This window comes from Saccharopolyspora kobensis, assembly GCF_900108315.1.
In the GTDB taxonomy this organism is placed as follows: Bacteria; Actinomycetota; Actinomycetes; order Mycobacteriales; family Pseudonocardiaceae; genus Saccharopolyspora; species Saccharopolyspora kobensis.
Genome location: NZ_FNVB01000004.1, coordinates 802,701 through 860,091, shown reverse-complemented (window position 1 = coordinate 860,091; position 57,391 = coordinate 802,701). Strand labels below are relative to the sequence as shown.

At 71.2% G+C, this 57,391-nt stretch carries 55 protein-coding genes and 1 pseudogene (2 of these 56 only partly in view); 11 read left to right on the top strand and 45 right to left on the bottom strand.

Annotation, left to right across the window (positions count from 1 at the left end; genetic code table 11):
- From carB to pyrR, 6 genes are all read right to left on the bottom strand, one after another.
- Positions 1-1,571 carry the beginning of a carbamoyl-phosphate synthase large subunit gene (gene carB / locus C4T78_RS16815; protein ID WP_093345760.1) on the bottom strand. The gene continues 1,750 nt to the left of window position 1, outside the view, so the window shows 1,571 of its 3,321 coding nt (coding positions 1-1,571); the start codon lies at positions 1,569-1,571; its stop codon lies beyond the left edge, outside the window.
- Position 1,572: 1 nt separating this feature from the next.
- Positions 1,573-2,694 (bottom strand): glutamine-hydrolyzing carbamoyl-phosphate synthase small subunit, encoded by a 1,122-nt coding sequence (gene carA / locus C4T78_RS16810; RefSeq protein ID WP_093345758.1) that lies wholly within the window; start codon positions 2,692-2,694, stop codon positions 1,573-1,575.
- Complete coding sequence (locus C4T78_RS16805; RefSeq protein ID WP_235862975.1) at positions 2,691-3,269, bottom strand: PH-like domain-containing protein; 579 nt, start codon at positions 3,267-3,269, stop codon at positions 2,691-2,693. The genes carA and C4T78_RS16805 overlap by 4 nt, the downstream gene beginning before the upstream one ends.
- Positions 3,269-4,567 (bottom strand): dihydroorotase, encoded by a 1,299-nt coding sequence (locus tag C4T78_RS16800; protein ID WP_093345756.1) that lies wholly within the window; start codon positions 4,565-4,567, stop codon positions 3,269-3,271. Before C4T78_RS16800 ends, C4T78_RS16805 begins: the two co-directional genes overlap by 1 nt.
- Before the next feature lie 136 nt (positions 4,568-4,703).
- Positions 4,704-5,636 (bottom strand): aspartate carbamoyltransferase catalytic subunit, encoded by a 933-nt coding sequence (locus C4T78_RS16795; RefSeq protein WP_093345753.1) that lies wholly within the window; start codon positions 5,634-5,636, stop codon positions 4,704-4,706.
- A 73-nt stretch (positions 5,637-5,709) separates the two neighbouring features.
- On the bottom strand, positions 5,710-6,309 hold the full coding sequence (pyrR, locus tag C4T78_RS16790) for a bifunctional pyr operon transcriptional regulator/uracil phosphoribosyltransferase PyrR (protein ID WP_093345751.1): 600 nt from the start codon (positions 6,307-6,309) through the stop codon (positions 5,710-5,712).
- Between the two features lie 288 nt (positions 6,310-6,597).
- Between pyrR and bldD the strand changes: the two are divergent.
- Positions 6,598-7,083 (top strand): annotated as a pseudogene (gene bldD / locus C4T78_RS16785) (transcriptional regulator BldD); the annotation flags it as partial.
- Positions 7,084-7,312: 229 nt separating this feature from the next.
- Here bldD and nusB read toward each other — a convergent pair.
- The 3 genes from nusB to C4T78_RS16770 all read right to left on the bottom strand — a co-directional run bounded on the left by nusB (position 7,313) and on the right by C4T78_RS16770 (position 9,536).
- A complete protein-coding gene (gene nusB, locus C4T78_RS16780; RefSeq protein ID WP_093154095.1) occupies positions 7,313-7,735 on the bottom strand; it encodes a transcription antitermination factor NusB in 423 nt (140 codons plus the stop codon).
- Positions 7,736-7,777: 42 nt separating this feature from the next.
- Positions 7,778-8,344, bottom strand: coding sequence for an elongation factor P (gene efp, locus C4T78_RS16775; protein WP_093345748.1), 567 nt, complete (start codon positions 8,342-8,344; stop codon positions 7,778-7,780).
- 82 nt (positions 8,345-8,426) lie between these two features.
- Complete coding sequence (locus C4T78_RS16770) at positions 8,427-9,536, bottom strand: M24 family metallopeptidase (RefSeq protein ID WP_093345745.1); 1,110 nt, start codon at positions 9,534-9,536, stop codon at positions 8,427-8,429.
- 304 nt (positions 9,537-9,840) lie between these two features.
- On the opposite strand from C4T78_RS16770, the gene C4T78_RS16765 reads away from it, so the two are divergent.
- Positions 9,841-10,362 carry a methylated-DNA--[protein]-cysteine S-methyltransferase gene (locus C4T78_RS16765; protein WP_093345739.1) on the top strand — a complete coding sequence of 174 codons (522 nt, stop codon included), beginning with the start codon at positions 9,841-9,843 and terminating at the stop codon, positions 10,360-10,362.
- On the opposite strand, the gene C4T78_RS16760 is transcribed toward C4T78_RS16765, so the two are convergent.
- Complete coding sequence (locus C4T78_RS16760; RefSeq protein WP_093345737.1) at positions 10,359-11,015, bottom strand: spermidine synthase; 657 nt, start codon at positions 11,013-11,015, stop codon at positions 10,359-10,361. The two genes, C4T78_RS16765 and C4T78_RS16760, sit on opposite strands and share 4 nt — an antisense overlap.
- 87 nt (positions 11,016-11,102) lie before the next feature.
- On the opposite strand from C4T78_RS16760, the gene C4T78_RS16755 reads away from it, so the two are divergent.
- Together C4T78_RS16755 and C4T78_RS16750 are read left to right on the top strand one after the other, a co-directional pair.
- Positions 11,103-12,290: an alpha/beta hydrolase family protein gene (locus C4T78_RS16755; protein ID WP_218161422.1), complete on the top strand. Its 1,188-nt coding sequence runs from the start codon at positions 11,103-11,105 to the stop codon at positions 12,288-12,290.
- Positions 12,291-12,649: 359 nt separating this feature from the next.
- Positions 12,650-13,837: a beta-1,3-glucanase family protein gene (locus C4T78_RS16750; protein ID WP_093345734.1), complete on the top strand. Its 1,188-nt coding sequence runs from the start codon at positions 12,650-12,652 to the stop codon at positions 13,835-13,837.
- On the opposite strand, the gene C4T78_RS16745 is transcribed toward C4T78_RS16750, so the two are convergent.
- Positions 13,812-15,095, bottom strand: a complete 1,284-nt coding sequence (locus C4T78_RS16745) for an MFS transporter (RefSeq protein ID WP_235862974.1) — start codon at positions 15,093-15,095, stop codon at positions 13,812-13,814. The genes C4T78_RS16750 and C4T78_RS16745 overlap by 26 nt on opposite strands.
- A 200-nt stretch (positions 15,096-15,295) precedes the next feature.
- Here C4T78_RS16745 and C4T78_RS16740 point away from each other — a divergent pair, with 200 nt between their 5' ends.
- Positions 15,296-16,261, top strand: a complete 966-nt coding sequence (locus tag C4T78_RS16740; protein ID WP_093345729.1) for a GlxA family transcriptional regulator — start codon at positions 15,296-15,298, stop codon at positions 16,259-16,261.
- Between the two features lies 1 nt (position 16,262).
- Here C4T78_RS16740 and C4T78_RS16735 read toward each other — a convergent pair whose 3' ends face one another.
- From C4T78_RS16735 to C4T78_RS16695, 9 genes are all read right to left on the bottom strand, one after another.
- Positions 16,263-16,922, bottom strand: coding sequence for a DUF4232 domain-containing protein (locus tag C4T78_RS16735; RefSeq protein ID WP_093345726.1), 660 nt, complete (start codon positions 16,920-16,922; stop codon positions 16,263-16,265).
- Between the two features lie 245 nt (positions 16,923-17,167).
- Positions 17,168-18,634 (bottom strand): glycoside hydrolase family protein, encoded by a 1,467-nt coding sequence (locus C4T78_RS16730; protein ID WP_235862973.1) that lies wholly within the window; start codon positions 18,632-18,634, stop codon positions 17,168-17,170.
- Positions 18,635-18,661: 27 nt separating this feature from the next.
- Positions 18,662-19,096: a type II 3-dehydroquinate dehydratase gene (gene aroQ, locus C4T78_RS16725; RefSeq protein ID WP_093345724.1), complete on the bottom strand. Its 435-nt coding sequence runs from the start codon at positions 19,094-19,096 to the stop codon at positions 18,662-18,664.
- Positions 19,093-20,199, bottom strand: coding sequence for a 3-dehydroquinate synthase (gene aroB / locus C4T78_RS16720; protein ID WP_093348267.1), 1,107 nt, complete (start codon positions 20,197-20,199; stop codon positions 19,093-19,095). The genes aroQ and aroB overlap by 4 nt, the downstream gene beginning before the upstream one ends.
- 74 nt (positions 20,200-20,273) lie before the next feature.
- On the bottom strand, positions 20,274-20,786 hold the full coding sequence (locus tag C4T78_RS16715) for a shikimate kinase (RefSeq protein WP_093345721.1): 513 nt from the start codon (positions 20,784-20,786) through the stop codon (positions 20,274-20,276).
- The gene (aroC, locus tag C4T78_RS16710) at positions 20,786-21,991 is read right to left on the bottom strand and encodes a chorismate synthase (RefSeq protein ID WP_093345719.1); all 1,206 of its coding nucleotides are present in this window, start codon (positions 21,989-21,991) and stop codon (positions 20,786-20,788) included. The genes C4T78_RS16715 and aroC overlap by 1 nt, the downstream gene beginning before the upstream one ends.
- Positions 21,992-22,044: 53 nt before the next feature.
- A complete protein-coding gene (locus C4T78_RS16705) occupies positions 22,045-22,539 on the bottom strand; it encodes a prepilin peptidase (protein ID WP_235862972.1) in 495 nt (164 codons plus the stop codon).
- 367 nt (positions 22,540-22,906) lie between these two features.
- Entirely contained in the window at positions 22,907-23,362 is a 456-nt protein-coding gene (locus C4T78_RS16700) for a PTS sugar transporter subunit IIA (protein WP_093345716.1), read from the bottom strand.
- Entirely contained in the window at positions 23,359-23,595 is a 237-nt protein-coding gene (locus tag C4T78_RS16695; RefSeq protein ID WP_093154057.1) for a PTS sugar transporter subunit IIB, read from the bottom strand. Before C4T78_RS16695 ends, C4T78_RS16700 begins: the two co-directional genes overlap by 4 nt.
- A gap of 343 nt (positions 23,596-23,938) precedes the next feature.
- Between C4T78_RS16695 and C4T78_RS16690 the strand changes: the two genes are divergently transcribed.
- The 3 genes from C4T78_RS16690 to C4T78_RS16680 are packed head-to-tail and all read left to right on the top strand — an operon-like array spanning position 23,939 to position 26,310.
- Entirely contained in the window at positions 23,939-24,676 is a 738-nt protein-coding gene (locus tag C4T78_RS16690; protein WP_093348262.1) for a GntR family transcriptional regulator, read from the top strand.
- A 52-nt stretch (positions 24,677-24,728) separates the two neighbouring features.
- A complete protein-coding gene (locus C4T78_RS16685) occupies positions 24,729-25,991 on the top strand; it encodes a PTS transporter subunit EIIC (RefSeq protein ID WP_093345713.1) in 1,263 nt (420 codons plus the stop codon).
- Positions 25,992-26,037: 46 nt separating this feature from the next.
- Complete coding sequence (locus C4T78_RS16680; protein ID WP_093154052.1) at positions 26,038-26,310, top strand: HPr family phosphocarrier protein; 273 nt, start codon at positions 26,038-26,040, stop codon at positions 26,308-26,310.
- A gap of 190 nt (positions 26,311-26,500) precedes the next feature.
- On the opposite strand, the gene C4T78_RS16675 is transcribed toward C4T78_RS16680, so the two are convergent.
- The 17 genes from C4T78_RS16675 to aspS form a co-directional block, all read right to left on the bottom strand.
- The gene (locus tag C4T78_RS16675) at positions 26,501-27,352 is read right to left on the bottom strand and encodes a shikimate dehydrogenase (protein ID WP_093345711.1); all 852 of its coding nucleotides are present in this window, start codon (positions 27,350-27,352) and stop codon (positions 26,501-26,503) included.
- The gene (gene mltG / locus C4T78_RS16670; protein WP_177247365.1) at positions 27,342-28,544 is read right to left on the bottom strand and encodes an endolytic transglycosylase MltG; all 1,203 of its coding nucleotides are present in this window, start codon (positions 28,542-28,544) and stop codon (positions 27,342-27,344) included. Before mltG ends, C4T78_RS16675 begins: the two co-directional genes overlap by 11 nt.
- Positions 28,541-29,011 (bottom strand): Holliday junction resolvase RuvX, encoded by a 471-nt coding sequence (gene ruvX, locus C4T78_RS16665; protein ID WP_093345708.1) that lies wholly within the window; start codon positions 29,009-29,011, stop codon positions 28,541-28,543. The genes mltG and ruvX overlap by 4 nt, the downstream gene beginning before the upstream one ends.
- On the bottom strand, positions 29,008-31,680 hold the full coding sequence (gene alaS, locus C4T78_RS16660) for an alanine--tRNA ligase (protein WP_093345706.1): 2,673 nt from the start codon (positions 31,678-31,680) through the stop codon (positions 29,008-29,010). Before alaS ends, ruvX begins: the two co-directional genes overlap by 4 nt.
- A gap of 72 nt (positions 31,681-31,752) precedes the next feature.
- Positions 31,753-32,049 carry a hypothetical protein gene (locus C4T78_RS16655; protein WP_170210336.1) on the bottom strand — a complete coding sequence of 99 codons (297 nt, stop codon included), beginning with the start codon at positions 32,047-32,049 and terminating at the stop codon, positions 31,753-31,755.
- Positions 32,046-32,453, bottom strand: a complete 408-nt coding sequence (locus C4T78_RS16650; protein WP_093345703.1) for a DUF948 domain-containing protein — start codon at positions 32,451-32,453, stop codon at positions 32,046-32,048. The genes C4T78_RS16655 and C4T78_RS16650 overlap by 4 nt, the downstream gene beginning before the upstream one ends.
- 189 nt (positions 32,454-32,642) lie before the next feature.
- Complete coding sequence (locus C4T78_RS16645) at positions 32,643-33,776, bottom strand: RNA polymerase sigma factor (RefSeq protein WP_093348257.1); 1,134 nt, start codon at positions 33,774-33,776, stop codon at positions 32,643-32,645.
- Between the two features lie 5 nt (positions 33,777-33,781).
- Positions 33,782-34,189, bottom strand: coding sequence for a YciI family protein (locus tag C4T78_RS16640; protein ID WP_093345701.1), 408 nt, complete (start codon positions 34,187-34,189; stop codon positions 33,782-33,784).
- A 93-nt stretch (positions 34,190-34,282) separates the two neighbouring features.
- Positions 34,283-35,245 (bottom strand): 2-hydroxyacid dehydrogenase, encoded by a 963-nt coding sequence (locus C4T78_RS16635; RefSeq protein ID WP_093345698.1) that lies wholly within the window; start codon positions 35,243-35,245, stop codon positions 34,283-34,285.
- A gap of 188 nt (positions 35,246-35,433) precedes the next feature.
- Positions 35,434-36,789, bottom strand: coding sequence for a replication-associated recombination protein A (locus C4T78_RS16630; protein ID WP_093345695.1), 1,356 nt, complete (start codon positions 36,787-36,789; stop codon positions 35,434-35,436).
- Positions 36,790-36,968: 179 nt separating this feature from the next.
- Positions 36,969-38,477, bottom strand: coding sequence for a SulP family inorganic anion transporter (locus tag C4T78_RS16625; protein WP_093345693.1), 1,509 nt, complete (start codon positions 38,475-38,477; stop codon positions 36,969-36,971).
- Positions 38,478-38,569: 92 nt separating this feature from the next.
- A complete protein-coding gene (locus tag C4T78_RS16620; protein WP_093154025.1) occupies positions 38,570-39,166 on the bottom strand; it encodes a carbonic anhydrase in 597 nt (198 codons plus the stop codon).
- A gap of 48 nt (positions 39,167-39,214) precedes the next feature.
- Positions 39,215-39,592: a hypothetical protein gene (locus tag C4T78_RS36050; RefSeq protein WP_107916150.1), complete on the bottom strand. Its 378-nt coding sequence runs from the start codon at positions 39,590-39,592 to the stop codon at positions 39,215-39,217.
- A 341-nt stretch (positions 39,593-39,933) separates the two neighbouring features.
- Positions 39,934-40,656, bottom strand: a complete 723-nt coding sequence (locus C4T78_RS16615; protein WP_093345690.1) for a GNAT family N-acetyltransferase — start codon at positions 40,654-40,656, stop codon at positions 39,934-39,936.
- A 94-nt stretch (positions 40,657-40,750) separates the two neighbouring features.
- Positions 40,751-41,956: a hypothetical protein gene (locus C4T78_RS16610; protein ID WP_374703878.1), complete on the bottom strand. Its 1,206-nt coding sequence runs from the start codon at positions 41,954-41,956 to the stop codon at positions 40,751-40,753.
- A gap of 414 nt (positions 41,957-42,370) precedes the next feature.
- A complete protein-coding gene (locus C4T78_RS16605) occupies positions 42,371-43,312 on the bottom strand; it encodes a DUF389 domain-containing protein (protein ID WP_093345688.1) in 942 nt (313 codons plus the stop codon).
- A 13-nt stretch (positions 43,313-43,325) separates the two neighbouring features.
- Complete coding sequence (aspS, locus tag C4T78_RS16600) at positions 43,326-45,146, bottom strand: aspartate--tRNA ligase (protein WP_093345685.1); 1,821 nt, start codon at positions 45,144-45,146, stop codon at positions 43,326-43,328.
- Between the two features lie 501 nt (positions 45,147-45,647).
- On the opposite strand from aspS, the gene C4T78_RS16595 reads away from it, so the two are divergent.
- Positions 45,648-46,691 carry a hypothetical protein gene (locus C4T78_RS16595; protein WP_093345682.1) on the top strand — a complete coding sequence of 348 codons (1,044 nt, stop codon included), beginning with the start codon at positions 45,648-45,650 and terminating at the stop codon, positions 46,689-46,691.
- Positions 46,692-46,924: 233 nt separating this feature from the next.
- Here the strand turns inward: C4T78_RS16595 and C4T78_RS16590 are convergent, their stop codons facing one another.
- Together C4T78_RS16590 and C4T78_RS16585 are read right to left on the bottom strand one after the other, a co-directional pair.
- Positions 46,925-47,992 carry an Rv2578c family radical SAM protein gene (locus C4T78_RS16590; protein WP_093345679.1) on the bottom strand — a complete coding sequence of 356 codons (1,068 nt, stop codon included), beginning with the start codon at positions 47,990-47,992 and terminating at the stop codon, positions 46,925-46,927.
- Between the two features lie 95 nt (positions 47,993-48,087).
- Complete coding sequence (locus C4T78_RS16585) at positions 48,088-48,348, bottom strand: hypothetical protein (RefSeq protein WP_143185718.1); 261 nt, start codon at positions 48,346-48,348, stop codon at positions 48,088-48,090.
- Between the two features lie 166 nt (positions 48,349-48,514).
- Between C4T78_RS16585 and C4T78_RS16580 the strand changes: the two genes are divergently transcribed.
- A complete protein-coding gene (locus tag C4T78_RS16580) occupies positions 48,515-49,891 on the top strand; it encodes a YibE/F family protein (RefSeq protein WP_235862971.1) in 1,377 nt (458 codons plus the stop codon).
- A gap of 227 nt (positions 49,892-50,118) precedes the next feature.
- Here C4T78_RS16580 and C4T78_RS16575 read toward each other — a convergent pair whose 3' ends face one another.
- Genes C4T78_RS16575 through C4T78_RS16565 form a run of 3 tightly spaced genes read right to left on the bottom strand, consistent with a single transcriptional unit; the run spans position 50,119 to position 52,728 of the window.
- Positions 50,119-50,757 carry a hypothetical protein gene (locus tag C4T78_RS16575; RefSeq protein WP_093345671.1) on the bottom strand — a complete coding sequence of 213 codons (639 nt, stop codon included), beginning with the start codon at positions 50,755-50,757 and terminating at the stop codon, positions 50,119-50,121.
- Positions 50,754-52,022, bottom strand: coding sequence for a histidine--tRNA ligase (gene hisS, locus C4T78_RS16570; RefSeq protein WP_093345669.1), 1,269 nt, complete (start codon positions 52,020-52,022; stop codon positions 50,754-50,756). The genes C4T78_RS16575 and hisS overlap by 4 nt, the downstream gene beginning before the upstream one ends.
- 22 nt (positions 52,023-52,044) lie before the next feature.
- Positions 52,045-52,728, bottom strand: coding sequence for an MBL fold metallo-hydrolase (locus C4T78_RS16565; RefSeq protein WP_093345666.1), 684 nt, complete (start codon positions 52,726-52,728; stop codon positions 52,045-52,047).
- A gap of 231 nt (positions 52,729-52,959) precedes the next feature.
- On the opposite strand from C4T78_RS16565, the gene C4T78_RS16560 reads away from it, so the two are divergent.
- Entirely contained in the window at positions 52,960-53,793 is an 834-nt protein-coding gene (locus C4T78_RS16560; RefSeq protein WP_093345662.1) for a peptidylprolyl isomerase, read from the top strand.
- Positions 53,794-53,894: 101 nt separating this feature from the next.
- On the opposite strand, the gene C4T78_RS36045 is transcribed toward C4T78_RS16560, so the two are convergent.
- From C4T78_RS36045 to C4T78_RS16550, 3 genes are all read right to left on the bottom strand, one after another.
- A complete protein-coding gene (locus C4T78_RS36045) occupies positions 53,895-54,239 on the bottom strand; it encodes a hypothetical protein (protein ID WP_143185717.1) in 345 nt (114 codons plus the stop codon).
- 176 nt (positions 54,240-54,415) lie between these two features.
- Positions 54,416-56,734, bottom strand: a complete 2,319-nt coding sequence (locus tag C4T78_RS16555; protein ID WP_093153983.1) for a RelA/SpoT family protein — start codon at positions 56,732-56,734, stop codon at positions 54,416-54,418.
- Positions 56,735-56,985: 251 nt separating this feature from the next.
- Positions 56,986-57,391, bottom strand: the 3' portion of a protein-coding gene (locus C4T78_RS16550) for an adenine phosphoribosyltransferase (protein ID WP_177247363.1). The gene runs 149 nt beyond the window's last position; the window shows 406 of its 555 coding nt (coding positions 150-555); the start codon falls outside the window, past its right edge; it ends in the stop codon at positions 56,986-56,988.

Below are 57,391 nucleotides of genomic sequence, written 5' to 3'. Positions count from 1 at the left end.
TAGACCGGCCGCACGCCCAAGCGGTGCCGCAAGGTGCGGACGCCGTCCTCACCGGCCAGCTCCGGCCGCAGCGCGGCGATCTGGCGGTCCGACAGCCCGGCCCGCTTGGCCCGCCGCAGCAGCGCGGCGTCCAGCACCGCGGCCTCGACCAGCTCGGCGCGCAGCTCCACCCACGCCGCGATCTGGTCGACGAACCACGGGTCGATGCCCGAGGCCTCGTGCACCTGCTCGACCGAAGCGCCCAGCCGCAGCGCGCGCTCCACCGTGTAGAGGCGGCCGTCGTGCGGCGTGCGCAGCTGCTCCAAAGCGGACTCGACGGTGCTGCCGTCGGGGTCGGCCTTGGTCCAGAAGCCCGCCGCCTTGGTCTCCATCGAGCGCAGCGCCTTGCCCAGCGCCTCGGAGAAGCTGCGGCCCACGGCCATCGCCTCGCCGACGCTCTTCATCGTCGTGGTCAGCTCCTGGTCCGCGCCCGGGAACTTCTCGAAGGCGAACCGAGGCACCTTCACCACGACGTAGTCCAGCGTCGGCTCGAAGCTGGCCGGGGTCTCGCCGGTGATGTCGTTGCGGATCTCGTCGAGCGTGTAGCCCACCGCCAGCTTCGCGGCGATCTTGGCGATCGGGAAGCCGGTCGCCTTCGAGGCCAGCGCCGAGGAGCGCGACACCCGCGGGTTCATCTCGATGACGACCATCCGGCCGGTCTCCGGGTGGATGGCGAACTGGATGTTGCAGCCGCCGGTGTCCACCCCGACCTCGCGCAGCACCGCGATGCCCACGTTGCGCATGTGCTGGTACTCGCGGTCGGTCAGCGTCATCGACGGCGCCACCGTGACCGAGTCACCGGTGTGCACGCCCATCGCGTCGATGTTCTCGATCGAGCAGATGACCACCACGTTGTCGGCGTGGTCGCGCATCAGCTCGAGCTCGTACTCCTTCCAGCCGAGGACGCTCTCCTCGATCAGCACCTCGTGCACCGGGGACTCGGCCAGCCCGAAGGAGGCCATCCGCTCCAGCTCGTCCTCGGTGTGCGCCATGCCCGAGCCCAGCCCGCCCATGGTGAAGCTGGGCCGGATGACCACCGGAAGGCCGCGCTCGGCGACGAACGCCCGCACGTCCTCCATCGTCTTGCACACCGCCGACTCGGGCACCTCGCCGCCGACCGAGCGCACGATGTCCTTGAACCGCTGCCGGTCCTCGCCGCGCTGGATCGCCTCGATGTCCGCGCCGATCAGCTCCACGCCGTACTTCTCCAGCACGCCGAGCTCGTCGAGGGCCATCGCGGTGTTCAGCGCGGTCTGCCCGCCCAGCGTGGCCAGGATGGCGTCGGGCCGCTCGGCCGCGATCACCTTCTCCACGAACTCCGGGGTGATCGGCTCGATGTAGGTGGCGTCGGCGAACTCCGGGTCGGTCATGATCGTCGCCGGGTTGGAGTTCACCAGCGAGACGCGGATGCCCTCCTCGCGCAGCACCCGGCAGGCCTGGGTGCCGGAGTAGTCGAACTCGCACGCCTGGCCGATCACGATCGGCCCGGACCCGATGACGAGCACGTGCTTGATATCGGTCCTCTTCGGCATCTCAGCGCGCCTCACTCATCAGATCAACGAACTTGTCGAACAGCGGCGCGGCGTCGTGCGGGCCCGCTGCCGCTTCGGGGTGGTACTGGACGCTGAACGCCGGGCCGTCGAGCAGCCGCAGGCCCTCGACCGCACCGTCGTTGGCGCAGTGGTGGCTGACCATCGCGCGGCCGAAGTCGGTGTCGAAGTGCTCGCCCGGCTCGCCCTCCACGGCGAAGCCGTGGTTCTGCGCGGTGATCGCGACCTTGCCGGTCTCGGCGTCGATCACCGGGATGTTGATGCCCCGGTGGCCGTACTGCAGCTTGTAGGTGCCGCGGCCCAGCGCGCGGCCGAGGATCTGGTTGCCGAAGCAGATGCCGAACAGCGGCAGCTTGCGGTCCAGCGCCTGGCGAGTCAGCTCCACCTGCGCGTCGGTGGTGGCCGGGTCGCCGGGGCCGTTGGACAGGAACAGCCCGTCCGGGCTCACCGACATGATCTCGTCCAGAGTGGACGCCAGCGGCAGCACGTGCACCTCGATGCCGCGCTCGGCCATCATCCGCGGCGTGTTGGACTTGATGCCCAGGTCCAGCGCGGCGACGGTGAACCGCTTCTCACCGATCGCCGGGACGACGTAGGCCTCGGCCGTGGTGACGTCACCGGCCAGCGAAGCGCCGACCATCTCGGCACCGGCCTTGACCGCGGTCACCATCTCCTCGTCGGTGCCCAGCTCCGAGCCGGAGAAGATGCCGCCGCGCATCGCGCCCAGCTCGCGCACGTGCCGGGTCAGGGTCCGGGTGTCGATGCCCGCGATGCCCACGACCTCCTGGCGCACCAGCTCCTCGTCCAGCGAGCGGCGGGAGCGCCAGTTCGACGGCCGGCGGGCGGGGTCGCGCACGGCGTAGCCGGCGACCCAGATCTGCGCGGACTCGTCGTCCTCGTCGTTCCAGCCGGTGTTGCCGATCTGCGGCGCGGTCTGCACCACGATCTGGCGGTGGTAGGAGGGGTCGGTCAGGGTCTCCTGGTAGCCGGTCATGCCGGTGGTGAACACGACCTCTCCGAGGGTCCGGCCCACCTTGCCGTAGGCCTCCCCGCGGAAGATCCGGCCGTCCTCCAGCACCAGCGCGGCCGGGATGTTCTCGCTCATTTCTCCTCCTGCCGCGACTCAGCCGAGCCGCCGGTAGTTTCCTCGGGCCGCGCGGCGGGCGCACCCGCGCCCACGACCTCGTCGGCGGGTGCCAGGGCGCGGATCGCTTCGACCCACTCGGTCTGCGCGTCCTTGTCGTCACCGCGGAACCCGGTGTCCAGCAGCACCTCGCCCAAGCGCCAGGTCACCACGACCAAGCCCGCGCCGGGCACCACCTTGTTGGCCAGCTTGTGGTCCAGGCGGCAGTCCACGACGGACTCGGCCGGGATCCACATGTCGCTGGCACCGGTGCGGCGCAGCAGCAGACCGGCGGCGTAGAGGTGCGCGCTGCCGTTGGCCCGGTGGCCGACGTCGCCCACCGCGATGCGGTCCTGCCAGTCGGTGGCCTTCGTGGTGCCGACGTACATGCCGGTGGCGGCGGGCCGCAGCTCCTCGCCCGGCTCGACCGGCGGCGCCGGGAAGTCCGGCAGCTCAGCGGCCTGGCGCCGGGCCCGGCCGCGCCAGCCGCGCCACATCCCGAAGAACACCAGAGCGGCCAGTGCGGCCAGCCCCACGACCCACAGGGTGCGTTCCATCAGCGCCTCACCTTGCCCTCGTGTGCGGTGAGCCGTCCGCGCAGCAGCGTCGCGACCACCCGGCCCGGCAGCTGCATGCCGTCGAACGGCGAGTTCTCCCCGAGGCTGGCCAGCTCCGCCCCGCGCACCGTCCACTCGGCGTCGGGGTCGACCAGCACCAGGTTCGCCGGTTCTCCCACCTCGACCGGACGACCTTGGTCGGCCAGCCCGGCGATCTCGGCGGGACGTTCGCTCATCACCCGCGCGACACCGCGCCAGTCCAGCAGCCCCGGCCGCACCATCGTCCGCACGACGATGCCGAGCGCGGTCTGCAGACCGAGCATGCCGGGCTTGGCGGCGGCCCACTCGCAGTCCTTGTCCTGCGCGGCGTGCGGGGCGTGGTCGGTGGCCACGCAGTCCACGGTGCCGTCGGCCAGCGCCTCGCGCAGCGCCATCACGTCGGCGTCGGTGCGCAGCGGCGGGTTGACCTTGTTGACCGGGTCGTAGGTCTCCAGCCGGTCGTCGGTCAGCAGCAGGTGGTGCGGCGTGACCTCGGCGGACACCGCACCGGCGGTCTTGCGCGACTTCCACCAGCGCAGGATGTCGGCGGTGCCCGAGGTGGAGACGTGGCAGATGTGCAGCGTGCCGCCGGTGTGCCCGGCCAGCAGGCAGTCGCGCGCGACGATCGCTTCCTCGGCCGGAGCGGGCCAGCCCGCCAGGCCCAGCCGCGCGGCGTTCGCGCCCTCGTGCGCCTGCGCGCCCACGGTCAGCCGCGGTTCCTCGGCGTGCTGCGCGACGACACCGCCGAAGGACTTCGTGTACTCCAGCGCCCGCCGCATGATCAGCGGGTCGTGCACGCAGTGGCCGTCGTCGGAGAAGATGCGGACCTCGGCGGCCGAGCGGCGCATGGTGCCCAGCTCGGCGAGCTTCTCGCCCTTCAGCCCGACCGTCACCGCGCCCACCGGGTGCACGTCGACGAGGCCGACCTCGCGGCCGCGCCGCCACACGTGCTCGACGATCACCGCGTTGTCGGCGACCGGATCGGTGTTGGCCATCGCGAAGACGGCGGTGTAGCCGCCCAGCGCCGCGGCGGCCGAACCGGTCTCTACGGTCTCGGCGTCCTCGCGGCCCGGCTCCCGCAGGTGGGTGTGCAGGTCGACGAAGCCCGGCAGCAGCACCGAGCCACCGGCGTGCACGATCTCGTCGGCGTCGACCTGGAGGTTCGCACCGATCTCGGCGATGACCTCGCCCTCGACCAGCACGTCGACCGGGTCGCCCTCGCCATAGGGGCGGACGTCCTTCAAAAGCAAGCGGCTCATGCCTGTCCCGCCTCTCCGCGATGCACAGTGGTGGTTGCGTCCAGCTCGATCTCGCGATTCGCGGTTTCTCGTGGCCGGTTTGCGTCACGTTCCCCTGAGCTGCGGACGTGCAGAACTCGGGTTGGCACAGAACTGCTCATGCCGAGAGCTCCTCTCCGGCGAGAAGGTGGTAGAGCACTGCCATCCGCACGTGCACGCCGTTGCTGACCTGCTGGGTGATGGCGGCTCGCGGGGAATCGGCGACGGCCGGGGCGATCTCCATGCCGCGCAGCATCGGGCCGGGGTGCAGCACGACCGCGTGCTCCGGCAGCTTGTCCAGCCGCGCCTGGTTGAGCCCGTAGGCGATGGAGTACTCGCGCGCCGACGGGAAGAACCCGCCGTGCATGCGCTCGGCCTGGACGCGCAGCATCATCACCGCGTCCAGCTTCGGCAGCTCCGGGTCCAGCTCGTGGCGCACCTCCGCGCCCCACTGGTCGGCGCCGGCGGGCACCAGCGTCGGCGGTGCCACGAGCACGACCTCGGCGCCCAGGGTGCGCAGCAGGTGCACGTTGGAGCGCGCGACCCGGCTGTGCAGGAGGTCGCCGACGATCGCGATGCGGCGGCCGGCCAGCTCGCCCAGGCGCTCGCGCAGGGTCGCGGCGTCCAGCAGCGCCTGCGTCGGGTGCTCGTGCATGCCGTCACCGGCGTTGACGACCTGCGTGCCGACCTCGTCCAGCCAGCCCGCCAGCCGGTGGGCCGCACCGGAGGCCGGGTGCCGCATGATCACGCAGTCGGCGCCCGCGGCGGCCAGCGTGAGGGCGGTGTCGCGCAGCGATTCGCCCTTGTTGACCGACGAGCTGCTGGCCGAGACGTTGATCACGTCGGCGCTCATCCACTTCCCGGCGACCTCGAAGGAGACCCGGGTGCGCGTGGAGTTCTCGTAGAACAGGGTGACCACCGTGCGCCCGCGCAACGTCGGCAGCTTCTTCACCTCGCGCCCCAGCAGCGTCTGCTTGAGCGTGTCGGCGGTGTCGAGGACGCTGGTCGCGGTGGCCGCGTCCAGGCCCTCGGTGGACAGCAGGTGGCGCATCACTCGTTCTCCAGCGTCTTGCGGTACACCCGCGCCCGGTCGGCTCCACGAACGAGGGAGTGGAAGTCGTCGTTCATTCCGCCTCCTGCCCGGCGTCGCGCCGGAGCACCACGCGGTCGTCCTCGCCGTCGGTCTCCGCGAGCTGCACGGCGACGTCCTCGGAGCGCGAGGTGGGGATGTTCTTGCCGACGTAGTCGGCGCGGATCGGCAGTTCGCGGTGCCCGCGGTCGACCAGCACCGCCAGCTGCACGGCGCGGGGACGGCCCTGGTCGCGCAGGGCGTCGAGGGCGGCGCGCACGGTGCGGCCGGAGAACAGCACGTCGTCGACCAGGACGACCAGTGCGTTGTCGATGCCCTCGACGGGCAGATCGGTGGGCTCCAGCGGGCGGTTCGGGCGCTTGCGCAGGTCGTCCCGGTAGAGCGTGATGTCCAGGGTGCCGGTGGGCACCGTCACGCCGCTGAACTCGCTGATCTTCCCGGCCAGCCGCCGCGCCAGCGGGGTTCCCCTGGTCGGGATGCCCAGCAGCACGACGTCGCTGCCGCCGGTGTCCAGGGCGGTCTTCTCGATGATCTGGTGAGCGATCCGGGCAATCGTGCGCGCAACGTCACCGGCCGAGAGCAGCTCCCGCTGCCCGACCGGGTCCGCCGCGCCCGCCGGTTGGCGTGACGCCACGGTGCGACCTCCTTCTCCGCCTCACTGGACGGATCCTTAAAGGATGGTGTGTGACCTGCCCCGCAGTCTCCGCGGCGAGAACGCCGCCGGACCGCCGGGCTCCCCCGTACGCTATCAGCGCGCAGCGGTCAATCGTCCGGGTGGTGTGGTGGGACTCGCCCCATTGCCGACAAAGACCAACTTGACCTGGTGACGCTGGCGAGCGAACATTACTCTCCGTATCGATCTGAGCTTTGCTCCCCGGTCGGCACTATCGGCTGACGGGGCGAACGAACGGAGAAACGCCACATGGGCGACTACGCCAAGGCGCTGGGCAGCAAGCTCCGCGCTATCCGCCAGCAGCAGGGTCTGTCGCTGCACGGCGTCGAGCAGAAGTCTGGCGGGCGGTGGAAGGCCGTGGTCGTCGGGTCCTATGAGCGCGGCGACCGTGCGGTGACCGTGCAGAAGCTGGCCGAGCTGGCCGACTTCTACGGGGTTCCGGTCGCGGAACTGCTTCCGGAGGGCCGGGTGCCGTCCGGCGCCGAGCCCGCCACCAAGGTCGTGATCAACCTGGAGCGGCTCCAGCAGCTGCCCGCTGAGAAGGTGGGCCCGCTGGCCCGCTACGCGGCCACCATCCAGAGCCAGCGCGGTGACTACAACGGCAAGGTGCTGTCCATCCGCACCGAGGACCTGCGATCCCTGGCCATCATCTACGACATGACGCCGGGAGAGCTCACCGAGCAGCTCATCGACTGGGGTGTGCTTCCGCCGGAGGCCCGACCCGCCCGCGAGGAGTGGGAACTTCGGCACAGGCCCGAAGGGCACCCCGAACCGTCCGGTGAGGGGTGCCCTTCTCGCATCCCCGATCGCGGGGCCGCGAGGGCGCCTCTGCGCGAGTTGCTCGCTCGGAGGCGCCCTTCACCCGACCGGGGCCTGGATGCGGGCATGACGAAGGGCACCTCCCGCCTGGTCGACCGGCGGGAGGTGCCCTTCGGTATTTCACACGTCCGTGTCGGGCGCCTGGTTACTTGACCGTCTTGCGGAGGCGGTTGCTGATGCCCGCGATGCGGCCCAGGATGCCGTTGACGAAGCGCGGCGAGTCGTCCGTGGACAGGGCCTTGACCAGCTCGACGGCTTCGTCGATCGCCACGGCCGGCGGGACGTCCTCGCTCCACAGCAGCTCGTAGAGGCCCAGCCGCAGCACCGAGCGGTCCACCGCGGGCATCCGGTCCAGCGACCAGCCCTCGGCGTGCTGGGTGAGCAGCTCGTCGATCCGGCCGCGGTTCTCCGTGACACCCTCCACCAGGGTGACGGTGTAGTCGGCGACCGGCGGCACCTCCGGGGAGCCGACCCGGTCGGACAGCAGGGTCACCGCGTCCACGCCGCGCTGGTCGGCCTCGTAGAGGAAGTCCACCGCGCGCTTGCGCGCCTTGCTCCGTGAACCCACCTCACACCCTCTTCCCGGCCGCGGTGGCCGACGGGCAGGCGCTCATTTGCTGTTGACGCGGCTGAGGTACCGGCCGTCGCGCGGGTCGACCTTGACCTTGTCACCGGTGTTGAGGAACAGCGGCACCTGGATCTCGGCACCGGTCTCCAGGGTGGCGGGCTTGGTGCCACCGGTGGAGCGGTCGCCCTGCAGGCCCGGGTCGGTGTGCTGGACGACCAGCTCGACCGAGGCGGGCAGCTCGATGTACAGCGGCTCGCCGTCGTGGCGGGCCACCGACACGGTGCTGTTCTCCAGCATGTAGTTCGCCGCGTCGCCGACGACCTCGCGCGAGATGTTGACCTGGTCGTAGGTGTCCGGGTCCATGAACACGTAGTCGGTGCCGTCGTCGTAGAGGTAGGTCATCTCGCGGCGGTCGACGTTCGCGGTCTCCACCTTCACCCCGGCGTTGAAGGTCTTGTCCACGACCTTGCCGGAGAGCACGTTCTTCAGCGTGGTGCGCACGAAGGCGCCACCCTTGCCGGGCTTGACGTGCTGGAAGTTCACGACGGACCAGAGCTGGCCGTCGATGTTGAGCACCAGTCCGTTCTTCAGGTCGTTCGTGGATGCCACGTGGGGATCTTCTCCTGTGGTGATGGCTTCGGGCGTGTTCCGCCGAATCGAGATTCCGGCGGTGTCGGCGCACTGCAGTGCGTCAGACTGCGACGAGCTCCTTCGTCGTCAAGGTGAGGAGCTCCGGCGTGCTGGGACGCACGACCAGCGTGTCCTCGATGCGGACCCCGCCCCGCCCCGCCAGATAAACGCCAGGCTCGACGGTGACCGCCATCCCGGCGCTGATTCTACCGTCTCCCCGCTGGGACAACGTCGGTGCCTCGTGGATCTCCAGCCCGACGCCGTGCCCGAGGCCGTGCAGGAACTGCTCGCCGTACCCGGCGTCCTCGATCACCTTCCGCGCCGCGGTGTCCACCTCGCGCACGTCGGCGCCGTCCTGGACGGCCGCCCGCCCGGCGGCCTGCGAGGTGCGCACCAGCTCGTAGATCTCGCGCTGCCAGTCGGCGGGCTTGCCCACCACCACGGTGCGGGTCATGTCCGAGTGGTAGCCGTCGACCAGCGCGCCGAAGTCCATCTTGACGAAGTCCCCGGTGGCCAGCACCGCGTCGGTCGGCCGGTGGTGCGGAACCGCGGAGTTCGCGCCGAAGGCGATGATCGTGTCGAACGACGGCCCGGCGGCGCCGTGGTCCAGCATCCGCGAGTCGAGCTCGCGGGCGACCTCCAGCTCGGTGCGGCCGGGGCGCAGCCCGCCGTGCTCGATCAGATCGGCCAGCGCCCGGTCGGCGGCGGCGCAGGCCATCCGCAGCGCCTCGATCTCGGTCTCGTCCTTGACCAGCCGCAGGTGCTCGACGTGGCCCGGCGCGCGCACCAGCTCGGCCTTGCCCGCGGCCTCGGCCAGCACGTCGCGGCGGTCGACGGTGACGTGCTGGCTCTCGAACCCGACGCGGCGGTGCTCGGCGGCCGCGGAGCCGATGCGGTCGGCCAGCGTCAGATCGCTCGCCCGGTCGATCACCCGCTCCAGGTCCGGGACCTGCTCCTGGGCCTGCGTCAGGTAGCGGCCGTCGGTGCAGAACACCGTCCGCGACTCGGCACCCGGCTCGTCGGCGGCGTGGACCACCAGCGCGGCGTTGGACCCGGTGAAGCCGGTGAGGTAGCGGATGTTGAGCAGATCGGTCACCAGGATCGCGTCCAGTTCCTGCGCGCGCAGGCGGTCGCGGAGGGCTTGCCGTCGGTGGGAGTGCGCTTCGGACATGTCCGGAGCCTAACCCGCGGACCAGTGCCCGGACCTGGTCAGCTCGGCGGTCGGCGGGAAGCCGCCACGGCCTTGTGCGCAGCGCTTTGTCGGTGCTGAGCGATACGGTTCCCTGCATGAGCGGCGTGCGCCGCTCGCGCTTTTCGGCGAGTGGGCCGTCAACTCGCACCGCCGCGGGTTCTCAGCGTTCGCCGACGAGGACAGCCCGTTCGCCGGGCATACACGAGAACACCGATCCCGCGGCCGGGCGGACGCTGAGGTTCCGCCGCGCAGACCAACCGCTGGAAGAATTCGAGGTTCGGGCATGTCGCTGTCGTGGAGCGTGCTGGCGAGCCCGGTCGGGCCGCTGACCGTGGTGGCCGGTGCGTCCGGGGTGCGCCAGATCGCCTTCGCCGGGCCCGAGGAGGTGCTCGGCGAGTACGACGCGGAGCTGGTGCGCGACACCGGGGTGGCGGCCGAGACCGCCCGGCAGCTCGACGAGTACTTCGCGCGCCGCCGCCGCGAGTTCGACGTGCCGATCGAGTGGGAGCCGATGCAGGGCTTGCGGCTGCACGTGCTGCGCACCCTGTTCGAGCTCGTGCCCTTCGGCGAAGCGGTGAGCTACAAGCGGCTGGCCGAGCTCTCGGGACGACCGGAGGCCTCGCGCGCGGTCGGCACGATCATGGGCAACAACCCGATCCCGCTGATCGTGCCGTGCCACCGGGTGCTGGCCAGCGGCGGCGGGCTCGGCGGCTTCGGCCCCGGCCTGGAGGCCAAGCGGAAGCTGCTGGTGCTGGAGGGGATCATCGAACCCAGCCTGCTCGAACTCGACCTGCTGGAGTCCTAGCGGACGGCGAGGAACAGGTGGTAGGTCGTCTCGTGCCGGCCGAGCCGCACCGGGATCGCCAGTTCCTCGCAGTTGCCGAACACCTCGTGCAGCGCGGCCCGCAGCGCGGGTGAGGTGTCGGCCGACCAGATCGCCAGCGTGCCGCCGGAAGTCAGCTTCTCCGCGCTGCGCGCGAGGAATTCGCCGCGGTAGATCGCGGAGTTGGCGTCGTAGACCAGGAAGTCGGGCCCGTTGTCCACGTCGAGCAGCACGACGTCGAAGTGATCCGGCGGCTGGGCGGCGAGCACCTCGGCGACGTCGCCGAGGTGCCAGCGGACCCGCTCGTCGCGGACCGCGGCGACGGTGTGCGGCACCAGTCCGTCCCGGTGCCACGTCAGCAGATCCGGCTCGATCTCGACGACGTGCGCTTCCTCCACCCGCGGATCGGCCAGCACCTCGCGCAGCGTGAAACCCAGTCCCAGCCCGCCGATCAGCACCCGCAACCGCGCCGCGCCCACGGCGCGCAGCGTGGCGGTGGCGAGTTCCCGTTCGGTTGCGGTGTGCGCGGTGTCCATGACGAACACGCCGTTGACCCGGAGCTCCAGCACGTCGTCCCGGCGCAGCAGCGCGAGTTCGCCACGCTCGGACTCGCCGCGCGCGACTAGTTCTGCCATCGCAGCAACGTTAACCAATCCGCTGACCGGCTCTCGCATCGGCTTTACGATCATCATCGGGGACCGATTCGAGCGTTAGGGGAGCGCATGATCGGCAGACGACTCTTCCTCGCCGGCCTGGCCGTCACCGCGACTGCGGCGACCGCGGCGGCGGGCACCAGGCAGCGAGTGCGGCTGGAGCTGCCCGCGCCGACCGGCCCGCACCGGGTGGGCATCACCGATCTCCACCTGATCGACAGCTCCCGCCCCGATCCGTGGGCGCCGGAGAAGCCCTTCCGCGAGCTGATGGTGACGGTCCGGTACCCGGCGCAGCGCGCGGGCGGCCACCCGGTGGCGCCGCACATGACTCGCGCGCTGGCCGAGCACTTCGCGCGCACCGCGGCCGAGGGCACCGTGGCGATCCCGCCGCAGATCCCGGTGGGCACCGTCGACTGGGCCGCCACGCGGACGCACTCGCACCGCGATGCTCCGGTCGAACTCGGCGGCGGGCCGCTACCGGTGCTGCTCCACTCGCCCGGCCACCTGATGTCGCGGGCCTTCGGCTCGCTGCTGGCCGAGGACCTCGCGAGCCACGGGTACGCCGTGGTGTCGCTGGACCACACGCACGACCCGACCGAGGTGGAGTTCCCCGGTGGCCGGATCGAGGTGAACCGGCAGGCGGATCCGGAGTCGTTCGAGACGTTCAAGCGCGAGATGGCGATCCGGGTCGTCGACGTCGGTTTCGTACTCGGCCAGCTCGGCGGCCGCATCCTGCCCGGCGCGCTGGACCTGGGTTCGATCGGCATGTACGGGCACTCGCTGGGCGGCGCGACGACCGCGCAGTCGATGCACGACCACCCGCGCATCACCGCCGGAGTCGACCTGGACGGTCCGCTGGGCACCCGCGAGGACCCGTGGGGCACGGTGGTCACCGAGGGCCTGGACCGGCCGTTCCTGCTGTTCGCGGCGGATCCGAGCGACCAGGACCACGAGCTGATCAGCGAGTTCTGGTCGAACCTGCGCGGCTGGCGGCGAGCGCTGCAGATGGTCACGGCGGCGCACAACTCGTTCAACGACCTGGTGGTATTCGCCCCGCAGCTGCGCGAAGCGGGCGTCCTCAGCGCGCAGGACATGGACGTGCTCGTCGGCGCGACCGACCCGGCCGACCCGCGCGCGGACGCCAACGCGCTGCGCGCCTACGTCCGGGCCTTCTTCGACCTCCACATCAGGCACCGCGACAACGGCCTCCTCGACGGCCCCTCCCCGGCCTACCCGCAGGTCCGCTTCACGGCCTGAGCCGAACCACGAGCGGTTCCGTTCCCACTGCCCCGTGAGCGTTCTGGGGCGCCACAGCACCCCAGAACGCTCACGACCGATCACCAGCGCGGACGGAGCCGCAGAACCCGACGTCGCGCGCTGCGCCGATTTCGTGCGAAATCGACCGGACATCGGCGGTTTCCGGCAAATGCGGGAACGCCGGTAGGGATATCCCCCGGTGCGGCGCGCACGCCCGGAACCTCGGAGTTGTCCGGAAATGACTCGCCGGTTGCTCCGGATCGGGCAGCGGCCGACGGCGTTCCGGCGTATTGGCGGTTGGTGAGGGCGTTCCCACAATTGTTGCGCTCCCGAACCAATTCCGACCGAAGGGACGCGCCGTGCCCAGCAGACGATCCTTCCTCCGCGGTGTTTCCGCCGCCGCCCTCGCCGTGCCCGCCCTCGGCGGCCTGGCCGCCTCCCCCGCTCTCGCGGTGCCCCCGCTGGCCGGTCGCCGCGCGCCGGAGGTCCCGCTGCCGCTGACGATCGTCAACTCCAGCGGCCAGTTCGACAACGCCTCGATCCACGTCTACGTCGTCGGCACCAACCTCGACACCGGCGAGCAGTCCCGGGTCACCCCGGAGGGGCAGCTGGTGCCGGTCTCGGAGTCCGACAACGGATCCGACGGCTACGCCGACTACGCCATCCCGCTGGCGGGCAGCGGCGACACCCAGCTGAACCTGCCCAGCATGTCCGGCCGGATCTACTTCGCGCTCGGCGAGAAGCTGAAGTTCAAGGTCGTCGTCGGCGGCGACGGCAAGCCCGCGCTGCAGTACCCGGCGGGCTGGGTGGACAGCGACCCGAACTACGGGATCCTGCACGACACCGTCGAGTTCACCCTCAAGGCCGACGGGATGTACTGCAACACCACGATGGTCGACATGTTCAGCGTGCCGCTGTCGATCCACCTGCGGGGCGCCGCGGACCAGACCACCGGCACGGTGCCCGCGGGCGGCCGGGAGCGGATCCTCAGCGGTGTCGCCGAGCACCCCGACTTCGCCGGGCTGCGCCAGGACGACCTGCGGGTGATCGCGCCGGGCCACGGGCTGGACCTCGGCAAGTTCTCCGGCACCTACTACGACTCCTACATCGACGAGGTCTGGTCGAAGTACCAGGGCACCCAGCTGCGGATCGACACCGACAACGGCAAGGTCTTCACCGGCCAGGTCTCCGGCGACACCTTCAACTTCGACGGCGGCGTGAAGCCCATCGGCAAGCCGTCCACGCGGGACGTGCTGTTCTGCGACGGTGCGCTGGCCGCGCCGAACGACGGCATCACCGGCCCGGTCGCGGCGATCCTCGGCGCCGGCTTCAACCGCTCGATCCTGCTGGACTCCGCCGACCAGCCGGGCACCGATCCGGCGGCCTTCTACCGGCACGACATCACCAACCACTACTCGAAGGTGATGCACGAGAACACCGAGGACGGCAAGGCCTACGGCTTCGCCTTCGACGACGTGGCCGGCTTCGCCTCCTACGTCCAGGACAACGCGCCGACGTCGATCACCGTGACGCTGACACCGTGGTGACCTCCTCCGGCGCGCGGCGCCGGATCGACACGGAGAAGGCCGTCGCCAGCAGGCAAAGCAGGCCCGCGCCGTACCAGGCCGCGGCGTAGTCGCCGAACTGGTCGCGCACCACGCCCGCGATGGTGGCGACGGCCGCCGCGCCGATCTGGTGGGAGGCGAAGACCCAGCCGAACACCACCGACGCGCGCGGCCCGAAGTGCTCCCGGCACAGCGCCATGGTCGGCGGCACCGTGGCCACCCAGTCCAGCCCGTAGAACACCACGAACAGCACCATGTTCGCCCCGACCGAGGGCGCGAACAGCTGCGGCAGCACGAACAGCGAGATCCCGCGCAGGGTGTAGTAGACGGCCAGCAGGATCCGCGGGTTGACCTTGTCGGTGAGCCAGCCGGACAGCACGGTGCCCGCCACGTCGAAGACGCCGATCACGGCCAGCAGTCCGGCGGCCGTGGTCGTCGGCATGCCGTGATCGTGCGCGGCGGGCACGAAGTGCGTGTTGACCAAGCCGTTCGTGCTCGCCCCGCAGATCGCGAAACCGCCTGCCAGCAGCCAGAAAGCTCGCGTGCGGGCGGCTTCGCGCAGCGCGCGCAGAGCGTTGGCGGCCGGATTCCCGCTGGCGCGCACCGGTTCCGGCTCCTCGCCGGTCGCACCGAAGGCGGTGGTCCCGAGGTCGGCGGGGCGCTCGCGCATCACCAGCAGCACCAGCAGGGCGACCAGCAGCGCCGTCCCGGCGATGGTCAGCGAGGCGATCCGCCACCCGAACTCGTCGACCAGCACCGCGGCCAGCGGGAGGAAGACCAGCTGGCCGGTCGCGCTGCCCGCGGTCAGCACGCCGCTGACCAGCCCGCGCCGCGCCACGAACCACCGGTCGACCACGGTGGACACGAAGGCCAGCGCCATCGAACCGGTGCCCAGCCCGACCAGCAGCCCCCAGCAGACCACCAGCTGCCAGCTGGCGGTCATGAACACGGTGAAGCCGCTGCCCGCCGCGATCAGCACCAGCGCGAAGACGGTGATCCGGCGGATGCCGAAGCGGTCCATCAGGGCCGCCGCGAACGGCGCGGTCACCCCGTAGAGCAGCAGGTTGAGCGAGACGGCGGCGGAGATGACGCTGTGCGGCCAGCCGAACTCGTCGTGCAGCGGATTCATGAACACGCCGGGCATCGAGCGGAACGCGGCGGAGCCCACCAGGGCGACGAAGGCGACGGCCGCGACCCACCACGCCGGGTGGATGCGCCGCGCGGACGCAGTGCTGATCACCTGACCAGCTTCACCGAAGCGGCGTACGCGAACCAGTGGCCGGAGGGACAAGATGTGAGAAGATCCGGCCACGGCCCTCGTCCCAACCGGAGTCCTGCTTCACCGCATCTCGGGGGCCCGTGATTCAACCCAGCCACAAGAAACCGCGAAACGCGACTTCGATCCCGGGACGCAACCACCACTGGAGAGGCGGAACAGGCATGCCCACCAGCCCGCACCGGATCGCCGTCCTGGGACTGCCCGAGGTCGTCGGCTTCGACCTCGCGATCCCGTCGCAGATCTTCGGCGGCGCCCGCGACGCGGTCGGCGAGCAGCTCTACGACGTCCAGGTGTGCAGCCTGGACGGCGGGCCGATCTCCACGACCAAGGGCTTCGCCGTCCTGCCCAGCGCCGGGCCGGAGCACCTGCGCTCGCCGGACACGCTGATCATCCCCGGCACCCACGTCGAAGGACCGCGCACCGACGGCAGCCTGGACCCGGAACTGGCCGACTACCTGGCCGGACTGCCCGCCCGCACCCGGATCATGTCGATCTGCACCGGCGCGTTCGTGCTCGCCGCGGCGGGCATGCTCGACGGCAGGCCCGCCACCACGCACTGGGCGTACGCCGATGACTTCCGCCGCCTGTACCCGGAGGTCGACCTGGATCCGGACGTGCTGTTCGTCGACGACGGCGACGTGCTCACCTCGGCCGGGGTGGCCGCCGGGATCGACCTGTGCCTGCACGTGATCCGCCGCGACCACGGCAGCGAGGTGGCCAACCGCGCGGCCCGCTCCAGCGTGGTGCCGCCGTGGCGCGAAGGCGGCCAGGCCCAGTACATCGAGCGGCCGGTGCCGGAGCCGGACGGCAACGGAACCTCGAACACCCGCGCCTGGCTGCTGCGGCACCTCGCCGAACCGCTGACCCTCGACAAGATCGCCGCGCACGCCGGGACGAGCGTGCGGACCTTCACCCGCCGGTTCCGGGACGAGACCGGGTCCAGCCCGATGGACTGGCTGCTCCAGCAGCGCCTGGAGCACGCCCGCCACCTGCTGGAATCCACGGACCTGCCGATCGACGCGGTGGCCGAGCAGGCCGGGCTGAGCACGGCGGCCTCGCTGCGCAAGCACCTGCGCCACCGCCTGGGCACCAGCCCGGCCACCTACCGCCGAACCTTCCGCTCCTGAACTACTGCGAGACGCCCGCCTGGATGGTCTGCACGCTGAGCTGGGACTTCTCCGGGTTGGCGCAGCCGTGTTCCTCGAAGTCGAACGGGATGAACAGCGAGGCGGTCTCCTGCGGCGGGTAGATCCGCAGGCCCTTGGCGACCTCCATGCGGCACTCGTCGGGGTCGTAGTTCTCCACCGTGGTGAACTTGATCATGGCCGAGGCCTTGTCGCCGGGTGCCATGTTGACCGCGCCGCCCTTCTTGCCGTCCCGGTACGCGTCCGCACCGATCTGGTGCCCGTCGGCCCCGCCGACGTAGGACACCCCCGGGAAGCCCTGGATGACGCAGTTGTGCGAGCTGGTGTTGGTGAAGATCAGCGGCGTGTAGCGGCCACCGGTGGCGCCGTCGCCCTCGCCGAAGGACAGCGCGAGGTCGGCGGCCTTGCACAGCGGATCGCCGACCGGCTCGTCCGGCGACGCGGCGACGGTCGACGAGGGCGTCTCGTCCCGAGTCTCGTCGCTCGCCGGCGAATCCACCGCGCTGCCACCGGAATCGTCCTGGACGACCGGGGGCTGGGCGTTGTTCACCGTGTTTTGCTCGCCGGATCCGCCAGGGCTGCACGCGGTCAGCCCGACCGCCAGCGCCGCCACCGCAACCGCGAGGAACTTCGCCCGATTCATCCTTCTCACCCTTCCTTGCCCCCGTCTTGCCGATCAGTAGACGCCCGGCACGAGAAAAGGTTGCGACCAAAACTTCTCAACCACCGAGTAGAACCGAACACACCGCCCAAACGAGGCAAACCGTCACTACCCGAAACCACCCCGAACCCCCGACACACCGGCGCACGTCCGACGACAACGCAATTTCAATTGAAATCACACGTCAAATTTCAATTGAAATTGCACTCCGGACGACGGCGGCGGGCTCAGCGGCGGAGGTCGCCGCCGCGCGGGCGGGAGTCCCACTCCGGTTGCGAGACGTCGGTGACCGGTGATTCGTTGGCCGCCGCCACCTCGGGCGCGACCGTCCACAGTCGACCTTCGTCGTCCAGCAGCGCGACCTCGCCGCTCGGCGCGCGCAACGCCTCGGCCCCGGTCCCGATGGTGCCGACCACCGGCAGTTCGTCCACTGCGGACACCCGCCGGTCGAGCACACCGGTGACCAGCAGCTCCGCCACCGAGCGGCGCTCCACCCGGACGCGCTGCCCGTCGTGCACCACGTCGACGGTGCGCGCCGGTGACGGCACGGCGAAACCGTCGAGCACCACGGCCGCCTGCTCCGGCGTGGCGCACCCCTCGAAACCGGTTGCGTCGATGCCGAAGTGGCGGATGTCGGTCGGCGCGGGCAGCAGCGCGGTGGCCCGCAGGACGTCCAGCGGAACCGTGCCGCACGGGTCCGAAGTGGACACCGGAGCGGTGCCGTCGGGACGGCGCACCAGGCCCGGCCCCTCCTGCCACGGGCCGGGGATCAGCACCGGCGGGTAGGGATGGGAGGTGAAGTCGCGGTCCCAGAAGGTGACCGACGTGCCGTCCGCGGTCTGGTGGGCGATCGCGAACGCGTCCAGCGCGGGCGCCCACATCCAGTCCGCGCTGAAGGCGTCCACCACCGAACGGGCTCGCGCGCCACCGGCCGGCCGGAACCCCTCCCCGGTCAACGCCTCCAGCTGCGAGCGGAACTCCGGATCGCGCGCCCGGAGCACGAACTGCCCGGCGCCGTTCCAGCCTGCTCCGGAGGCCGTGGTGTCGGTGAACATCAGGTAGAACCAGCCGTCCAGGTACAGCGCGGAGGGCTGCCCGGCACCGTAGGCGTTCTCCCGGTGCACCTCGCCGGACGGCCGGACGATCGGCGCGCCGCCGGCCTCCCGCCGCCAGGACCGCCCGTCGGCGCTGCTGGCCACGCCGATGGAATTGCCGTGCGCGTGATCGTCGCCCGCCGCACCGGTGTAGTACAGGTAGTAGCGGTCGGCCACCTTCAGCACGGACGGATCGCAGGTGTGCATGCCGTCGAAACCGCCCGGCTGCCCGGAGAAGACCGGCACCGCGGGCGCCCCGCCGGAATCGGTGAACGGCCCGTCAGGACTGCCCGAAGCGGCGTGCAGGACGTCGTCACCGGGCGGGCCGATCCCCGGCAGCTGGCTGCACCACCACACCCGGTACTGCCCGCCGTCGGCCAGCACGGTCGGCCCGTAGTTGTACGGCGCGGGCATGCCGCCCGAGACCACCACGCCGCCGCTGGCGCGCTCCCCACCGACCTCCAGGTCGATGGGCAACCGGCCCGGCTGGGCCCGCGATTCGACGCTCGGCTGAGCGCCGGGCGTGCCCGACACCTGCGTGCAACCGGCCAGCAGCGGCACGCAGACCAGCCCCGCCGCCCAGCGCCACGATCCCCGCACCACGCCCTCCCCCAGAACCGGGCGCGCCTACGCGCTCGCGTGCTCGGCCAGCCAGCGGATCGCCAGCGGGTAGCCCGCGACCCCGAGACCGGCCACCACCGCGGTGGAGATGTCCGACAGGTAGCTGGTGTGCCGGAACTCCTCGCGCTTGTGCACGTTGGAGATGTGCAGCTCGATCAGGTCGGCGTCCAGCTGCGCCGCCGCGTCGCGCACCGCGATCGAGTAGTGCGTCCAGGCACCGGCGTTGAGCACGACCGGCCACCGCTCGTCGGCGGCCTGGTGCAGCCACTGCACCATCTCGCCCTCGTGGTCGGTCTGGCGCACCTCGACCTCGACACCGAGCTCCTCACCCGCGCGCTCGCACATCGCGACCAGATCGGCGTAGGTGGTGCTGCCGTAGACCGAGGGCTCCCGCTTGCCCAGCCGCCCGAGGTTGGGGCCGTTGAGCACCAGCACCTTCACAGCAGGATCCCCGTGGACTTGGCCTCGCCACCGGTCACCGCGGAGTAGGCGGCGGCGATCAGCGACGGGTCCGGGCCCTCCAGCCGACCGGGCTTGGCCAGCCCGTCGAGCACCACGAACCGCAGCACGCCCGCGCGGTTCTTCTTGTCCACCTTCATGCCTTCCAGCAGCTGGCCGAGCGCGTCCGGGTCGTAGCTGGTGGGCAGGCCCAGCATGTCCAGCACCCGCTTGTGCCGGTCGGCGGTCTCGTCGTCGAGCCGGCCGGCCAGCCGCGCCAGCTCGGCGGCGAACACCAGGCCGACGCTGACCGCGGCGCCGTGCCGCCACCGGTAGCGCTCCCGCCGCTCGATGGCGTGCGCCAGGGTGTGCCCGTAGTTGAGCACCTCGCGCAGGTGCGATTCCTTCAGGTCCGCGGCGACCACGTCGGCCTTGACCTGGATCGACCGGCGCACCAGCTCGCCGAGCACCTCGCCCGCCGGATCGGTGGCGGCCTCCGGGTCGGCCTCGATCAGCCGCAGGATCTCCGGGTCGGCGATGAACCCGGCCTTGACGATCTCGGCCATGCCCGCGATCAGCTCGTTGCGCGGCAGGCCCTCCAGCGTCGCCAGGTCGGCGAGTACCAGGCTCGGCTCGTGGAAGAGCCCGACGAGGTTCTTGCCCGCGTCGGTGTTGATGCCGGTCTTGCCGCCGACCGCGGCGTCGACCATGCCCAGCAGCGTGGTCGGCACGTGCACCACCCGCACCCCGCGCATCCAGGTGCCCGCCACGAACCCGGCCACGTCGGTGACCGCACCGCCGCCGAAGGACACCACCACACCGCCGCGGTCCATGCCGATCTTGCCGAGCACTCCCCAGCAGAACCCGGCGACCTGCAGGCTCTTGCCGTCCTCGGCGTCGGGGATCTCCACCCGGTGGGCGTCCACCCCGGCCTCGGTCAGCTCCTCGCGCACCGCCTCGACGGTCGCGGTGATGGTGGGCTGGTGCACCAGCGCCACCGACGATGCGTCGCGCAGGTAGTCGACGAGTTCGCCGAGCAGCCCCCGGCCGACCACCACGTCGTAGGGCTGCTGCCCGGCAACCCTGATCCGCACCGGTTCGGTCATCATCGTCCCTTCGGTGAAGGCGGTTCTGGACAAAGAGAGTACGCAAAGCCGTCCGCGCGGCGGGGCCGACAGCGTCAGGTGCGCGCGGACAGCGCAGCCACGACCTGCGCCACGACCTCGTCGGGTGCGATGTGGTCAGTGGCGATCTCGATCGCGGCCACCGAGCGGTAGATCGGCATCCGGGCGTCGAGCAGCGCCTTGAAGGTGGCGCGCGGGTTCACCCCGGCCAGCAGCGGCCGCGCGGTGGACAGCCCGACGCGCTTGGCGCCTTCGGCGAGGCCGACCGACAGGAACACCACCTGGTGCCCGGCCAGCAGCTCGCGGGTGCGCTCGGAGAGCACCGCACCGCCGCCCAGCGCCAGCACCCCGTCGTGCTCCCGCAGCGCGGTCTCGACGGCGGCTTCCTCCATCGCCCGGAACGCGGGCTCGCCGTCGCTGGCGAAGATGTCGGCGATGGCCCGGCCGCTGGTGCGCACCACGTCCTCGTCGGTGTCGCGGAAGTCGACCTCCAGCTGCTGCGCCAGCAACCGGCCGATCGTCGTCTTGCCCGCGCCCGGCGGGCCGACCACCACTGCCCGTGGCGCCATCACCGCGCCTGCCGCTTCTCGGCGCGCTCGCGCAGACCGGTCAGGTAGCCCTCGACGTTGCGCCGGGTCTCCGGCAGCGAGTCGCCGCCGAACTTCTCCAGCGCGGCCTCGGCCAGCACCAGCGCGACCATCGTCTCGGCGACCACCGCCGCGCGCGGCACCGCGGTGATGTCCGAGCGCTGGTGCATCGCCTGCGCGGGCTCACCGGTCACCACGTCCACAGTGGCCAGTGCGCGCGGCAGGCTGGAGATCGGCTTCTTGGCGGCGCGCACGATCAGCGGCTCGCCGTTGGTGATGCCGCCCTCCAGGCCACCGGCCCGGTTGCTGCCGCGGTGCACCCACTTCGCGCCCTCGTCGGGGTAGATCTCGTCGTGCGCGGCGCTGCCCCGGCGGTGCGCGTTGGCGAAGCCCTCGCCGATCTCCACGCCCTTGATCGCCTGGATGCTCATCAGCGCACCGGCCAACCGGGCGTCGAGCTTGCGGTCCCAGTGCACGTGCGAGCCGATGCCCGGCGGCAGCCCGTAGGCGATCACCTCGACCACGCCGCCGAGCGTGTCGCCGTCCTTCTTGGCCGCGTCGACCTCGGCCATCATCCGCTCGGTCGCGGCGTCGCCGAAGGCCCGCACCGGGTTCTCGTCGATCGCGGCCAGGTCGTCCGGGCCGGGCAGCACGTCGTGCTCGGCGTCCACGCCGCCCAGGCTGACCACGTGGCTGACGATCTCCACGCCGAGCAGCTGCTTCAAGAACTGGCGGGCCACCGTGCCGACGGCGACGCGGGCCGCGGTCTCGCGGGCGCTGGCGCGCTCCAGCACCGGGCGGGCCTCGTCGAAGCCGTACTTCTGCATCCCGGCGAGGTCGGCGTGACCGGGCCGCGGGCGGGTCAGCGGCGCGTTGCGGGCCAGCGAGGCCAGCACGTCCTCGTCGACCGGGTCGGCGGCCATCACCTGCTCCCACTTGGGCCACTCGGTGTTGCCGATGCGGACCGCGATCGGGCCGCCCTGGGTGCGCCCGTGGCGGACACCGCCGATGATCTCCAGCTCGTCGGCCTCGAAGTTCATCCGCGGGCTCCGGCCGAACCCCAGCTTGCGGCGCTCCAACTGGGTCGCGATGTCGGTCGAGGTCACCTCGACTCCGGCCACCATGCCTTCCAACACCGCCACCAGGGCGGGGCCATGCGATTCTCCAGCGGTCATCCAGCGCAGCACACCTGTAGATCCTGCCACGTTCGGTCGCCGGTGAACCCGGCCGGGTGCCCAGTTCACGGCCACGGCGCGAACGCGGTGACCAGCCACGCGGGAACGAGCGCGGCCGGCCCGTGCGGAATCGCCCCGCGCCCCCACCGCGAAGCCGCGACCAGCGTGCCGAGCGCCGCCGCGGCGATCACGGCCGGCACCGCCCCGATGGACACCGCGCCCACCACCAGCCCCAGGCTCCCGGCCAGCTTCACATCGCCCGGCCCCATCGCCTCCGGCCGCACCACCCGCACCAGCAGGTAGACCCCGCCGAAGAGCACCCCGCCACCGATCGCACCGGCCCACACCCCGGGCCGGTGCACCGACGCGACGCCGACCAGCGCCAACACCACCGGGTAAGCGGGCAACGTGAACACGTCCGGCAGCCGGTAGGCGCGGATGTCGCACACCGACAGCAGCACGCCGCCCCACCCGACCACGAGCGGAACGCCCGCCCACCACCAGGGCATCCCACCGGCGATCCGCACCGCCACCGCGGCCCACAGGACTCCGACGCCCACCTCGCACCACCACCGGGGCGCCACCACACCTCGCCGAACAACCCCGAGCACCCACCGCCCGAACCACCCGGCACCGAACCCGACAACGCCCCCGAAGATCCCGATCGCGACAACCATGCGGCCACGATCACCCCGCGGCCCGCCCCACCCCGGCACCACGACGCCGAACACCCGCATGTCGGGACCCCACCACCGGCTCCGAGCGGGGGGGCGCAGTGCCAGCTCCGCACGAAACCGCCCATCACCCGGGTGAACGTCGACTTCTCGCGAAATCGACCACCACCTGGGGTTTCGATGGCGAAGGGCACCGCTGACCGGGTGGTGCCGGTCGGCGGTGCCCTTCGTCCGTGCCCCGATCGGGGAGTTTTCAGGCGGAGACCGTGAAGAGGACGTCGCCGGTGGCGACCTGGCCGTCCTCGCGGAGGTCCGCCAACGCCTCGGGCGCCACCTCCAGGGCGATCACCGGGCAGATCGACGAGTAGCCGTGCGACTCCACCTCGGTCGGGTCCCAGCTGACGATGCGCTGGCCCGCCTCGACCACGTCGCCCTTGGCCACGTGCAGCTCGAAGCCCTCGCCCTTGAGCTTGACCGTGTCGATGCCCAGGTGCACCAGGACCGCGGTGCCACCGGACGAAGCGATCACGAACGCGTGCGGGTGCAGCGTCATCACCGCGCCCGCGATCGGCGCGACGGCGTCGGCCCGCCCGCCGGACGGCTTGATCGCCATCCCCGGCCCGACCATGGCCTGCGAGAACACCGGGTCCGGCACCTCGCCGAGCGCGGTGGCCAGGCCGGCCACCGGGCTGCCGACCTCGACGCTCACCGCAGGTCCTCGATGTCCTCGGCCAGGGTGTCCGCCTCCGGGCCCACCACGACCTGCACGACCGTGCCCTGCTTCATGACGCCGTGCGCGCCGGCCGCCTTCAGCGCCGCCTCGTCGATCAACGAGCCGTCCTCGACCTCGCAGCGAAGCCGCGTGATGCACGGCTCGATCTCCACCACGTTGTCCCCGCCGCCGAGCGCGGCCAGGATCGCCGCGGCCTTGTCCTGAGCCACCGCGTGCTCCCTTCCTCCCGTACCAACGACGCGGAGCGACCGCGTCGCGACGATCTTGCGCCACTCGGTGTCGATGCGGCAACGAAATCGAAGCCGCCTTGACACCCGATCGCATGACGGCGCATTGTTCGCAACCGACTGGTTTAGACCGGACAGTACCAACTCGGTGCGGTCGGTCAACAGCACCGGGCGAACGCGGCGGTGATCCGCCAATGTTCAACCCGGTGACCGGCGTCCACAAGGCGCCGGGCGGCGGAGCAGCAGGACCGGTGGAGGCAACGTGGCCGCGCGGGGAACCGCAGACGAGAGTCGACGCGCTGAAGGTGTGCTGCGCGACGGCCCGATGCCCAAGCACGCCCAGCTGCGGGAGATCCTGCGCACGCTGGCGAGCGAGGAGCTGCTCCCCGGCTCACCCGTTCCCTCCGAGCGCGAACTCGCGGTCCGCTACGGCGTCTCGCGGCTGACCGTGCGCGAAGCCGTCGGTCAGCTGGTCGCCGAAGGACTGCTGGTGCGGGTGCGCGGCAAGGGCACCTTCACCACCCGGCCCCGAGTGGACTCCCAGCTGCACCTCGCCTCGTTCACCGAGGACATGCTCCGCCGCGGCATGCACCCGGAGACCGTGCTGCTGGAGGCCGCCGAGGCGATCCCGCCCGAGGACACCGCCGAAGCGCTCGGTCTCGCTCCCCGCGGGACCGCGTACTGGCTCCACCGGCTGCGCAAGGCCGACGGAGCCCCGATGGCGGTGGAGCGCGGCTGGTACCACGCCGGGCTGCTGCCCGGCCTCCTCCACCAGGACCTGACCGACTCGATGTACACCCTGCTGGACCGCCGCTACGGCGTGCAGCTGGAGACCGGCACCCAGACCGTGCTGGCCGAAGGCGCCGACGCCGACACGGCCCGGCTGCTCGGGGTGCGCCCCGGCAGCCCGGTCCTGGTGTTCCGCCGGATCGCCACCGCGCAGGGCCGCCCGATCGAGGACATGACTTCCTGGTACCGCGGCGATCTGTACCAGGTCACCATGCAGCTGGACCGCGACCCGAGCGGTTCCGGCCAGCACCGCCCGACCATCCGGCCCACCTGATCCTCGAGCCGGATCCCCCGAAGACTCGGTGTCCACGACACAGGAGGTAACGATGAGTGCCAGCGCCCCAGCGGCGAAGGGCAACAAGAAGGGGCTCGCTCAGCTGCAGCGGCTGGGCCGGAGCCTCATGCTGCCCATCGCCGTCCTACCCGCCGCCGCGCTACTGATGCGCCTTGGCCAGGACGACCTGCTCGGCGCCGACGGGCTCGGCGGCGCGCTGTCCTGGCTGCTGCCGGTCGCCGACGTGGTCGGTGCCGCGGGTGGTGTGCTGTTCGACAACCTGCCGATCCTGTTCGCGATCGGTGTCGCGATCGGCTTCGCGAAGAAGGCCGACGGGTCCACCGCGCTGTCCGCGGCGGTCGGCTACCTGGTGCTGGCCGGGGTGATGTGGAAGATCACCGGGACCGAGGACGGCACGGTCTACAACAAGGGCCCCTACGGCGTGCTCGGCGGCATCATCGCCGGCATCGTGGCGGCCGTGCTGTGGCAGAAGTACCACCGCATCAAGCTGCCCGCCTACCTGGGCTTCTTCGGCGGTCGCCGGTTCGTGCCGATCGTCACCGCGGTGGCCACGCTGCTCATCGGCGTCGTCCTCGGCCTGCTCTACCCGATCTTCGACGCCGGGCTGACCGCCTTCAGCAACGCCGTCACCCAGAACGCGGTGATCGGCGGCGGCATCTACGGCGTGGTCAACCGGCTCCTGCTGCCGTTCGGCCTGCACCACATCCCGAACAACGTGGTCTGGTTCCTCTTCGGCGACTACCACGGCGAGAAGGGCGACATCTCCCGCTTCTTCGCCGGTGACCCCACCGCGGGCACCTTCATGACCGGTTTCTTCCCGATCTTCATGTTCGCCCTGCCCGCCGCCGCGCTGGCCATCTGGCAGTGCGCCAAGCCGTCGCAGCGCAAGATCGTCGGCGGCGTGATGCTCTCGACCGCGCTGACCGCGTTCCTCACGGGCATCACCGAGCCGCTGGAGTTCTCGTTCATCTTCGTGGCCTGGCCGCTGCTGCTGGTGCACGCGGTGCTCACCGGCAGCGCGCACATGCTGGTCAACTTCCTGGACATCCACTCCGGGTTCGGCTTCTCCGCGGGCGCCATCGACTACGTGCTGAACTTCGGCATCTCGACCAACTCGCTGTGGCTGATCCCGATCGGCCTCGGCTACGCGGTCATCTACTACTTCGTGTTCCGGTTCGTGATCACGAAGTGGAACCTGCGCACTCCGGGCCGTGAGGATGACGACAACGACACGGCCGAGACCAGCACGGATAATGCCGAGGGGAAGGCCAAGTCGGGCCCCGAGAAGAACTGACCCCGGCAACCGTTTTCCCGATTTCCCCCGACGAACGGAGAGCTCAATGTTCGAGCGACGGGTCACCGTGGCCAGCAAGGTCGGCCTGCACGCCCGGCCCGCGGCCCTGGTGGCGAAGGCCGCCGCGGCGCAGCCGGTGAAGATCACGATCCGCAAGGACGACACCAAGCCGGTGGAGGCGGGCAGCATCCTGGGCCTGATGACCTTGGGCGCGGCCTTCGGCGACGAGGTCGTGCTGGAGGCCGCAGGCGAGGGCGCCGAAGCGGCGCTGGACCACATCGCCCAGCTGGTCGCCACCGACCTGGACAACGCCAACTGAGGTCCCACCCCGACGACGACGGCCCCTCCGCATCGAGCGGAGGGGCCGTCGTCGTACGCGACTCCAACGGAAGTCGGACATCGGAACTCGCGGGCGGTGTCGGCGCGTCGGGCACCCGACACACCGGCGGTGCGTCCGGAACTGCGCAATTTCAATGGAAATCAGACGTGCAATTTCCATTGAAATTGCGTCAGAGCGGGAGCGGGAGCTCGTTGCCGGTGGCCTCGGCCAGGGCGTCGCGCATCACCTGGCGGGGCGCGCGGCGGCCGGTGAACTGCTCGACCTGGCCGAACGCCTGGTGCAGCAGCATGTCCAGGCCCGTCGCCACCCGACCGCCCGCCGCGGTCACCGCCGCAGCCAGTGGCGTCGGCCACGGGTGGTAGACCACGTCGAGCACGCAAGCGGCCTTCGCCAGCTCCGCCGCGCGCTCTCCGAGCGCCCCCGCCGGCAGCGTCGACACCACGACGTCCGCCGCTGCCGCGACGTCCGCGAGCGCGACGCGGTCCAGCCGCTCCACGCGCACCTCCAGCCCCACCCGCTCCGCGGTCTCCGCCGCTTCGCGCGCTCGCGCGGGCTCGCGCACCGCGATCGTCGCCCGGCGCAGGCCGAGCTCCGCGAAGGCCGCCAGGGTCGCGGCGGCGGTGCCGCCCGCTCCCAGGATCAGGCCGCTGTGCCCGGTGTAGAAGCCGCCGGCCGCGCGCAGCGCTCCGACGACTCCGTCGACGTCGGTGCAGTCCGCGGCCCAGCTGCCGTCGGCCCGGTGCACCAGCGTGTTCGCCGCGCCGACCGCTTCGGCCCGCGCGCTGACCTCGTCGGCGACGCGCAACGCCGCGCGCTTGCCCGGCATCGTCACCGACAGCCCGGCCCACTCGGGGCCCAACCCGGCGACGAACTCGACCAGCTGCCGCTCGTCGGCCTCCACCCGCTCGTAGGTCCAGCCGCTCAATCCCAGTGCGGCGTAAGCGGATCCGTGCAGGATCGGGGACAGCGAGTGCTCGATCGGAGAACCGAGCACCGCCGCCCGTCGCTGATCAGAAGGCACCGCGGGCCCGCGCTTCCTCGATGTAGGCCCGGTGCTGGTCGAAGGTCTCGGCGAAGCACGACGTGCCGTCCGGGTAGCACTTCACGAAGAACCGCCAGTTGCCCTCGGTCGGGTTCTCCGCGGCCTCCAGCGCTTCCTTGCTGGCCGTCGAGATCGGCGTCGGCGGCAGCCCGAAGTTCAGGTACGTGTTGTACGGTCCCGGCCGGTCGCGGTCCTTCGGATCGGTCAGCAGGCTCGGCTTGTCCAGCGGGTAGTTGATCGTGGAGTCCATGCCGAGCTCCATGACCGGGTGCGTGAGCCGGTTCTCGATGACCCGCGCGACCTGGCCGAAGTCCTTCGTGATCGCTTCGCTCTGCACGATCGAGCCGATGATCAGCAGCTCGTAGGCGGAGTGCTTGGTGCCCTCCGCCCGCTGCGGCAGGCCCGCGGCCTCCAGCGCCGCCGCGGAGCGGGTGACCACGTCGCGCAGCACGTTCTCCGCGGACTCGCCCGGCTTGACGTCGTAGATGCCGGGCATGATCAGGCCTTCCAGCCGCCGCTTCGGCTCGGCCCGCGAGGCGCCCTCGATCGCCCAGTCCGGCACGCCCAGCGACTTCAGGTCGGCGGTCGCGGCGATGTGGTGCATCTCCTCGGAGGTGGCGCACGTCGGGTTCTCACCGGCGCAGGTGGCTTCGGCGAGCTTGGTCAGGATGCCCGGCGTGTGCCCGTTGTTGGGCGCGAGCTGGTCCTCCAGCCGCATGCCGCCGCGGATGTCCACCCGGCCGACCTTCGCCTTCGGCGACAGGATGTGCGCCACGGCGGCCTCGCCGGACATCTTGCCGCGCATCAGGTAGTAGCCCGGCTGGATGCTGTTGATCTGCCGGTTCTCCTCGGCGGCCTTGGTGAACGCCTTGGTGCTGGCCACCACGTCCTGCTGGGAGAGGGTGCGACCGATGGCGCTGACGGTGTCGCCGGCCTTGACCTCGATGACCACGTCACCGGTGCCCTCGCCGTCGTAGTCGTCGTAGGCGCCGATCTGCATGATCTGGCTGGCGCCGTAGAGGACGCCGACGCCCACCAGCACCAGCACGAACAGCCCGGCCAGCGCGGTCACCAGGCGGCGGCGCTTGCGGCGGCGGAAGCGCTCCGGGTCGGGGGCTCGTCGCCTCCTGTCGTCGGGCTCGTCGGCGAACAGTCCGAGTTCGTCGGTCACGAAAGGTCCTCTCGCGTCTTCCCCCGACCGTCCAAGAACGCCTGCAAGATCTCCACCGCAGCCGCCTGGTCCACCACGGCGCGCTGCTTCTTCCCCTTGACCCCCCGCTGCGAAAGCATCCGGCTGGCGGTCACGGTGGTCAACCGCTCGTCGGCGAACCGCACCGGCACCGGCGCGATGCGCTCCGCGAGCGCCGTGCCGTAGGACTGCGCGATCTCCGCGGCGGCGCCGTGGCGGCCTGCCAGCGTCTTGGGCATGCCCACCACGACTTCCACCACGTCGTGCTCGGTGACGAGTTCGGCGAGCCGCGCCAGATCGCTGCCGCCCGCCTCGTCCCGCTTCAGGGTCACCAGCGGGGTGGCCAGCATCGGGGCGGGGTCGCTGAGCGCGACACCCACCCGGACCGCACCGACGTCGACACCTAGCCGACGCCCCGGTCCGGGTTCCGCCCGCTGGTGCTCGCTCACCCGCCAGCCACCACCTGGTCGACCGCCTTGCGCAGCGCGCCGATCGCGGCGGTGATCCCGGCCGGGTTCGAGCCGCCGCCCTGCGCCATGTCCGGCTTGCCGCCACCGCGACCGCCGACCTCGGCGGCGAAGCCGGGCACCAGCTTGCCGGCCGCGAGGCCCTGGTCGCGGGCCGCGTCGCTGACGCCGACCACGAAGCTGACCTTGCCCTCGTCGGCCGAGAAAAGCGCCACCACGGAGGGGCGGGAGCCGAGCCGGCCGCGGATCTCGCCGGCCAGCGCGCGCAGCGCACCGCCGTCCACGCCGTCGGGCACCTGCTCGGCGACCACGGTCACGCCGTGCACGTCGGTGCCCTTCTCGGCGAGCTCACCGGCGGACTGCAGGACCTGCGCGACGCGCAGCTGCTGGATCTCCTTCTCCGCGGCCTTCAGCCGGGAGACCACGCCGTTGATGCGCTCCGGCAGCTCGTCGGCGGGCACCTTGAACTGCTCGGCCAGCTGGCTGACCAGCAGGTGCTCCTTGCTGATGTGGCGCATCGCGTCCATGCCGACCAGCGCTTCGACGCGGTGCACGCCCGAACCCACCGAGGAGTCGCCGACCAGCTTGACCACGCCGAGGCGGCCGATGCGGGGCACGTGGGTGCCACCGCACAGCTCGCGGGAGTAGTCGCCCATGTCCACGACGCGGACCTGGTCGCCGTACTTCTCGCCGAACAGCGCGACCGCGCCGAGCTCCATGGCCCGGTCCATCGTGGTGGTGAAGGTCTGCACCTCGACGTCGCTCTGCAGGTAGTCGTTGACCTCTTCCTCGACGCCCGCGAGCACGCCCGCCGAGACCGCCGACGGGGCGGTGAAGTCGAACCGCATCCGGCCCGGCGAGTTCAGCGAACCGGCCTGCGCCGCGCGCTTGCCGTAGGCGCTGCGCACCGCCGCGTGCACCAGGTGCGTCGCGGAGTGGGAGCGCTCGATCGCGTGGCGGCGGGCCTGGTCGACCGCGGCCTCCAGCATGGTGTCCACGCCGAGCTCGCCCTCGACGACCTTGGCGCGGTGCACGAACAGGCCCGGCACCGCGCGCTGCACGTCGTGCACCTCGACGGCCACGCCGGGGCCGACCAGCCGACCGGTGTCGGCGATCTGGCCACCGCCCTCGGCGTAGAACGGGGTGCGGTCCAGCACCAGCTCGACCTCGCTGCCCGCGGCCGCGGACTTCGCCGGCTGACCGTCCACCAGCAGGCCCAGCACCCGGCTGTGCGACTGCAGGTCGGTGTAGCCGATGAACTCGGTGGTGCCGTGCTCGTCCAGCAGCGTGCGGTAGGTGGACAGGTCGCCGTGGCCGGTCTTGCGCGCCTTGGCGTCCTCCTTGGCCCGGCGGCGCTGCTCGGCCATCAGGTCCCGGAAGCCCTGCTCGTCGACGCTCAGGCCCTGCTCGGAGGCCATCTCCAGGGTCAGGTCGATCGGGAAGCCGTAGGTGTCGTGCAGCTGGAAGGCCTTGTCCCCGGAGAGCTGGCCGCCGCCGGCCTTCTTGGTCTCGGCCACCGCCACGTCGAAGATCTTCGACCCGGCGGTCAGGGTGGTCAGGAAGGCCTCTTCCTCGTTGCGCATCACCGAGTCGATGCGGTCGAACTCGGTGACCAGCTCCGGGTAGCTCGGCGCCATCGCGTCGCGCACGACCTTGCTGAACTCACCGAGCACCGGCTCCTGCACGCCCAGCAGGCGGGTGGAGCGGATGATCCGGCGCAGCAACCGGCGCAGCACGTAGCCGCGGGCCTCGTTGCCGGGCGTCACGCCGTCGCCGACCAGCATCACGCCGGAGCGGGCGTGGTCGGCGATGACGCGGAAGCGCACGTCGTCCTCGTCGTTCGCGCCGTAGCGACGGCCGGAGAGCTCCTCGGCCTTGGCGATGACCGGGCGGACCAGGTCGGTCTCGTAGACGTTCTCCACGCCCTGCAGCAGGCAGGCCACCCGCTCGACGCCCATGCCGGTGTCGATGTTCTTGCTGGGCAGCGTGCCGATCGGCTCGTGCCCGAGCTTCGGCGAGAGCTCACCCCTGATGTCCTGCATGAACACCAGGTTCCAGATCTCGATGTAGCGGTCCTCGTCGGCGACCGGGCCGCCCTCGCGGCCGTACTTCGGGCCGCGGTCGAAGTAGATCTCCGAGCACGGACCGCCGGGACCGGGCACGCCCATGTCCCAGTAGTTGTCCTTGCCGTCGCGCTCCTGGATCCGCTCGGCCGGGACGCCGACGACGTCCTGCCAGAGCTGCCGCGCCTGGGCGTCCTTCTCGTAGACGGTGACCCACAGCCGCTCCGGGTCGAAGCCGTAGCCGCCATCGGACTGGGACTTGGTCAGCAGCTCCCAGGCGAACTGCATGGCGCCTTCTTTGAAGTAATCGCCGAAGGAGAAGTTGCCCGCCATCTGGAAGAACGTGTTGTGCCGGGTGGTCTTGCCGACCTCGTCGATGTCGCCGGTGCGCACGCACTTCTGGATGCTGGTGGCGCGCGGGTACGGCGCCGGGGCCTCGCCCAGGAAGTAGGGCTTGAACTGGACCATCCCGGCGTTGACGAACAGCAGCGTCGGGTCGTCCAGGATCAGCGAGGCGCTGGGCACCACGGTGTGGCCGCGGCTGCGGAAGTGCTCGGTGAATCGGCTGTTGATCTCGTGGGTCTGCACGGTGGGATCCTCGGGGAGCTCAGGTGTCGGATGGCGCGGTGGCGGCGAGCGGCTGGCGGCGTGGCGCCGGCGTCAGCGACCCGCCCGGCGAGCTCGCCGGGCACCGCCCGAGTCCGGAGCCGCGTCGATCCGCCGGAACTGCACCGTGTCGGCGTTGTTCACGACTTCCTGCAGCTCGTCCTCGCGCTCCTGCATCCCGGCGCGCACCTCGGCGCCGAACGAGCCGACCGCGCCGGCCAGTTCGCGCATCGCGCCGCCGAGCTGCTCGGCCATGCCCGTCGGAGTCGCCTTGCGCGCGGTCTCGTTGAGCTTGCGCATCACCACGGCACCGGCCGCGACCCCGGCGCCGAACCAGAACAGGCGGCTCACTTGCGCCCCCCTTTGCCCTTGCGGCGGAAGTGCCGGCCAGCGGGCTCCTGCTTGCGCTTGCGGCGTGCGCGCAGCGCCTTGCTGACCCCGTAGGAGAACGCCGCCGTCTTCACCAACGGGCCACCCAGTGTAGCCGTGAACAGCGAGGACAACGCCGAGACGTTGCCGCTGATCGTCTTGGCGTTGGCGGTGATCCCGTCCACCCGCTCCAGCTGGGTGTTGACGTGAGTGATCGTCGAATTCGCGCCGGTGAACAGCGGGTCGGAGTTCTCGTGCGCCTTGCGGATCGCGATGGTCGCCTCGTCCAAGGTCCGGCCGAGCTTGATCAGCGGGATCGCCAGCAGCACGACCAGCAGCACGAACGCTCCGGCGGCGATCAGCGCGGCGATCTGCGTGGGCGTCACGTGCCCTCCCGTATTCCACGTCATTTCCGTCAGGCCGGGCCGTTGATTCCCCGGCCTGTTGATCGCCGCTCAGGTTACCGGCACCGCTCCCCCACCTGCGCACCCGGTCGCGGCCGATCGATCGGGTGGAAAAACGCGAGTTCCGCGCGCATTTCTCCGCCCGGATTCAGCCCGCGCGAACTCAGGTCGTCATCGGTCGGTGTTGAGCCGGGCGGCCTGGCGCACGAGGTGATCGCGCTCGGCGACGTTGGCGGCCTTCCGCGCCGCCTCCGAGTACAGCCGCGCCGCGGTCGCCAGATCGCCGTCGCGTTCGTGGAGGTACGCCGCCACCGCCGCGTGGCGGGGCAGGGAGGCGTCCAGCTCGGCGAGCGCGGCCAGGCCCGCGCGCGGGCCATCGGCCTCGCCGACGGCCACCGCGCGGTTGAGCCGGACGACCGGGCTGCCGGTCAAGCGCACGAGCTCGTCGTACCACTCGACGATCTGCGGCCAGTCCGTCTCCGCCGCGGTGGGCGCATCGGCGTGGAGCGCCGCGATGGCGGCCTGGGCCTGGTACTCGCCCAGCCGGTCGCGGGCGAGCGCGGCCTGGAGGATCTCGACTCCCTCCGCGATCATCCCGGTGTCCCACCGGCTCCGGTCCTGCTCCGCGAGCGGCACCAGGCCGCCGTCGGGCGCGGTGCGGGTGGCGCGCCGGGCGTGGTGCAGCAGCATGAGCGCGAGCAGCCCCGCCACCTCGGGGTGGTCGATGGCGGCCGCCAGCTGCCGGGTGAGCCGGATGGCCTCGGCGGAGAGGTCGACGTCGCCCGAGTAGCCCTCGTTGAAGACCAGGTAGAGCACGCGCAGCACGGTGGCGACATCGCCCGGCTGGTCGAACCGCACGCCGGAGACGGTGCGCTTGGCGCGGCTGATCCGCTGCGCCATCGTCGACTCCGGCACCAGGTAGGCCTGCGCGATCTGACGGGTGGTCAGCCCGCCGACGGCGCGCAGCGTGAGCGCGACCGCGGACGACGGCGTCAGCGACGGGTGGGCGCACAGGAAGTACAGCTGCAGCGTGTCGTCCACGCCGGGCGCCGCCACCGGTTCCTCCTCGGCGCGGTCCTCCCGCCGCCGGCGAGCGGCATCCGCCCTGGTCGCGTCGAGGAACCGGTTCCAGGCGACGGTGATCAGCCAGCCCTTCGGGTCCCGCGGCGGGTCGTCCCGCCAGCCGCGGACCGCATCGACCAGGGCGTCCTGGACGGCGTCCTCGGCCGCCGCGAAGTCTGCTCCGCGGCGGACGAGGACCCCGATCACCTGCGGGGTGAGGCTCCGGATCAGCGCCTCGTCCACCCGCATCACTCCGCGATGGTGGGCGCGTGGCCCAGGAACGGGCGCAGTTCGAGCCACTCGTGGATCGGCTTCCCGCCCGCCCCGGGCGCCGCGGAGAGCTCCGCCGCCAGTTCGAGCGCGCGCTCGTAGCTGTCGACGTCGATCACCATCCAGCCCGCGATGACGTCCTTGGTCTCGGCGAACGGGCCGTCGGTGACCGGCGGGCGCCCCTCGCCGTCGTAGCGGACGAAGGTGCCCTCCGGGGCCAGCGCCTGGCTGTCGACGTACTCGCCGGTCTCCTGCAGCCGGGCGGCGAAGTCGTTCATGTACTTCACGTGCGCCGAGATCTCCTCGGGCGTCCACTGGTCCATCGGGACGTCGTTGACCGCGGCCGGCGCGCCGCGGTAGTGCTTCAGCAACAGGTACTTGGCCATGGTGGGCCTCCTCGGTGCGAGTTCGCTTTCACCTCGGGGACGGAGCCGGTCACCGGTTCTCGACATCCTCGCCGAGAATTTTTCCGGCCGCTCTCATCCCACCGGGGTGATCGGCTCCGCGCCGCGCAGAACGGCGGCGACGTTGCGGGCGGCGAGCTCGGCCATGGCGGTGCGGGTCTCGACGGTGGCCGAGCCCAGGTGCGGGGCGATCGCGACGTTGTCCAGCTCCAGCAGCGCGGGCTCGACCGCGGGCTCGTGCTCGAAGACGTCCAGCGCGGCACCGGCGATCCGGCCCTCGTGCAGCGCCTCCGCGAGCGCCTTCTCGTCGACCACGGGGCCGCGGCTGGTGTTGACCAGGAAGGCGGTCGGCTTCATCGCCGCCAGCGCCGCCGCGTCGATGAGGTGGCGGGTCTGCTCGGTGAGCGGGCAGTGCAGGGACACCACGTCGGCGGTGCGCAGCAGCTCCTCCAGCGGCAGGTGGCGCGCGTCGAGCTCGGTCTCCACCTCGACCGGGGCCCGACGGCGCCCGGTGTAGGCGATGTTCATCCCGAAGGCGCGGGCTCGGCGGGCGACGGCCTGCCCGATGTCGCCGAGCCCGACGATGCCGAGCGTCTTGCCCTGCAGGCCGGTGCCGAGCATGAAGCCGAGGTGGAAGGTCCAGGGCTCGCGGGCGCGCAGCAGCCGTTCGCCCTCCCCGAGGCGGCGGGTGACCATCAGCAGCAGGCCGAAGGCGAGGTCGGCGGTCGCGTCGACGAGCACGCCAGGGGTGTTGGTCACGGTGACGCCGCGCTCGGTCACGGCGGGCACGTCGATGTTGTCGTAGCCGACGGCGACGTTGGCCACCACCTGCAGCTGAGGCCCGGCAGCGGCCACCAGGTCGGCGTCGACCCGGTCGTGCAGCATCGTCACGATCGCGTGCGCGCCCCGCACGGCCTCGTGCAGCTCGGGCACCGGGAGCGGCCCGTCCTGCGCGCACACGTGCACCGCTCCGGCCTCCCGCAGCACCTCCACCGCCGACTCCGGCACCGTCCGGGTGACCACGATCCGCTTGTCCACCAACGACCTCCTCGCGACGAATCCGATCGGAACCTACCTGCCCGGGCACGCCCGATCGACCATCGCGAACCGCAGCCGCGACGCCTCCGGCGACAACAGCACGAGCCGTCGCATGCGCACGGCCATCCGTCGCAACCGGCACCGCGGGTTCTCAGCGCGCCGCGCAGAGCGAGTGCGGAATCCGGTCTTCAGCCCTTGCCGCGGATGATGTCGCGGAGCTTTGGCACCCGCTCTCCTAGCGCGCGCTCGGCTCCTCGGCCCGTCGGCTCGTAGTAGTCGCGGCCGACCAGCTCGTCCGGCGGGTACTGCTGGCTCAGCACGCCTTCCGGCCTGTTGTGCGGGTACCGGTAGCCCTGGGCGTTGCCGAGCTTCTTCGCGCCCGCGTAGTGCCCGTCGCGCAGGTGCGGCGGGACCGGGCCGCCCTTGCCCGCGCGCACGTCGCTGGAGGCCGCGTCGATGGCGGTGATCACCGCGTTCGACTTCGGCGCGGTGGCCAGGTGGATGGTGGCCTGGGCCAGCGCCAGCCGTCCTTCGGGCATGCCGATGAACTGCACCGCGTGCGCCGCCGCGACCGCGGTCTGCAGCGCGGTCGGATCCGCCATCCCGATGTCCTCGCTGGCGTGCACCACCAGCCGCCGCGCGATGAACCGCGGGTCCTCGCCCGCCTCGACCATCCGGGCCAGGTAGTGCAGCGCGGCGTCCACGTCGGAGCCGCGGATGGACTTGATGAACGCGCTGGCGATGTCGTAGTGCTGGTCGCCGCCCTTGTCGTAGAGCACGGCGGCGCGGTTCACGGTGGCCTCGACGGTGGCCAGGTCGATGGCCTCGGCGCCGGTCGAGCTCGCCGACTCCGCCGCGGCCTCCAGCGCGGTCAGCGCCCGCCGCGCATCGCCGCCGGCCAGCGCCACCAGGTGGTCTTCGGCTTCCCCGGTCAGCCGCAGCGCCCCGCCCAGCCCGCGCTCCTCGACGACCGCGCGGCGCACCAGCGTGCGGATGTCGTCGTCCTCGAGGCTGCGCAGCTGCAGCACCAGCGACCGCGACAGCAGCGGGGCCACCACGGAGAAGTAGGGGTTCTCCGTGGTGGCCGCCACCAGCAGCACGGTGCGGTCCTCGACCGCGCCGAGCAGCGCGTCCTGCTGCGTCTTGGAGAAGCGGTGCACCTCGTCGATGAACAGCACGGTCGACTCGCCGGAGCGGCCGAGGCGGCGCCGGGCCTCCTCGATGACCGCGCGGACCTCCTTCACCCCGGACGACAGCGCGGACAAGGCCGCGAACCGGCGTCCGGTGGCCAGCGAGACGAGGTTGGCCAAGGTCGTCTTGCCGGTGCCGGGCGGGCCGTAGAGCAGCACCGATGCCGGAGCGCCGCCTTCCACCAACCTGCGCAGCGGTGCGCCGGCGCCCAGCAGGTGCTGCTGGCCGACGACCTCGTCCAGCGAACGGGGCCGCATCCGTGCCGCCAACGGCGCGTTCTCGGCCAACCGCTCACCGGCGCGTTGCTCGGTGTCGGCACCGAACAGTCCCTCGTCGAACAGCCCCTCGCTCACACCCCGACGCTACCGCTCGCCCCCGACGCCCCCGCCCGCCCGGTCGTGGGTGCGCGGCACCCCCGCGCACCCACGAGACGATCGATTCCGCTTCGGGCCGCAGCCGCGATGCGGACAGCCGACACCGGAAACGAGTTCCGCTACCCGCGCCGCCGCGCTGCGGAATCGATCACCCGGGGTCAGCCGACTCTGGCGGGCAGGGCCACCTCGACGGTGCCGTCGCTGCGCCGCCGCTGCGCGGCCCAGTGCTCGACGGCCTGGTGGCAGGCCCGGTCGAGGTGCCGGACCATCGTCAGGTCCAGGTGGACGTGCTTGCCGGCGGGCAGCTTCTCCAGGTGGTCCAGCAGCCGCGGCAGCCGCAGGAAGGTCGCGTTGCCGCCCAGCTCGACGCGCACCTGCTCGGCGTCGTCCTCGGCCTTGACCGACAGCCGGGACACCTCGATCGCGGTCTTGACGATGGCGACGGCCAGCCCGGCGAGCGTGCCGATCAGCAGGTCGGTGGCCACGATCATGCCCGCGGTGAGGATCAGCACGAAGGCCTCGGAGCGGTTCTCCCGGACCAGCACCGCGACCTGCCGCAGTTCGAGCAGCTTCCACCCGGCCTGGATCAGCAGGGCGGCGAGCACCGCCGTCGGGATGAACGACAGCACGCCCGGCAGCAGCACGACGAACAGCAGCAGCCAGCCGCCGTGCATCACGCGGGACAGCTTCGTCTTGGCACCGGCCTGCACGTTGGCGGAGCTGCGCACGATCACCGCGGTCATCGGCAGCGCGCCGAACACGCCGCAGACGGTGTTGCCCACGCCCTGGGCGACGAGCTCCTTGTTGTACTGGGTCTTCGGCCCGTCGTGCATGCGGTCCACGGCGGCGGCGCTGAACAGGCTCTCCGCCGAGGCGATCAGCGCGAAGGTCACGATCGACCCGAGCACCGCCGGGTCGAGCAGCGAGCCCCAGGCCGAGAACGCCGGTGGGTTCAGCGCCGCCAGCAGCGACCCGACCTCCACCTTGTGCACCGGCAGCGCCAGCAGCACCGCCAGCGCGCTGGTGATCACCACGGCAGCGAGAGCGCCCGGCACCAGCCGCACCTTCTGCGGGGCCTTCTTCCAGAAAGCCATGATCAGCAGCGCGAGCCCGGCCAGCGCCAGGCCGCTGACGCCCGCCGGCGTGGTCACCATCGCCACGAGCAGGTCGGGGATGCCGCTGAACTTGGCCAGCGTGGTCTCCGGCTGGGCGAGGCCGCCGACCGGGTAGATCTGGCCGAGGATCAGCACCAGGCCGATGCCGGCCAGCATGCCCTGCACCACCGAAGGCGAGATCGCCCGGAACCAGGTGCCCAGCCTGCTGATGCCCAGCAGGATCTGCAGCACGCCGGCGCCCAGCACGATCACGCCCAGCGCGGCGAGCCCGTGCTGGTCCACCGCCGAGGCCACCAGCACGGTGAGGCCGGCGGCCGGGCCGCTGACCTGCATCGTGCTGCCGGGCAGCAGCCCGACCAGCAGGCCGCCGACGATGCCGGTGACGATGCCCAGCTCGGCGGGCACGCCGGAGGCGACGGCCACGCCGACGCACAGCGGCACCGCCACCAGGAACACCACGAGCGAGGCGCCCAGGTCGGCGCCGAAGGTCTCCTTCGGCCAGCGCGGCACGCCGCCCTTCCGGCGCTGAGCGGGTATTTCGAGTCGAGTCACAGTGCCCCTCCAGGGCGAGTTGAAACGTTTTTCCGGGATGCCGACATCGCGCCGCGTGCTTCGTGGCGCGCGGCGCGGTCGGGGTGCGTGAGTTACAGCGGGAGGAAGTCCGGCTCTTCCGTGCTCTTCGGGCACGTGTAGACCAGGCCGGTGTCGATCTCGTAGAACCAGCCGTGCAGCCGCAGCTCACCGGCGTCGATGCGGTCCCGGATGAACGGGTACTCGCGCAGGGTGCGCAGCTGCTCGAGGATGTGCCGCTTGCTCTCCGAGCGGACGCTGGGGTCCTCGGGGTCGACGCCGGTCAGGGAACCGGTCCCCAGCCAGGTGCACAGCGCGGGGAGCTCCTCCAACCCGCGCCCGGCCACGGTCAGCGCGGTGACCGCGCCGCAGTGCGAGTGGCCGCACACGATGATCTCCGGCACGCGCAGCACCAGCACCGCGTATTCGATGGTGGCCATTTCGCTGGACGCCGAGTCCGGCGCGTATTTCGGCACCACATTGCCGGCGGTCCGCAGTTCGAACAGGGTGCCCGGTTCCGCGCCGGTGATCTGCGAGGGGATCACCCGCGAATCGGAGCAACCGATGAACAGCGCGGACGGTTTCTGCCCGGCGGCCAGCTGCTGCCTGCGGGCAGCGGAAAGCGTGTCCGGGTGACGTCGGGCGTGTCGCACGAAATGTTCGAAGCTCATTGAGGGTCTCCGTGTCGTCGGCATGGAAATGTCGGCGAGCGGGACCGATCAGTGCCGGACCACCTGGAGCACGGCAGGGGAATGTTTAAGCTTCATGAATTCGTGGTAAGGATCGCTCCCAGGATTTGGGAGGATTCGCGCGCGCGGCCGGATTTCGACACCATCGGCGGGTTGCAGCACGCGCGGCAGCGGCTCTCGCCGGGCTTCCGCCCGAGCCCCGCAGCGACGGTTCAGCGCGACGCCGGGCAGCCGCTCGCGGAGCTTCTCGCTGTCCCGGTTCTCCTTTGTCTCGTTGGTTTCCGCAGGCCCCCAGCGCGGCGGTGCGCAGCCCTCGCCGGTGGCCTGGGTCGGGCCCAGCACGGCGAGCGCGATCGACAACAGCAGGAACAGACCCGCTCTCGTCACCCGCCAGGCCTTGCTGTGCACCGAATCCTCCGAAATTGGGCAGCTCGTCCCCCACCGGCGTCATCGACGGTAGAGGGGGGAAGTAGCGAAACGCTGAACTAACGGTATCCGACGACTGCCACCTGAGCGCAAGTCGCAATCCTGGGCCGCCGCGCGCCGAAACCAATGAAGATATGTTAATCAATCGGTTCCGACCTGCGAATTCACCCGACTGCCGGGTGGACACCCCACCTATCACTGCGGTGCGTCAGCAATGTTCGCTACGGAAAGTATCGGAGATGTGACCAGCATTACCGGATCGAGTGTACGGCCGCTAGCTGCCGGAATATGCCGGGACGAAACGTGCCGGAAACGCGCACTGTTCAGCGAACCCGGTAGTGGTAGCGGTGCGCGGTCCGGAAACCCACCGCCGCATAAAGCCGCCGCGCCCCGGGGTTGTCCACTTCGACCTGCAGAAAGAGCCGCGAACCCATCTCGGCCGCCCATCGCGCGCCCGCCCGCAGGAGCGCGGTGGCCACGCCGCGCCGCCGCCAGTCCGGATGCGTGGCCATCCCGTAGACGCCGCACCAGCCCGCCGCCCCGGCGAACATCCCGACGCCGACCGGCATGCCGCCGCGTTCCGCGATCGCGAACCGCACGGGCTGCGGCACCCGGTCCAGGCTCGGCTCCGGCGCACCGCCCACCGCTTCGACCGCGGCCAGCCAGGACGAGCTCGGACGCGGTTCGAGCCGCACGTCGAACTCCCCGGCGGCGCAGGCGACGGACACCGGCCCGGCGTCGGCGAACATGACCTCGGTGGGCGAGACGAGCCGATAACCCCGGTCAGCGAGCGCTGAGTCCAGCTGGGCGTGCCGCTCCAGCGGGCTCACCTGGATGACCGCCGCCGCGCCACGAGCCGCGTAGAAATCCTCCACCCGCTCGACGCCGCCCCGGCTCCAGCCCTGCTCCGGCGGCAGCGCCGAGTTCGAGCGCTTGCGCCGGAGCAGATCGCAGTGCCGCAGGAGCCAGCCGTCCGCCCGCTGCACCGTCGAAGCCGGCCAGGTGGCCACAGCCGCCCGCTCGATCGCCGCGCTGAACGGAACCATCCCCCACCACCGATGCATATCATTCAGGACTATGGATATACATCCAATCAGGTGGTGAGCCGCCCGCGCAACGCGGTTCCCGCTCCGGCGGGACTCACTCCGTGCGGAACGCCGGGTAGGGCTGCAGGTGCAACGCGCCGGCGCCGAAGCGGTCGACCAGCGCGTCGACCACCTGGTCGGCGAACTCCGCGACGTCGTCCAGCCCGGCCGACACCGCATCGGCCCGCAGGTGCCGCCAGCGATCCACCAGCGCCGTGCTGCGGCGCGGCGAGGGCATGTGCATGTCGATGGGCCGGTCGGTCTCGCCGGTGCGCGGCAGGAACCACCACGTCGACACCCAGACCCACAGCAGCTGCGCGTCGAACAGCCGCGGCAGCAGCACGTCGTCGTCGTCCAGCTCCGGCCAGACCTCGGCGATCTCCGACCGCCAGGTGGACAACATGCTCTCGGCGAGGTTGTCCGGCAGCGCGTAGGAGCACCAGGACGACGGGAACGGGTACTGCAGGTACGCCGCGTCCATCGCGACGTCGCGCACGCAGCCCCACTCGAAGTCCAGGAACCGCACCCCGCTGCCGGTCACCAGGCTGTTGTCCGGGCAGATGTCCGACGGGCTGAAGGCCCGGTACCGGCTCGACCGCAGCAGCTCGGTCGCGGCGTTCAGCCGCTCGACCATGCCCGGCGAGGTGTCCACGCCGAGGACCTGGGTGAGCAGCTCGGGCAGCTCGGAGGCCGAGCGCACGATGTCGTCGGCCACCGGATCGGTCCACGACTTGGCGCCCAGCCGCCGCATCAGCGCGTCGAAGTCGGCCTCGCAGCCCGCGGTGGTGCTGTGCAGCCGGCCGAGCGCACGCGCCCAGCCCAGCAGCGCGCGCTCGGCGACGCGGGAGTCGTCGGCGAACAGGACGTCGGCCAGAGTGGAACCGCGTCCGAGGTCCTCGAGCACCAGCAGGCGCTCGCCCGCGTCGTGCGCGATCAGCTCGGGGCCGACCCGCGCTTCGGGCGGCAGCGCCGTGGTGAGCTGGCAGCTCGCCGCTTCGTGCGCGAACGGATCCGACCGGGCTTCCACCGGGCACTCGCCGTAGTGCTTGACCACGACGGTCCTGGGCAGCTCGAAGGGCGACTCGGCGATCCGCACCCGCATGACTACCGAGCGGTCGCTACCGCCGAGATCCTCGGCATCGGCAAGCCGGACCGGTGCTCCGGTCCGCTTGCTCAGCACAGCTTCCGCGGTCCCGACGGTGTCTGTCGCCTCGGTGCTGACCGGGACGCGAACCTCCGGGGGGCCGGTGGTGATCTCCACGCTCATCGTCTCCAGACACTACCCCCACAACATGAACCCGAGCTGCCATAACCGGTCAAGTGACACACAACCGGTCAGCAGTCGTAATCGCAGCGTGTTCGCCCGTGGGCAGCCGTCCGCCACTCCCGCGGCGGCCGATCGGCCCCGTGCGCACTGCCCCTCGACTATGACGGAACGGCGAGCCGTCCAGGTTGCACGGCGATCCTGCCAGCGACCTGTCGGCGAAGCCGTCCGCGCCCCGACAGGCGGCGGCAGCCGGTCGGATCACCTCGGCAAAGCGACCACCTGCGGGTTCTGAGTGGTTTCCCGGCGAGGACGGCCCCTCCGCCGCGTCTCGGGAGAGCACCCGCGACCCGGGCAGCCTCTCGGGGTCCGCCAAGCGACCACCCATGCAGAACGACCACCCCCGCGCTCTTACAGCATTTCCCTGGTGGGGACTCCCTCACCCGGGCGCGCACGCTTGGCTCGGAGCAGGAGCACCACCGTCGCGGACACCACGATGCCCGCCAGGTTCACCGCGAGCTGCGCGATCGAACTGGCGCACTGCACCCAGTCGCCCAGCGTCGCGGCGACCACCGCGTACCCGGCGGCGGGCACCGTCGTGACCGAGATGAACACGCCGACTAGCACGGCCGACTTCGCCGAGGTCAGCGAGAGCATCCCGGCCGCCCCGGCCAGCAACGACACGATCAGCGACGACCAGCCGACCTGGTAGACGAACGACACCTCGCTGTCCGCGGGCAGCGACGTGCTGCTGATCAGCCCGCTCCACTCGCCGCCGAGAGCGGCGGCCGCGGTGACCAGCATGGCCACCGGGAACCCGACGGCCAGCGCCAGCGCGGCCCGCCGGACCAGCAGCCAGCGCCGCGCCACCAGCCCGACCGCGATGGCGGCCAGCGGCCCGAACTCGGGCCCTACCACCATCGCGCCGACGATCGTCACCGGCGAGTCGGTGACCACCCCGACCGCCGCGAGCACGCAGGCCAGGCACAGGAAGGCCAGGAAGGTGCCGGTGAGCCGGGACTCCTCGCCGGTGCGGGCGATCAGCTCGTCCCACACCACCGCGTCATCGGCATCACCGGGCGCGGCGGCCTCGGCCCGCTCCGCGCGCGCCGACATCGTGGTGCCCGCGTCGGTGATGGTCACCGCGCCGACCTCGGTCAGCTCCGAGGCCCGGATCGCGGCCAGCACGTCGTCAGCGGCCTCCCGCGCCAGGTCGACCTCGATCAGATCGCCCGCCGGTTCCAGCGCGCCGCCGCGCACCAGCACGACGTGCGCCGCACCCGGGTGCTGCTGGAGCCCGGCCAGCACACCATCGGTGTACTCGGCCGGGCAGATCACCCGCAGGTGCAGCACGTCGCGCCGCCGGTCAGCCCTGCTTCTCCACGATGCCGGGCGGGAACACCGAGATGCTCTCGTCGCCGACCTTGGCGGCCGGCTTGGCGTCGATGCCCGCTTCCTTGCGCTGCTCGATGGTGATCGGGGACGGCGCCGAGGTCAGCGGGTCGTACCCGCCGCCGCTCTTCGGGAACGCGATGACGTCGCGCAGCGAGTTCGCCCCGGCCAGCAGCATGCAGATCCGGTCCCAGCCGAAGGCGATGCCGCCGTGCGGCGGCGGGCCGAACTTGAACGCGTCCAGCAGGAAGCCGAACTTGTCCTGCGCCTGCTCCTGGGAGATGCCCAGCAGCTCGAACACCCGCTCCTGGACGTCGGAGCGGTGGATACGGATCGAGCCGCCGCCGATCTCGTTGCCGTTGCAGACGATGTCGTAGGCCCAGGCCAGCGCGTTGGCCGGGTCCTGCTCGAAGTTGTCCACCCAGTCGGCGTTCGGCGAGGTGAACGGGTGGTGCACCGCGGTCCAGCGACCGCTGCCGACCGCCACGTCGTCGCTCTCGTCCACCGGCTCGAACATCGGGGCGTCGACGATCCACACGAACGACCAGGCGTCGTGGTCGATCAGGCCGCAGCGCTCACCGATCTCCAGCCGGGCCGCGCCGAGCAGGCCGCGGGCCGCCGAGCGCGCACCGGCGGCGAAGAACACGCAGTCGCCCGGGTTGGCGCCGACCGTCTTGGCCAGGCCTTCGCGCTCGCTCTCGGAGAGGTTCTTGGCCACCGGGCCGGACAGCGTGCCGTCCTCGCCGACGAGCACGTAGGCCAGGCCCTTGGCACCGCGCTGCTTGGCCCACTCCTGCCAGGCGTCGAGCTGCCGCCGCGGCTGGCTCGCGCCGCCCGGCATCACCACGGCACCGACGTAGGGAGCCTTGAACACCCGGAACGGGGTGTCCTTGAAGTACTCGGTCATCTCGGTGAGCTCGAGGCCGAAGCGCAGGTCCGGCTTGTCCGAGCCGTACTTGGCCATCGCCTCGGCGTAGGTCATCCGCGGGAACGGGCGCGGGATCTCGTGGCCGGCCACCTTGCTCCACAGCGCGGCCACGATCGCCTCGCCCAGCTCGATGACGTCGTCCTGCTCGACGAAGCTCATCTCGATGTCGAGCTGGGTGAACTCCGGCTGCCGGTCGGCGCGGAAGTCCTCGTCCCGGTAGCAGCGCGCGATCTGGTAGTACCGCTCCAGCCCGCCGACCATCAGCAGCTGCTTGAACAGCTGCGGCGACTGCGGCAGCGCGTACCAGTTGCCGGGCTGCAGCCGGGCCGGGATCAGGAAGTCCCGCGCGCCCTCCGGCGTCGAGCGGGTCATGGTCGGCGTCTCGACCTCGACGAAGTCGCGCTCGTGCAGGACCTCGCGCGCGATGCGGTTGATCTCGCTGCGCATCCGCATGGCCTTGGCCGGCTCGGCGCGGCGCAGGTCCAGGTAGCGGTGCTTGAGCCGCACCTCCTCGCCGACCTCCAGGTGCTCGTCCAGCGGGAACGGCAGCGGCGCGGACTCGGAGAGCACCACCAGCTCGGTGGCGGTCACCTCGATCTCACCGGTCGGGATCTCCGGGTTCTCGTTGCCCTCCGGGCGGCGGGTCACCTCGCCGGTGACCTGGACGCAGAACTCGGAGCGCAGCCGGTGGGCCCGCTCGGCCATCTCGCCCTCGCGGAAGACGACCTGGGCGACGCCCGAAGCGTCGCGCAGATCGATGAAGATGACCCCGCCGTGATCGCGACGGCGCGCCACCCACCCGGCGAGGGTGACGGTCTGCCCGGCATGACCGGCGCGCAGCGATCCGGTCTCGTGCGTGCGCATCACGGGTACTGAGCTCCTTCTTCCGCTGTTTCAGCGTTTCGACGGCATTGCTTTCGGTTTCGCCGGCACTGCCGGGACCGCAGCGCATGCGGGCTCAGCAGGCAGGACGCAGGCCTTCAAGGCTAGCCAACGAGCCCCGGTGCACGCCCGGCAGGTGCCGCGCGTCGATCCACCGCAGCGCAGCGTCACCGGTCCCGGCCGCCGATCGCTCCCGGTCACCGCGGAGCGGCGCGCGGTTCGTCGCGTTCGCCCGTTCGCCGCAGCGGCACCAAATGGTCGATACCAATTTCGGGCCACGTGCGTCACAATTCACTTGATTCGAAGCACGATCGACGATCGGGCAACGGCATTGTTCGGCGACCGCGAAGCACGGAGGACTTGAATACCAGCTTAAGCCAGCCCTGTTCCGACTTTAGTTGGAGAGGCCAACCGGAACTCGGTCGTTGCGGATCACAGATCCACTGATTAGCGTAAGTTCGGATTCGGCGGACACGAGGAGTAACGATGATCGGCCCGAAAACGGAGGCCCGCCCGACCGCGCAACCGACCGTCCGGACCGCGCAACCCGGGACGAACGCGCTGTCGGCCGAACTCGCCGAACTGCTGCGCACCGGGCCGTTCGAAGTCGCCCTGCGCACCGCGATCCGAGCCAGCCGCCTGAGCCTGGAGCGCATCCAGCACCGGCTGCGCGCCCGCGGCACACCGGTCAGCATCACCGCGCTGAGCTACTGGCAGTCCGGTCGGCGCCGCCCGGAGCGCCCGGATTCCCTGCTCGCCCTGCAGCAGCTGGAACAGGTCCTGGGCGTGCCGGAGAACGCGCTGTCCGCGCTGCTCGGCCCGCCGCGGCCGCGCGGCCGCACCCGCCAGGCACCGGCCGAGGCGCCGCCGCTGAGCGCGCTGTGGTCGGAGAACGAGTCGGCGGCCGAGCTGCTCACCAAGATCGACACCAGCCACGACAGCAAGCTGGCCCGGCTCAGCCACCACGACGTGGTGCACGTCGACCAGCGCGGTGAGCTGCGCAAGATCCGCACCCGCAAGCTGGTCCGGGCCGAGACCAACGGCGTGGACCGTTGGGTGATCATGTTCGACGGCGCCTCCTCCGGGGAGACCCCGCCGATCATCCGGCCCATCCGCTCCTGCCGGCTCGGCCAGGTGCTCACCGATCACGCCCGCGACCTGGTGGTCGCCGAGCTGCTGTTCGACCGCGCGCTCGCCCGCGGCGAGACGCTGCTGCTGGAGTACGAGATCATCGACCCGCCGACCGGCCCGAACGAGGTCGAGCACAGCTTCTGCCGGCTCTTCCGGCTGCCGGTGCGGCAGTACGTGGCCGAGCTGCAGTTCGACCCGGCGCACCCGCCGACCCGTTGCGAGAGCTACGTCGGCGACTCCACCACGCAGGAGGTGGAGCCCCCGAAGCCGCTGACCGTGGACCGGTTCGGCCGCACCCACGCGGTGGCGCTGGACTTCGGGATGGGTGTCTTCGGCGTCCGGTGGCAGCCCGAGGACCAGCTGGGATGCAGCTCGTCCTCCCGCACCACCACCCGTTAGGCGGACCCGACAAAACAGGTACATACGCAGCGTAACTAAATATCCGTCCGCTTCCGAACATCGGTTGAATCCGATGCAAGATCGCCGATTTTTTAACCAGCAGGAAACAGGCGATCAAGTTCCGAAACCGAAAAGCAATCCACGCCCTCCAGCACATTGCCGACTCCAATCGAAAATGATGTGCATCTGCTTTAACCGGTGGATCTCACCCGCGCGGCGCAGCCGGCGGCACCTCACAGCAGGCTGAGCTGCCGCACCTCCTCCACCTCGGCGTCCGACTCCGCGGCGCCGGTGACGTCGCGGAACTGCGGTGACCGCGGCGGCCGGACCCCGTGGCGCCGCTTGGCCTCCTCCACCAGCGCCAGCACACCTCGCTGGTAGGACTTCGGCAGGTACGAGCCGTTGCGGTACAGCCGGGAGTACAGCGGCACCAGCTCGGGATGCTCCCGCTGCAACCAGTCGCGGAACCACTCCCGCGCCCCCGGTCGCAGGTGCAGCAGCAGGGGCACGATCCGCTCGGCCCCGGCGGCGACCAGCTCCCGCACCGTGGCGTCGATCTGCTCGGGACCATCGCTGAGCCCGGGCAGGATCGGCGCCATCAGCACGGTGCACCCGATCCCGGCATCGGCGAACCGCCGCACCACGTCCAGCCGCCGGCGCGGCGACGGCGCGCCCGGCTCGACGGCCCGCCAGAGCCGCTCGTCCACCGAGCCGATCGAGACCGCCACCGACACCGGAGCCACCCCGGCGGCCTGCACGATCAGATCGGCATCGCGCAGGATCAACGTCCCCTTGGTCAGGATCGAGAACGGGTTGGCCCGGTCGCGCAACGCCGAGATGATCTCCGGCATCAACCGGTAGCGCCCCTCGGCCCGCTGGTAGGGATCGGTGTTGGTGCCCATCGCGATCGGCTCACCCGCCCACCGCGGGTGGGCGAGCTCCTTGCGCAGCAGCGCACCCGCGTTGACCTTGACCACGATCTTGCTGTCGAAGTCGTGCCCGGCATCGAGGTCAAGGTAGGTGTGAGTCCGCCTCGCGAAGCAGTACCGACAGGCGTGACCGCATCCCCGGTACGGGTTGACCGTCCAGCCGAACGGCACAGCGGACTCGCCGGGCACCCGGTTGATGATCGACTTCGCCCGCACCTCGATCGCGAAGGCATCCTCGGTGCCCGCCTCGATCGGCACCGGGTCCGGCAACCGCAGACCACCGCGACCGCTCCCCCGCACCGGCTCGGGCAGGTCGAGCGGCAGCGCGGCCTCCGCCACCGGCGAACTGATTCGCTGTCGTTCCCATCGCACGACCCAATTCGAACACAGTTTCGACAACGTGTCGAGCGGTGTTTCCCCACATCAGCCGATCGTGGCCGCGCCCTTCTTCCGCACCGTCGCGGCGGTCACTCGGCCCCGTCCGGATACCCCTGCTTCTTGGTCCACAGCTGGGGTCGGTTTCCGCCGGCGAACTCGTGCACGTAACCGCACTTGTCGCAGATCAGTCCCATGGCGGACTCGTTCGCCCACGCCAAGCCGAAGAACTCGGCGCCGGTCGAGTTGAGCTTGACCTCGCGGGACCAGAACCACGCGTGACCGCACACCAGGCAGCCGAACGCCCGCCCCAGCACGGTGACGAGCTTCGGCTTCGTCTCGAACAAACCCATGAAGACGATCATCACAGCCCGGCGAGCCCGCCCGCAGCCGATCGCCGACGTCCGCATCCCCGAGCAGGTCTCCGCCCATCGTGTGATCCCGGTACGGACGGTGCTCGCAGCGACACCGGTGGGCCTCTGCCGGGGATGCCGTTCGGGGAGTCCGCATAATTGGCCGGTGACCGAGCGCCCTCCTGCCGCTGAGCCGCCCTCGTCCGGTGAGGGTCGCCGCGCACGCCACCGCCGTCCGGACCCGCGTCCCAGCGCCCCGCCGCCCACCGTCGGTCACGGGCACGGCCACGGCCACGGGCCTGCTGATCCGGCTTCGAAGCAGGTCAAGCGCGTGCTGGCCATCGCGCTGGTGCCGTTCGCGCTGGCCGCGATCATCGGCGTGCTGCTGCTGTACCCCTTCGGGCACGAGCAGCGCAGCGGTGCCGATCTCGGGTTCGGGCAGCACCCGGTGAACGCCGAGGTCGTCTCCGCCGTCGCCGGGCCGTGCAGCGAGGGCGCGTCCGAGCAGAGCGAGTGCGTGATCCTCGAGGTGCGGATGCAGGACGGGCCGCTGCCCGGGGAGAGCATCGAGCAGGTCGTGCCCACCGATCCCGGCAGCCCGCGGTTCGCCGTCGGCGACGACGTGGTGCTCAGCTACTCCGGGGCCAACGCGCAGGAGCCGTCCTCCTACCAGGTCGTCGACTTCCAGCGCGGCACTCCGCTGCTGGTGCTGGCGCTGGTGTTCGCCGGGGCCGTGCTCGTGCTCGGCAGGTGGCAGGGGCTCGCCGCCCTCGTCGCACTCGGGTTGAGCCTGGTCGTGCTGGTCAGCTTCGTCCTGCCCGCCGTGCTGGCCGGGGAGGATCCGCTGCTGGTGGCCATCGTCGGCGCCGGGCTGATCATGTTCATCGCGCTCTACCTCACCCACGGCTTCTCCGCGCGTACCTCCACCGCGGTGCTGGGCACCATGCTCAGCCTGGCGCTGATCGGGGCGCTCAGCTCGCTGTTCGCGGCCGCCACCAGCCTCACCGGGCTGGACGAGGACACCTCCAGCCTGATGGGCCTGCTCGGCGCGCCGATCGACGCGCGCGGGCTGCTGCTGGCCGGTGTGGTGATCGGTGCGCTGGGCGTGCTCGACGACGTCACCGTGACCCAGACCAGCGCGGTGTGGGAGCTGCGCAAGGCCAACCCGGCGCTGACCTGGCGGCAGCTGTACTCCTCCGGGCTGCAGATCGGCCGCGACCACGTGTCCTCGGCGGTGAACACGCTGGTCCTGGCCTACGCGGGCACTGCGCTGCCGATGCTGATGGCCTACGCGCTGTCCGGGCGGAGCTTCGGCGAGATCGTCACCTCGCAGGCCGTGGCGCAGGAGGTGGTGCGCACCCTGGTGGGCAGCATCGGCCTCGTCGCGGCGGTCCCGATCACCACGGCGATCGCCGCCGCGGTGGCCGTCCGGGAACCCGCGGAGAACACCCACCGGGCGTCGGTGGCCGACCGGGTCGGGCAGGCCGCGGCCACCAGCGCCGGAACTCCCACCGTGCGCCGCAGGCGCCGCCCCGGGGTGTGATCCCGGGACGGCGTTTCAGTCAGAGCTTGTCGGCGAATGCCGTCCGCGCCTTGCCAGCGGCGTCACCCGCTTGCAGCCACCTGCGCAGGATGATCACCCGCGGGTTCTGAGCGGTTTCCCGGCGAGGACGGCCCCTCCGCCGTGGAGCAGGAGGGGTACCCGCGGTCCAGGGCACCGCTCAGGTTCCGCCAAGCGACCACCCGAGCAGCGCAACCACGAACGAGCTCTCAGCGACCGAGCTCCGCGACGAACCTGGACACCGCGTCGGGGTTGAGGCGCTGCGCCACGCGGCCCTGCGGGGCCGCCGACGCCAGCACGTAGAGCGGGCGCTGCGGAGCCGCGTCGCCGCGCGCTTCCGCGCGCAGCTGCTCGACGATCAGCTGCGAGAGCACCAGGGCTCGGGTGTCGGCGTTGCCTGCCAGCGTGTCCGCCAGCCGCCGCAGCGCGTAGATGCCCAGCTCGCGGCCACCGGTCCCGGCGTACATCGCCAGCGAGACGCTGATCGCCTTGCCCTTCGGCGGCCCGCCCACCAGCAGGTTCACCGTGCGCGCGCCGCGCACGTCGGTGATGAACAGTTCGAGCCGGTCGGCCTCCCGCAACGACACCACCCGGGTGCCCAGCGCGCGGGCGATCACCTGGCCGTCGCGCAGCGACAGGGTCTTGCGGGATTCGACCAGGGCCAGCAGGAGCAGCGGGACCGCCACGATCGCCGCCGCGATGGCGAAGCCCTGACCGCCCGCGAACAGGCCCACGACGCCGCCGAACGCGGCCGCCACGAGGACGGCCGCGATCATGATGTTGCGCGCCCGGGCCCGCACCGTCCTGCGGTCCAGGAGGTCGAGCGAGACGGACTCGGCTTCGCTCATCTGGGCGACTCCACGGCCGCGCGCACCTCGTCCACCAGGTTCTCCAGCGCCACCGCGCGCTGCTCGCCGCTGGCCAGCTCCTTGAGCTGCGCGGTCCCGGCTTCGATGTCGCGCTCGCCGAGCACCAGGGCGAACCGCGCACCGGAGCGGTCGGCGGCCTTCATCGCGCCCTTGAGACCCTTGCCGCCGTAGGCGACGTCGACGCGGACACCGGCCGCCCGGAGGCCGCCCGCCGCCGCGACCAGCCGGCGCTTGGCCGTCGCGCCCATCGGCACGCAGTAGACGTCGCAGCGCGCCGGGTCGCCGACCGAGAGGCCCTCGGCCCGGCAGGCCAGCAGGGTGCGGTCCACGCCGAGCCCGAAGCCGACGCCGGACAGCTCCTGGCCGCCGAGCTCGGCCATCAGGCCGTCGTAGCGGCCACCGCCGCCGATGCCGGACTGCGCGCCGAGCCCGTCGTGGACGAACTCGAAGGTCGTCTTGGTGTAGTAGTCCAGGCCGCGCACCAGGCGCGGGTTCTCCACGAACTGCACGCCCAGGTCGATCAGGTGCGCCTTGACCTGCTCGTAGTGCTCCTTCGACTCGGCCGAGAGGTGATCGACCATCAGCGGCGCGTCGGCGACCATCTCCCGCACCTCGGGCCGCTTGTCGTCGAGCACCCGCAGCGGGTTGAGCTCGGCGCGGCGGCGGGTGTCCTCGTCCAGCGGCAGGCCGCTCAGGAACTCCTGCAGCTTGGCGCGGTAGGCCGGGCGGCAGGTGTTGTCGCCCAGCGAGGTGATCTCGATGCGGTGGCCGGTCAGGCCCAGCCGCCGGTAGCCCTCGTCGGCGATCGCGATGACCTCGGCGTCCAGCGCCGGGTCGTCGACGCCGATCGCCTCGACGCCGAGCTGCTGCAGCTGCCGGTAGCGCCCGGCCTGCGGCCGCTCGTAGCGGAAGAACGCGCCGCTGTAGTACAGCTTCACCGGCAGCTGGCCGCGGTCCAGGCCGTGCTCGATGACCGAGCGGGTCACGCCCGCGGTGCCCTCCGGCCGCAGCGTCACGGACCGGCCGCCGCGGTCGGCGAAGGTGTACATCTCCTTGCTCACGACGTCGGTGGACTCGCCGACGCCGCGGGCGAACAGGGAGGTCTCCTCGAACAGCGGCAGCTCGATGTAGCCGTAGCCCGCGCGGCGGGCGGCGTCGGCCAGGGTGTCGCGAACCGCCAGGAAGTCGGCCGATTCCGGCGGGAAGTACTCCGGGATGCCCTTGGGGGCGGTGAACGTGCTCATGGGTGGAAGTTCTCTGTCCTCGTCAGGAGATGGCGTCGGAAGCGGGCAGTCCCTGCAGGAACGGGTTGCCCGCGCGCTCGCGCCCGATGGTGGTGGTCGGTCCGTGGCCCGGCAGCACGACGACGTCGTCGTCCAGCGGCAGCACCTGGGTGCTCAGCGACTCGAGCATCCGGCCGTGGTCGCCGCCGGGCAGATCGGTGCGTCCGATGGCGCCCGCGAAGAGGGTGTCGCCGGACAGCAGCAGCTGCCCGCCCTCCTCGGTCCTGACGCCGAACAGCACCGACCCGCCGGTATGGCCCGGCGTGTGCGTGACCTCGAAGCTCAGGCCCGCCAGCTCCAGCACGTCGCCGCCTGCGATCTCGCGGACGTCGGTGGGCGCGTCCATCACCAGGCCGTCGCCGAACAGCTGCCGCCCGGCCGGGCCGAGCGCGGAGCCGGGATCGGTGAGCATGTGCCGGTCCGCCGGGTGGATGTGGGCCGGGACGCCGTGCTCGGCGCAGATCTCACCGGCGGAGAAGACGTGGTCGAAGTGGCCGTGCGTGAGCAGCACCGCGGCCGGGGTGAGCCGGCGCTCGGTCAGCTGGGTGCGCAGCGGCTCCGCGGCGTCCTGGCCGGGATCCACCACGACGCAGGGTTCGCCCTCCCCGCGCGCGAGCACGTAGCAGTTCGCCTGCAGCGGTCCTACCGGGAACCCGAGGACAAGCACGGAGAGCGACCTTTCGTTGCGGCGACACCCGACGGCGCGGGTCGGCTGACCCCCAGATTATCGTCCCGCCCGCGCACTCCTCCCGCGTGCCGTGCGGCGCTCAGCCGAGACCGGCGGTGCGGTCGCGCCCGAACCTGAGCGATCCGCCGCCGGGCTCTCAGGAAGTGTCGCAGGGGCACCCCATAAACTCCCCGCACAACATCATGTTCACCGAATCCGGGGAGGGAGCAGGTGCCCAGCAACGAGCAACGTCGCCAGGCGGCCAAGCGGAAGCTCGAACGCCAGCTGGAGCGGAGGGCGGTGCAGGCCAAGCGACGCCGGACGATCACCATCGGCGCGACGATCGTCGTGGTCATCGCGGTCGTGGTGGGCGTCTTCTACTTCACCCGCACCAGCGACGACACCGCCCAGCCGGAGACGCCGCCGCAGGCGCAGCCGGGCGCAACGCCAGGTCCGTGCGCGTACGCGCCGACAGCAGGCGAACCGGCCGCGAAGCCGGTTGGAGCTCCACCAGATCCGGAACCGACCCCGGCCGAAGGCGTCGAGAACGTCACGTTCCAGACCAGCGAGGGTGCCATCCCGATGACGCTGGACCGGTCCAAGGCCCCGTGCACTGTGCAGAGCTTCGAACACCTCGTGCAGGCGAAGTACTTCGACGGCACCGAATGCCACCGCCTGACCACCGGCGAAGGCCTGAAGGTGTTGCAGTGCGGCGACCCAACCGGCACCGGCAGTGGTGGCCCGGGCTACTCCATCAAGGATGAGCCCCCGGCTGATCTCAAGCCTGCGCCCAGCCCCTACGACCGAGGTGGTGCGACGGTCTACCCGCGCGGCACTCTGGCGATGGCCAAGTCCAGCATGCCGAACAGCGGTGGCAGCCAGTTCTTCATGGTCTACCAGGATTCCTACCTGCCACCTGAGTACACGGTCTTCGGCACCGTCGGCGAGGAAGGCCTGTCCGTGCTCGACAAGGTCGCCGCCGCCGGGGTCACGCCCGTCAACGGTGAAGGGGACGGGAGCCCCAACATCCCGGTGAAGATCGAGCGGGCATCCGCGAACGCATGATCGTGTGAAGCATGAGAGCGGTCCCCGCAATGTGAATGCGAGGACCGCTTTCATGTTGTCAAGCCAAAAAAGAAGACCAGCCAGTCACCACGACCAGTGATTCACAGGAAGTCGACGTCGATGTCATCCAGTCCGTGCACCACATAGCCGTTCGGGCAGTAGGCGGCGGACATCTCGTTTTGCCTGACCGTTTCGCCGTAGACCCATTTCCTGGTCAGCGGCGGGCCGACGAACGTGCAACGAATGTACGCTCGATAGGTACCGTCACTGCAGACGACACCCCCACCACCATTCCACACATGCTTGGAGCAGGTCGGCTGCATGACTTCAACATCGGCTTTTGCAGAACCAGTGCCAGATTCGGCAATCGCCGCCGGTGCGACAGTCGCGGTTGCCGCGGCCAATCCCAGCGTCAGGACGGCAGCACGAAACACCCCAGGCTTCATTCTCGAGCATCCTCCAGGAACCAAGATCGTCCAAAGTAAGATCGAAGATCAAGATCATTATGGAGGACGGCTCCAGGACGTCAAGGTCACTTGCACAGAAAACCGAACATTTCGGAAGAATCCCCCCGAACGGCCCAGTGCGTTCCGCTCTGCGGATGTCTCCTGAACCCGCCCGATCAGGCGGCGGAGGTGACGCGGTAGACGTCGTAGACGCCTTCGATGTTGCGGACCGCTTTGAGGACGTGGCCCAGGTGCTTCGGGTCGCCCATCTCGAACGAGAAGCGGCTGACCGCGACCCGGTCCTTCGAAGTCGTCACCGAGGCCGACAGGATGTTCACGCGCTCGTCGGCCAGCACCTTGGTGACGTCGGAGAGCAGCCGGTGCCGGTCCAGGGCCTCCACCTGGATCGCCACCAGGAACACCGAGGACGCCGACGGCGCCCAGTACACGTCGACCAGCCGCTCCGGCGTCCGGCGCAGGTCGTCGGCGTTGGTGCAGTCCGTGCGGTGCACGCTGACCCAGCCACCGCGGGTCACGAAGCCCAGGATCTCGTCGCCGGGCACCGGCGTGCAGCAGCGGGCCAGCTTCGCCCACACGTCGCCGGCGTCCTTGACCACCACGCCCGAGTCACCGCTGCTGCGTCGCTTGCCGCGCAGCGTCGACGGCGTCGACCGCTCCGCGATCTCGTCCGCGGCCTGCTCCGGCCCACCGATGAACTGCACCAGCCGCTGCACCAGGTGCTGCGCGGAGAGCTGCTTCTCCCCCACCGCCGCGTACAGCGCCGTGACGTCGACGTAGTGCAGTTCGCGGGCCACCGCGCCGAGGGTCTCCGCGGAGACCAGGCGCTGGACCGGCAGGCCGAGGCGGCGGATCTCCTTGGCGATCAGCTCCTTGCCGGATTCGATCGCCTCTTCCCGGCGCTCCTTGGCGAACCACTGCTTGATCTTGGCCTTGGCCCGCGGCGAGGCCACGAACGACAGCCAGTCCCGGCTCGGGCCCGAGCCCTCCGCCTTGGAGGTGAAGATCTCGACGACCTCGCCGTTCTCCAGCTTGCGCTCCAGGGCCACCAGCCGGCCGTTGACGCGCGCGCCGATGCAGCGGTGCCCGACCTCGGTGTGCACCGCGTAGGCGAAGTCCACCGGCGTCGACCCCGACGGCAACGTGATCACGTCGCCCTTCGGCGTGAAGACGAAGATCTCCCTGGTCGCCAGGTCGTAGCGCAGCGACTCCAGGAACTCGCCCGGATCGGCGGCCTCCCGCTGCCAGTCGAGCAGCTGCCGCATCCACGCCATCTCGTCGACCTCGACGGCCGCCTGCCCGCCGCTGCCGTTGCGGCCCTTGGCCTCCTTGTACCGCCAGTGCGCCGCGATGCCGTACTCGGCGGTGCGGTGCATCTCGTGGGTGCGGATCTGCACCTCCAGCGGTTTGCCCTCGGGGCCGATGACCGTGGTGTGCAGCGACTGGTACACGCCGAAGCGGGGCTGGGCGATGTAGTCCTTGAACCGGCCCGGCATCGGCTGCCAGAGCGCGTGCACCACGCCCATCGCCGCGTAGCAGTCGCGGACCTCGTCGACCAGTATCCGCACGCCCACCAGGTCGTGGATGTCGTCGAAGTCGCGGCCTCGCACGATCATCTTCTGGTGGATCGAGTAGTAGTGCTTCGGGCGGCCCTCGACCTTCGCGGCCAACCGGGCGGTGTCGAGCTGGTGCGACAGCTCGTCGATCACGGTGCGCAGGTAGGTGTCGCGGGACGGCGCGCGGTTGGCGACCAGGCGCACGATCTCGTCGTACTTCTTCGGCTGCAGGATGGCGAAGGCCAGGTCCTCCAGCTCCCACTTGATCGTCGCCATGCCCAGCCGGTGCGCCAGCGGGGCCAGCACCTCGAGGGTCTCGCGGGCCTTGCGGGCCTGCTTCTCCGGCGGCAGGAAGCGCATGGTGCGCATGTTGTGCAGGCGGTCGGACAGCTTGATCACCAGCACCCGCGGGTCGCGGGCCATCGCGATGATCATCTTGCGGATCGTCTCGGCCTCCGCCGCCGCGCCCAGCTTGACCTTGTCCAGCTTGGTGACGCCGTCCACCAGGTGCGCGACCTCGTCGCCGAAGTCGGCGGCGAGCTTGTCCAGCGAGTAGTCGGTGTCCTCGACGGTGTCGTGCAGCAGGCCAGCCACCAGCGTGGTGGTGTCCATGCCCAGCTCGGCGAGGATGGTGGCGACCGCCAGCGGGTGGGTGATGTACGGGTCGCCGGACTTGCGCTTCTGGGTGCGGTGCTTGGCCTCGGCCACGTCGTAGGCCCGCTGCAGCAGCGCGAGGTCGGCCTGCGGGTGCAGCTCGCGGTGCACGGTGGCCAGCGGTTCCAGCACCTGCTTGACCTGGGCGGCGCGCTGCGCGGTGATCTTCCGCGCCAGCCTGGCGCGGACGCGGCGGGTGGCCGACGCCGGTCGCGGCTCGGCAACCGGCTCGGCTGCCGACGCAGGAGAATCGACGTGTTGGCTCACCGCACGCTCCCGGGATCAGGTGTTGCATTCCCAGGTCCGGGGACCCGGACACTGAGAATAACGCCATCGGGGCTACGCACCTTCCCTGGTGCGGTTGTGATACGCCCAGCGGTCACCTGGTGCAGTCGATCGACCGGGCGACTTCACCCCGACCGATCACCGAACCAGGTGATCAACATGCGTTTTCCGGGGGCCCCGGCGCGTCGGATCGCCCGCGGAGCCGCGAGCCCACCACCGCCTCGGGTGTCGGGTCAGGCCTGGAGCAGCGCCCGGACTTCCTCACCCATGAGCTTGTCGCGGCCCTCCAGCGCGGTGAGCTCCAGCACCACCGCCGCGGCCGCGACCTCCGCACCCGCCTGCCGCACCAGCCGGCAGGCCGCGCCGAGCGTGCCGCCGGTGGCGAGCACGTCGTCCACGATCAGCACGCGCTGCCCCGACCGGAGCGTGTCCGCGGGCAGTTCCAGGGTGGCCCGGCCGTACTCCAGCTCGTAGTCGACGCGATCGGCGACGACCGGCAGCTTGCCGGGCTTGCGCAGCCCGATCACGCCGGTGCCGAAGGCCTGCGCGACCGCCGCGCCCACCAGGAACCCGCGCGCCTCCACCCCGGCGACCACGTCGAACTCGCAGTCCCGGCCCAGCGCCGAGACCACGGCCCGC

What these genes read in the sequence shown, in the direction of transcription:
- carA (WP_093345758.1), bottom strand. Translation starts at nt 2,694, where the DNA reads ATGAGCGAGAACATCCCGGCCGCGCTGGTGCTGGAGGACGGCCGGATC.
- C4T78_RS16805 (WP_235862975.1), bottom strand. Translation starts at nt 3,269, where the DNA reads ATGGAACGCACCCTGTGGGTCGTGGGGCTGGCCGCACTGGCCGCTCTG.
- C4T78_RS16800 (WP_093345756.1), bottom strand. Translation starts at nt 4,567, where the DNA reads ATGAGCCGCTTGCTTTTGAAGGACGTCCGCCCCTATGGCGAGGGCGAC.
- C4T78_RS16795 (WP_093345753.1), bottom strand. Translation starts at nt 5,636, where the DNA reads ATGCGCCACCTGCTGTCCACCGAGGGCCTGGACGCGGCCACCGCGACC.
- C4T78_RS16770 (WP_093345745.1), bottom strand. Translation starts at nt 9,536, where the DNA reads ATGTCCGAAGCGCACTCCCACCGACGGCAAGCCCTCCGCGACCGCCTG.
- C4T78_RS16765 (WP_093345739.1), top strand. Translation starts at nt 9,841, where the DNA reads ATGTCGCTGTCGTGGAGCGTGCTGGCGAGCCCGGTCGGGCCGCTGACC.
- C4T78_RS16760 (WP_093345737.1), bottom strand. Translation starts at nt 11,015, where the DNA reads ATGGCAGAACTAGTCGCGCGCGGCGAGTCCGAGCGTGGCGAACTCGCG.
- C4T78_RS16755 (WP_218161422.1), top strand. Translation starts at nt 11,103, where the DNA reads ATGATCGGCAGACGACTCTTCCTCGCCGGCCTGGCCGTCACCGCGACT.
- C4T78_RS16740 (WP_093345729.1), top strand. Translation starts at nt 15,296, where the DNA reads ATGCCCACCAGCCCGCACCGGATCGCCGTCCTGGGACTGCCCGAGGTC.
- C4T78_RS16735 (WP_093345726.1), bottom strand. Translation starts at nt 16,922, where the DNA reads ATGAATCGGGCGAAGTTCCTCGCGGTTGCGGTGGCGGCGCTGGCGGTC.
- aroB (WP_093348267.1), bottom strand. Translation starts at nt 20,199, where the DNA reads ATGACCGAACCGGTGCGGATCAGGGTTGCCGGGCAGCAGCCCTACGAC.
- C4T78_RS16715 (WP_093345721.1), bottom strand. Translation starts at nt 20,786, where the DNA reads ATGGCGCCACGGGCAGTGGTGGTCGGCCCGCCGGGCGCGGGCAAGACG.
- C4T78_RS16690 (WP_093348262.1), top strand. Translation starts at nt 23,939, where the DNA reads ATGCCCAAGCACGCCCAGCTGCGGGAGATCCTGCGCACGCTGGCGAGC.
- C4T78_RS16685 (WP_093345713.1), top strand. Translation starts at nt 24,729, where the DNA reads ATGAGTGCCAGCGCCCCAGCGGCGAAGGGCAACAAGAAGGGGCTCGCT.
- C4T78_RS16680 (WP_093154052.1), top strand. Translation starts at nt 26,038, where the DNA reads ATGTTCGAGCGACGGGTCACCGTGGCCAGCAAGGTCGGCCTGCACGCC.
- C4T78_RS16640 (WP_093345701.1), bottom strand. Translation starts at nt 34,189, where the DNA reads ATGGCCAAGTACCTGTTGCTGAAGCACTACCGCGGCGCGCCGGCCGCG.
- C4T78_RS16620 (WP_093154025.1), bottom strand. Translation starts at nt 39,166, where the DNA reads ATGAGCTTCGAACATTTCGTGCGACACGCCCGACGTCACCCGGACACG.
- C4T78_RS16615 (WP_093345690.1), bottom strand. Translation starts at nt 40,656, where the DNA reads ATGGTTCCGTTCAGCGCGGCGATCGAGCGGGCGGCTGTGGCCACCTGG.
- C4T78_RS16595 (WP_093345682.1), top strand. Translation starts at nt 45,648, where the DNA reads ATGATCGGCCCGAAAACGGAGGCCCGCCCGACCGCGCAACCGACCGTC.
- C4T78_RS16585 (WP_143185718.1), bottom strand. Translation starts at nt 48,348, where the DNA reads ATGGGTTTGTTCGAGACGAAGCCGAAGCTCGTCACCGTGCTGGGGCGG.
- C4T78_RS16575 (WP_093345671.1), bottom strand. Translation starts at nt 50,757, where the DNA reads ATGAGCGAAGCCGAGTCCGTCTCGCTCGACCTCCTGGACCGCAGGACG.
- hisS (WP_093345669.1), bottom strand. Translation starts at nt 52,022, where the DNA reads ATGAGCACGTTCACCGCCCCCAAGGGCATCCCGGAGTACTTCCCGCCG.
- C4T78_RS36045 (WP_143185717.1), bottom strand. Translation starts at nt 54,239, where the DNA reads ATGAAGCCTGGGGTGTTTCGTGCTGCCGTCCTGACGCTGGGATTGGCC.